The organism is Synechococcus sp. RC10B2, assembly GCF_047502635.1.
The window spans coordinates 21,171-62,332 of sequence record NZ_JANSHO010000066.1 but is presented as its reverse complement, the minus strand read 5'-3'; the positions used below and the strand labels follow the sequence as shown (position 1 = coordinate 62,332).

Sequence of the window (41,162 nt, the reverse complement as noted above, 5' to 3'; positions counted from 1 at the left end):
CTATGAAACTATATCAACGACCCCCATCATGGGTAAGCGACCAAAGTCGCTAGCGAGCTTTTCCGCCCCGCACTCAAGTGCGGGGCTACCAAGCTATCCTTTTGTGTGGCTCGGCAAGCCCTAGGGGAAGTGGTGGAGCCTGTCTAGGCGAATCTAAGTCAGGTTTGAACTGGGGATCTGGTGGGGGGCAGGCACCGGACTGAGAAGCGCCCACCGTTGGGCAAAGGCTTAGCCAACAAGCTGGCAGAGGGTCTCTTGTCTTTCTCGGTCTTGTTCGGCCAGCTCCTGAATGGCCCGTTGGTACACCTGGGCGGGTGTGGATCCCTGGTCGACCTGCTTCAGCCAGCGCTGGGCCTCGTTGCCCTGTTGGAGCAGAGTTTGCAGGGGAGCCAAAAAGCAGCCCAGGCCCTGGGGTTGGCCGAGGCGCCACGCTTCGGTCAGCAGCTCTTCAATCCACTCCTGGGCCACCCGTTCTCGGCCCGTGCGCCAATCGACCAGACGGGCTCGCAAGGACTCGCGAGCAGCGGCCTGCTCGTTGGCCTCGCAAAGGCTCTCCAGCTCCGTCGGTGTCAAAGGCCCCCGCAAGGGATCCAGCGCTTCTGGCTGGGCCAGCAACTGCCAGAGACGGGCCTCTACCAAGGCAGTGATGGCCAGGGTCATCACCGGATCTGCCACCAGGTCGCAGATGCGCAGCTCCACCCGGTTGAGATGGTAGGGCCGCTCTGGGCCGTTGGGCCGCACAGAGGCCCAGAGGTGGCGCACATTCTGCATCGTGCCCAGGGCCAGTTGCTCCCGCATCCAGGCGATGTAATGGGCGTGATCCCGGAAGAAGGGCACCTGGGCCGGCGTTTTGGGAAACACCTGCCAACGGCTGGAATGGTAGCCTGTCACCTGGCCGTCCAGAAACGGAGAAGAAGCGCTCAGGGCCAAGTACAGGGGAGCTTCCGCCCGCAGCAAACGGCAGGCAAGAAAAATGGCCTCGCTATCCGGCAGGCCAACATTGATGTGAATGCTGGCGGTCACCACCCGCGTGCCGTAGGTGCGCTCGATGTAGTCGTGGTAGGGGTTGTCCGGATCCGAGCGCTCAAAGTGGTCGCTGCCGCCCAAAGCCAGCGTGCTCCCCGGCAACAGGGTGTAGGGGCCAAGGCGGCGCAAAAATTGCCGCAGTTGCAGCCGAGGCCGCAGCAGGGCACAGAGCAGATCCTCGTAGCGGCGAAGGGGCGGAGTGATGTACTCGACGTTGCGCCGATCTGGTTCTCGCACAAACCCCGGCAAAGCCTGGCAGATGCGATCCGACAACCCCACCACTTCTCCGGCGGCGGTGCCGGTGTACATCTCTACCTCAAAGCCCTTGGTCAACAGCACAGGCCAGCCTCCAGCCGCAGCCTCCTCTGCCTATTTTCCCAGGGTTTCGCAGGTACTACAATGTCGGCAAGGCTTGAAGGCGAGCGCAAGGCCAGATGCGGGATCCCATCTACATTCTGGGAGCAGGGCCGGCGGGCATGGCGGCTGCCTACCGCTTGACCCAACTGGGCTTCCCTGTGGTGGTAGTGGAACGGGAAGACAGGGTTGGGGGCTTGGCCAAAAGCATTTGCTACCGGGGGTTCATTCTCGACTATGGCCCGCACCGCTTTTTTACCAAGATCCCAGCGGTGCTGGAGCTGTGGAACCAGGTTTTGGGATCCGAACAAGTGACTGTCCGGCGGCTTACCCGCATCTACTACCGCAAGCACTATTTTCAGTACCCCATTCAAGCCTGGGAAGTCCTGCGCAAAGTTGGCTGGTGGGAAAGCCTGCTCATTGTTCTTTCCTACCTCTGGGCCCAACTTATCCCGCACCCAGCTCCCCAGAACTTTGCCGACTGGGTCAAGGGAAAATTTGGTAGCCGGCTTTTTCAGATGTTCTTCAAGAGCTACACGGAAAAGCTCTGGGGGATCCCTTGCACCGAGATCAGTGCTGATTGGGCTGCCCAGCGCATCAAAGGTCTCAGTCTTGGAGAGGCCATACGAAAAGCATTGGGGTGGAATCGAGGTTTGGTGAAATCTCTAATCGATCAGTTTCAGTTTCCTCGGCTGGGATCCGGCCAGCTCTACGAAAAAATGCAGGAGTTTTTGCTGGCCGAAGGTCAAAAAGTTTGGCTAAATACAGAGGTCATTGCCCTTAGGCATGAGGGATCCCGGATTGTCGAGCTGCAATTGCGCAATCTTCAGGATGGAAGTGAAACATGGGTCTCCCCCTCCCACGTCATCTCCTCGATCCCTCTGACAGTTTTGGTGCAGAGCCTACAGGAGTTGCCTCCTCCAGAGGTACTGCAGGCAGCCCGCAACCTCAAGTTTCGCAACACCGTTTTGGTTTATCTGATTGTGGAGGGATCCCAGCTTTTCCCCGATAACTGGCTGTATATCAACGACCCAACAGTGCAGGTCGGTCGGGTAACCAACTTCGCCAATTGGTCGCCGGCTATGCTCCCCAACCGAGAACAAACCCCCTTGTGCTGTGAGTATTGGTGCAACTTTGGGGATCCCTTGTGGCAAGCCCCTGAGGAGGAATTGCTGGCTTTGGCTGAGAGGGAGCTGCGCCAAATTGGCCTGCTCCAGGATCAGAAGATCTGCGGTGGCTTTGTGGTGCGCCTGCCCCGCACCTATCCCATCTACGCCGGCAGCTACAAAGAAGACTTGGCCATTTTGCAGAGGTATCTTGGCGAGTTTGAAAATCTGCAACTGGTAGGCCGCTACGGCTCGTTTAAGTATAACAACCAAGATCACAGTTTGCTGATGGGCCTGCTGGCTGCTGAGAACATTCTCCAACCCGGCAGCCACGATCTCTGGCAGGTGAACTCCGATGACGATTACCAAGAGGAGATTAAAGTGCCATCCCCACCCGCAAAGGTGCGACAATGAGCTTCCCTCCTAGCCACCTCTTGCAGCACAGCCGGCAGCATCTGGTCTCTTTTGCCGTCCAAGTTTTGCTTCCCGCTGTGGCTTTGACGCTGCTGCAGATTTTCTTGATCTCCTTTTGGAGCCAGGAGGATGACTATGCTTCCATCTTCAAGGGTTTAACCCAGTGGGATAGCCATTGGTACCTGGGCATTGTGCGGCGAGGGTACCAGTTTGTGGGCTTTGACAAGATTGCCTACGAGCAGAGCAACGTGGCTTTCTTTCCGGGCTATCCTCTGGCGGTGGCCGCCATAAGCCGCCTGTTGGGAGTTGACCCTGAACTGGGGCTGTATCTGACTGCCCAGCTCTTTTGCTGGCTGATGTGGATTTACTTTTTCCTGTTTTGCCGCCGCTGGCAGATCCCCCCTCTTGGGCAAGTTTTGGCCAGCTTAATCATCCTGGTCTATCCCAGTAGCTTCTACTTGGTAGTGGGCTACAGCGAGTCTCTGTTTCTGGCTAGCCTGCTGGGTTTTTTCTACTGGTCCATGGACTTGAACGCTCCCTGGCCGGCGTTTCTAGCCGGGATCCACGGTTTGGTGATGAGCGCCACCCGCATTGTGGGTTTGCCGGTGGCGCTGGTTCCTCTGCTGCGACTATCCCACCCTTGGTTTTGGACAGCCAGCGCTGTTGTTCTGGCCTTGTTGGGTGGGCTGGGCTTTTTCCTCTACTGCCAGCTCCGCTTTGGCCGTTGGGATCTCTACCTGGAAATGCAGCGCTACTTTGGCCCCAGTTCTTTCGATTATTTGGCTATTATTCGACCTCGTACTTATGCCCCCCTCTTTTCTAGTGGCTATTGGCAGTCCTTGCTCTCCTTTTCCGAGGCTTTGGGGGCTGGGATATGGGCCATTTCCCTCAGTCAACTGTTTGTTCTCCTCACGCTGGGATCCCTAGTTATTACAGGCCTGCTGGATGGGTGGAGTGTCCTGGCCGGCAAGAGCCGGCGCTGGCAAGAGCGGCTGGGGTTTCATTTGGCTGCCTGGGCCATGTTCTCTATTTCCGTGGCTGGCATGAGTGCCGTGGCCCAGAGAAGTATGATCCGCTACTGCCTGCCAGTTCACATCCTGCAGGTGCTGGCCTGGTTGCATGGGATCAGATACACCGATTTCAGCTTCATCCCCCAACAGGTGCGTTTCTATCTTGACAGTGTCCTGAGGCTGGGCTACTGGATCTTGGCTTTAGTCTTCTTTGCCCTCAACCAAATCCTCACCTGGCGCTACGTCCAGCATCTTTGGGTGGCTTGATCGAACCTTGGTGGTGAAGCTGATGAGTTTGCGCCCTGGCCCTCCGTTGCAGCAGATTCGCAAATGTTTAGTTTGCTTTCCTACTCGGATTTTTTTGCTGGGCTTAGCGCTGACTATCCTACAGGTGTTGGCGATATACCTTTGGACAAAACGCGGCAGCTGTGCTTCTGCTTTTACAGCCCTGAGCCAGCGCGATAGCTACTGGTACCTGAGCATTGTGGAGCGGGGGTATCAGTTTGTGGGCTTTGACAAGATTGCCTACGAGCAGAGCAATGTGGCCTTCTTTCCAGGCTATCCCCTGGCGGTGGCCGCCATGAGCCGCCTGTTGGGAGTTGACCCTGAACTGGGGCTTTATCTCACTGCCCAGCTCTTTTGCTGGCTGATGTGGATTTACCTTTTCCTGTTTTACCGCCGCTGGCAGATCCCCACTCTTTGGCAAGTTTTGGCAAGTCTGATTATCTTGGTCTATCCCAGCAGTTTTTACCTTGTCGTGGGCTACAGCGAATCCCTCTTCATGGCCAGCTTGTTGGGTTTTTTCTACTGGTTGGCCTGCTTGAATTCGATGAAGGCAGGGCTCCTGGCCGGGATCCACGGTTTTGCGATGAGTGCCACCCGCATTGTGGGTTTGCCGGTGGCGCTGGTTCCCCTGCTGCGGCTATCCCGCCGTTGGTTTTGGACGGCAGGCGCCGTTGTTTTGGCCTTGTTGGGGGGGCTGAGTTTTTTCCTCTACTGTCAGCTCCGCTTCGGTCGCTGGGATCTCTACATGGAGATGCAGCGCTACTTTACCGGCGTCCAGGCCAATTACCAAGCCCTTTTCCAGGCTCATACCTATGTTCTTTCCCCTGAGCGATGGCAGGTCTTGCTCTCTCCTTCTGCACCGCTGCAGGATCCTGGCCTGTGGTCTGATGCTCTCAGCCAACTGTTTGTGTCTGTTACGCTGGGATCCCTAGTTGTTACAGGCTTGCTGGATGGTTTGAGTGTCGTGGCCGGTAAGAGCCGGCGCTGGCAGGAGCGGCTGGGGTTTCACCTAGCTGCCTGGGCTATGTTCTACATCGCTGTAGCCGGCATGAGTCCCCTAGGCCAGCGAAGCATGATTCGCTACTGCCTACCGGTTCACCTCGTGCAAGTGCTGGCCCTCCTGCACTGGGCCAAGCACACAGATTTCGGCTTCCTTCCCCTGTGGGCGCGCCCCCACCTAAGCAGAGTTCTCAAGCTGGGCTATGGGCTTCTGGGCCTGATCTTCCTCGTCCTCAACCAGATCTTGACCTGGCGCTACGTCCACCATCTCTGGGTGGCTTGACCCTGCTTTCTTGAGGATAGGATGTGAGGGATCCCGACTTCTCACCGACTGAGAGCTGTGGCGTTTTCCTCTCCCCACAAGTGGCCTCGGCAGAAATCGTCCCTGCGAGTGGCTCAGCCCATCGAGCCCACCAAAATTTACCCCTGCCCCTGTTGCCACCAAGGTCAGTTGCGCCTGATTACCCTGACTGAGGCTTTTGGCTGCAGCCGTTGCCAGCATATTTTCGCCATCACCCCCGACCGTTTGCACATTGAGCAACTGGCCGTCTCCTACCCCTACCGTAAAATCTGGTTCTGGAACGGCCATCAGTGGGTGTTGCACCGGCAAAGCACTTTCCAGGGATCTGCGCTCTTGGGCCTCACCCTCAGCCTGGGGGTTGCTTTGGCGGTGGGGTTTCTGGGCGTGTTGCTCTTCCCCAGCCAAGCCCAGTTGCTCAGTTGGTTCCTGATTCTTTGCCTGTTGCTGACGCTGTTGATGGTGACGGCGATCCTGCTGCTGCGGCGGCCTTGAGATGCTTGGGATCGTTGCCAGGGATCCCTAGTTTCAGCCCTTGTGGATCTAGCCATTTCTTGTTAGCAGTGGTCAGGAGCAGGTCTGTCGTCGGTCAGCCGGGCAGGAGGGAAGCGAGTGACCGATTTTGGTTCAGCCTTTGACCTCAGCACCACCCTGCGCCAGGTGCGCCGCTTGCTGCCTCAGCTCCAGCGCTTGAGCGGCGAAACCAAACGCCAGGCCCTGCTGGCTCTCTCGCGCCGTTTGCTGGAGCGCTCCGAGCTGCTGTTGGAGGCCAATACCCTCGACCTGGAAAGCTGCCGCGAGCAAACCCTGCCGGAGTGGATCCTCAACGGCCTCAAGCTTACCCCCGAGCGCCTGCAGCGATCCGCCCAGTTGCTTGCTCTCCTGGCCCAACAGCCGGATCCCATCGGGAGCCTGGAGAGGGGGTGCCGTCAGGACAACGGGCTGTTTATTGGCCGCTACCGCGTCCCTTTGGGGCTGATCGCCTTGGTCTACGAGATCTACCCCGAGTTTGCCTTGAATGGCATTGGCATGTGTCTCAAGACGAGCAATGGCGTGATCTTGGCCGGCAGCGGCCCCATCCAGAAAACCCATCAGGCCCTGGTCAACCTGTTGGCAGAGACCGCCTACGAGCACGGGATCCCGGAAGGGGCCATTCAAACCCTCCCCGCCCAAGACCAAGCGACCGATCCCCAGGCCGATTCCCCACTGTTGCTGTTGTTGCAGCAAACCCGCTATGTGGATCTGGTGATCCCCTGCGGTCGCCCCGGCTGGGTGGAGTTCCTGTTGCAGGCCAGCAAAGTGCCGACTCTGGTCACGCATCTGGGGTACGGCCACATCTATGTGGATCGCACCGCTCCTTGGCCTTTGGTGAAGTCGGTTTTGTTGGATCCCTTGGCTCGCTATGGCCCAGAAGGGATCCCGATCTATCAGCCCCTCACCCTTTGGCTGCTGATCCACACCGATTGGGCCGCCCATCATCTGACCGCCCTGATTGAAGACTTGCTGGGTCAAGGGATCGATATACAGGCAGCAGCCCCCATTCTGGAGCGATTCCCCCAGCTTCAGCCGCTGGGGGAAGGCTTTGACTCCACAGAACGGCCTCATCTGCGCCTCCAGCCCGTTGCCGACCTGACGGAGGCGATCGCCTGGATCAACAAAAATGGCTGTCGTCAATCGGAGACGATCCTCACCGACAGCCAATCGGCAGCCCAGCGCTTTCTCCAGGAGGTGGATGCCGCCCTGATCCACATCAACACCTCTCCCCTCTCGGCAGGCCGGGGAGCCGGGATCCCCACCTTGGGAGCGTTTCGCGACCTGTCTTTGGGCATTTCCACCCAGCGGCTGCACGTGCGCGGGCCCATCGACCTGGAAGCCTTGACAACGGTGAAGGTAGTGGCTCAGGGTGACCTGTAGCAGGGGAAAGTTGGGATACCGAACTGCTGTTCTCCCCAAAAGCCAAGAGATGGCGTGAGACTAGAAAGGGAGGAATGCCGGCCCCGTCGTCCGACGTCCAACCCAGCCCAACAGACAGGGGGGAGAACTCCTTTGGGGATTGACCTGCGCAGTTACGTGTTTTTGGATCGGCTCCAGCCCCAGTACGCTGCTTATCTGGGCACGGTGGCCCAGGGCTTTTTGCCTCTGCCAGGGGATACTTCCCTCTGGGTCGAGATTTCCCCCGGCATCGAGATCAACCGCGTTATGGACATCGCCCTCAAAGCCACCTCGGTAAGGCCGGGGCTGCAGGTGGTGGAGCGCCTCTACGGCCTTTTGGAGGTACACTCCAGCAACCAGGGGGATACCCGCACTGCCGGTCGGGCCATCCTGGCGGCTTTGGGGGTGAGCGAAAAGGAGCGCCTCAGGCCGCGCATCATCTCCAGCCAGATCATTCGCAACATCGATCCCCACCAAACCCAGTTGATCAACCGTTTCCGCCGCGGCCAGATGCTCCTAGCCGGCCAAACCCTCTACATCCTGGAGGTGCAGCCGGCAGGCTATGCCCCCCTGGCCGCCAACGAGGCAGAAAAATCGGCCCGCATCAACATCCTCGAAGTGATGCCCTTTGGCAGCTTTGGCCGCGTCTACTTGGGCGGGGAAGAGCAAGATATTCTGGCTGCCTGTCGGGCTGCCGAGGAAAGCTTGGCGGCGATTTCTGGCCGGGATCCCCTACTATTGCCCGAGGAGGTGTAGCCGTGGCAACATCGGAGCCCAAACCTTCCCCAAAACCTGGCTCGCCCCTGCCCCCAGGTCGGGATCCAGCGGCAGATCGGGTGAGGCTGCTCACGGAACTGGCCGCCCCCTACCGCAGTCTGCGGCGCTTTGTCTACCTGGCGGTGGGTTTTTCGGCCACCATCGGGGCATTTGTATTTTTCTTTCGAGCCTTGGCAGGGCGGGATCTGGAGACCACCCTGCCCAGCTTGGCCTTACAGTTAGGGATCCTGGCCGGCGCCCTCGGCCTCAACAGGCTGGAAAGCCACTCCCAGCAAAAGCTGGTCAGACGGATGAAGCAGCGCCTTAGCAGCCAAAAAGACTCGCCCCGTCCGCCCGAGGGCGATGCCCCGCTTTAGGGCAGGGACGGCTAGCCTGTCAATAGTCCCAGTCCCCTTGGCGGGGATCGGAGTCGTCTTCCTCGTCGGCGCTGGGAAGATAACGGCGGGCTTCCTGGGGCCACTTTTGGGCTATTTGGATGGCAAGAAAGGCCGCGAGAGCCACTAAAACTGCCAAGGTGAGAATTGGAATCGCCAGGATCACCACTGCGCCCAACACGTAGATGGCCACCTTGGGCAAGGAAGGATCCACCCTCCAGCCACGCCTGTACACCCAGTCGGTGAGCTGCCGATCCCAGCGGCGCAGGCGAGGTATGTTCTCCGCATAGATTTCCTGGAGAATGCCGGCCAAAACGGGCCCCAGGCGGTGCATTTGGCTTCGAGTTTGCCTTCTCCAATTCCGCAGCGAGCGTCCCATTCGTAGGATCCTTGCCCTGTCCTTCCTCAGGCAATCCTAGCCCAACCGCGAGGGCGACCTTCCCGTCGGCGCGGCAAGGGATCCCTGGGGATGTAAATTTGTTTGAACATTTGGATCGCAGATCGGGGTGGTTTGGCAGGACTACAGTACACTGAAGCCACCCGTGCAGTGGTGTTGCTGCCACGCCCTTCGGTAAACCTTTTTTTAATCTTTCAAACAGCTCGACTGGAGAACGCTAATGGCTCACACGGTCAAGATCTACGACACCTGCATCGGCTGTACTCAGTGTGTGCGGGCCTGCCCTACTGATGTGTTGGAAATGGTGCCCTGGAAGGGGAACAACAAGGCCGGCATGATTGCCGCAGCCCCCCGCACCGAAGACTGTGTTGGCTGCAAACGCTGTGAGACTGCCTGCCCCACGGACTTCTTGAGCATCCGCGTCTACCTTGGCCCCGAAACCACCCGCAGCATGGGCTTGGCTTACTAAGCCATCGGCAGGTTGGGTTGCAATTTTCATTTGAGACAAGCCTTCCTACTTTCAGCGAAACAGCCTCTCTTCAGCCCCTCCTGGCTGGGAAAAAGTTGGGCGGGCTGTTGCTCTAGTGAACGGGTTTATCGGAGAGGAGGGATCCCTCCTCTTTTTTTCTTCAAGGGTCGAGGTAGAGCCGGTGTTGGCGAATGTAGTGCTCCACAGCAGGGGGCACCAGGTAGCGGATGGATCCCCCCTTTTGGATTTGCTGGCGCAGGTAGGTGGAAGAGAGCGTTAGGGTGGGGGCGTCCAGGATTGCTGCCCGGATGGGCAGCTTTGCGGCCACCGACCGCAGCACTTGGGCGGCGTCGCCGGCATCGATACGGGGGGCAACAATCCAATGGCAGAGGCGGGCCAATTCTTCCGCCTGGTACCACTGGGGCAGATCCCGCAGGGCATCCACGCCGATAATCCAATACCACTGGGTATCCGGCTGCTCTTGCATCAGGCTGCGCAGCGTCTCGATGGTGTAGGAGGGGCCGGGACGGCGGATCTCCAGGTCGGAGCAGGCAAAGCGCTCGTGGTCGGCAATGGCCAGCTTCACCATGGCCAGGCGATCGGCTTTGCTGGCGCCGGCGGCCAAGGGCTTGTGGGGAGGATCCCCTGCCGGCATCCACAGCACCTGATCCAGGTTGAACTGCCAGAGGGCCTGCTCCGCCATGATCAGATGGCCGTGGTGGACGGGGTTGAAGGTGCCGCCCAGAATGCCAATGCGGCGCTGCTGGGGATCCGGAGGGCTCATGGCTGCCGGCTGAGGTAGGTGATGGCATCCCGCAGCCACTCTTCCGTTGGGCGGGGTTGGGAGGGCAAAGCTTGCAGGGCCGCTTGAATTTCTTGGAGGCTGTAGCCGAGGGCCAGCAAGGCCATTTCCACCTCTTCCCGGATGGCCGGAGGCGGCCCGCCGGCCAGGGGGCGATCGGCGTTCTCCAGGCCTTGTCGCCAGTGGGCCAGCTTGGTTTTCAGCTCCAAGGCTAGCCGTTGGGCCGTTTTGTGCCCTACCCCTGGCGTGAGGGAAAGTAGGCGCACGTTTTCGGTCACCACTGCCTGAACCAGCTCCGGCAGGCCGAAGGTATTCAGCAGAGCCAAGCCCAAAGCCGGCCCCACCCCCGAAACTTTGATGAGCTCCACAAACACATCGCGCTCGGCTGGCGAGCCAAACCCGTACAACACCAGCTCGGTCTCTCGCACCACCAAGTGGGTAAACACCCGCACGGGCTCTCCGATGGGGGGCAGTTGCTTGAGAAAACGCGCCGGGGCCTTGACCCGATAGCCGATCCCCTGCACCTCAACGGTGAGGCTACTGCGCTCTCCCCATTCGATGGCGACGAGGTGGCCGCTCAAAAACGCGATCATGCTGCGAGTCCAATCCGTGTTTAGGATACGCTGCTCGGCTACAGCTCCAGAGTCGGCCGAGCAGAATCTAAAAGAATCTAGAATAAGAAAAGCTTAAATAACAAAAGCTTACAAGCGACCTCTATGGCTTCAACATCGGCATCGGCCACTCCTATCTCGGCACGCTGGATTTGGCGGGGGCAATCCGTCCATTACGTCAAACAGGGCGAGCAGGGGCAGCCTTTGCTTTTGGTGCACGGCTTTGGGGCTTCCACCGACCACTGGCGTAAAAACATTCCCGAATTGGCTCAACACTACCAGGTCTATGCCATCGATTTGCTCGGCTTTGGCCGTTCGGCCAAGCCCAACTGGGACTATCGCGCCGAGATCTGGCGGGATCAACTGCGGGATTTCTGTCAACAGGTGATCCGGCGGCCTGTGGTGGCCATTGGCAACTCCCTGGGCGGCTATGTGGTGCTCAGCCTGGCGGCAGAGTGGCCGGAGTGGGTGCGGGGGGTGGTGCTGCTTAACGGGGCAGGCGGCTTTTCCACGGTTAAGGGATCCCCATCTGGCTGGCGGCAATGGCTGGGTGGCCTGGTAGGCTGGGGCCTGCGCCAGCGCCTGGTGTCTTACCTATTGTTTCAGTATTTGCGGCAGCCGCGGGTGATTCGCTCCAAGCTGAAGCAGGTCTATTACGACCCGGCGGCAGTGACGGATCAACTGGTGGAAGACATTCATCGCCCCACGCGGGATCCGGGGGCTGCCGATGTGTTCGTGGCCCTGATGCGGGGCGGGCAGAAGGGGCGCTATGTGGACGAGCTGCTGCGCAGCTTGGTGCGCCCCCTGTTGTTGATTTGGGGCGAACGGGATCCCTGGATGCGGGTCCGCGAGCGCTCTAAGCTCTACCGGGCTCACTACCCTCAGGCGGTGGAATACTTCCTGGAGGCCGGCCACTGCCCTCACGATGAGCGCCCCGAAGAGGTCAACGCCCTGATCCATCGCTGGATCGAGCTGGGGATCCCGGCCACCACCTCTCCTCCCCTTTCCAAAGCAGCGCCGGTCTCAGACCTGCATCCTTAGCCTTGGGAGCTAGGCGGGCTTGACTGCCAGCTCCGGCGGCGGATCCCCTTCCAGGCCGATGGCGTACTTCAGCCATTCCCGATGGGATCCGCTGCCGACGGCTTTGGAGATTTCAAAGTAAAGGGTGCCGTGGGGGCGGCGGGGCTGGCGGAGCAAGGGCATGCCGGCCTCCCAAGGGGTGCGATTCCCTTTTTTCACGTTGCAGCGCACACAGGCGCTGACTACATTCTCCCAGGTATCTTCACCGCCGCGGGAGCGCGGGATCACGTGATCCAGGGTTAGGTCTTCGCCGTAACAGCCGCAGTACTGGCAGCAGTGCCCATCGCGGTAGAGGACATTGCGCCGCGTCAGGGGGATCTCCTTGTGGGGAACGTGAACGTAGTGGCGCAGGCGGATGACGGTGGGCAGAGGGATGTTGCCGTAGACTACTTTGCCATTGTGCTCGATTTGCTCGGCCTTGCCCTTGAGCAAAAGGACAACAGCTCTGCGCCAACTGGTGATGTTGAGCGGCTCGTAGGAGGCATTTAAAACCAAAACCTTGCCCATAGTGCTACGCACCGCTGACGAAATCCCCTACCGGATCTGAAAGGCGCCAGCTCTCTTGAAGTTACGCAAAATCTTAACACAGCTTTAGAGGCGAGGTAGCCCACTTCACTCCGGTAAAACCTCGGGTTCCCTTCCCTCTGCCGGCTCAGCACAACAGGATCCCGACGTGGTGGATCGAGATCCCGAGGCACTTTCTAGCCCTTGCTGTTAGAGCCGGCCCTAATCCCAGGCAGGGTGGGCTTCGGCTGCTGAGGCTGCTCCGGCTCGCGGCCGAAGTTGGTAATCAGAGTTAGAGATTGGGCTTTTTCAGCTCGATTTGCTCCCCGTCGGCCTCCCCAGCCGTCACCTGTAAGGTGGCCTTGCCGAGGTTATCCCGGAGATCCTCTGCCAAAAGACCGGAATCCCCCCAGGGGCAATCGGGCCTTGCGCCGGATCTGTCCTTTGGGATCATCTCAACCGGTTTCATTTGGTGAAGCTAAGCATCCCGGCTCTGGAGCAGGTTTTGCAACACCGGATGCAGTTGCTCTTGGATTTTTTGCTGCTGCCGAGGGATCTGACCCAGCACGGGGAGCCAGAAAACCACGCTTGGTTGGCAGAGCGGCTGGCCCGTTTACCTTTTCCGGCTTTTGTGGTGCCCGGCAACCACGACGTGCCCCAGCCCGAGGCATTGGCAGAGTTTCCCCGCTACTACCGAGCTTTTGGCTATGAGGACGGGCTTTCCACTTTCTTTCCACTTTCTTTCCACTTTCTAGGAATCCCCCCGAAGGGGGAAATCTACCCCCATTAAACCCACGCAGAGCAAGGAATGCAAGGCCCATTGTGGCTAGGAACGGGATCCCTCGATGTGGGAGTAGGGCTCCAGGTGGATGGTGACCCGCACCGGCCCGTAGCGCTGCTGCAGCAGTTGCTCCACCGCTTCGGTAAGGCGATGGGCCGACTCCACATCCAGCGGCTCCACCACCATGTGCATTTCGATAAAGATCATCTGCCCCGGGATGCCGCGGGAGGTGATGTCGTGGCAGTCGAGGATCCCGGGCAGGCTGAGAACCAGCTCCCGCAAGGTTTTGGGGGGGATAGCCACCCGGTCGGTTAAGAAGGGAACGTTTTCCCGCAGCACTTCCCAGCCGCTCCAGAACACCAGCAGCCCCACCGGCACCGCCAGCACCTGGTCCAGCCAAGGGATCCCCCAGAAGTGGATCCCGGCCAGACCCAGCAATACCGTCAGGGTTACCCAGACATCGCTGAGGGTATGGCGGGCATCGGCCAAGAGCAGCGAGCTGGCCAGCGCCCTGCCCCAGAAACGTTCATAGACGGCCACGAAGAGGTTGATCCCCAGCACGCCCAGCATCAGCGTCAAGGTCAACCCCTCGATCCGGAGCTGCGGCGGCTGGGGTGCAAAAAACCGCCCCACCGCTGCGCTGAGGATCTCGAAGCTGGCCACTCCCAAAAAGGCGGCGATCCCCAGCGCTCCAATGGCCTCAAACTTGCTGCGGCCATAGGGATGGTCTTCGTCCGGCTCTGGCGAGGAAAAGCGGGCTGCCAGCAGGGCAAGAATGTTGCTGGCGCTGTCGGTAACACTGTGCAGGGCATCGGCCACCAAGCTGAGGGATCCCGTCGCCAATCCCAGGATCAACTTGACCGAAAACACCAAAAGATTGAGCCCCAGGGTGACATAGAGCACCCTCTGCACCTGGCGCTGACGGCGGCTGGCTATGGCAGCAGAATCGGGGAAGCTCACCGCTGGGGAGCCTCAGACCAAGCCGGTTCAGCTTTATTTTGCCACCGACTCCCCCTAGGGGCCGACCTTCTTCGAGGGGATAGGGAATGCGGGCCGGCGGGGTATTTTAGAACCAAGCACCGACGCGAGGGGGAGGCGGCCATGGACATGGCGGTCGTGGGAGCTGGCTATGTGGGGTTGGTAACCGGCGCCTGTCTGGCCCACCTGGGCCACAGCGTTATTTGTATAGACAACAACCCTGTCAAAATCGAAAACCTGCAGCGAGGTCGTCTGCCCATCTACGAGCCCGGCCTGGAAGAGCTGGTGCGGGAAGGCGCCGAGGCTGGCCGGCTGCACTTTACCACCGACCTGGGCCTGGGGGTGAAGGCCAGCGAAGTGATCTTCATTGCCGTGGGCACCCCGGCTTTGCCCAGCGGCGAGCCAGACCTGCGCTACGTAGAGGCCGTGGCGCGAGGGATCGGCCAGCACCTGGACAACCGCTACCGCGTCATCGTCAACAAGTCCACCGTGCCCATCGGCTCCGGCGACTGGGTGCGCATGCTCATCCTCGACGGCGCCGCCGAGGCTGTCCAGCAGCGCCTAAGCAGCCAACAGATGGCCCTGGCTGGGGGGGATCCTACCCCCTCCTCCCTGGCTACCTTGGACAGGTCTTCCTGGGTGCCGCCCTTCGACGTGGTGAGCAACCCCGAGTTTCTGCGGGAGGGCAGCGCCATCCACGATACCTTTTACCCCGACCGCATCGTGATTGGCTCCAACAGCCCCCGGGCCATCGAGATCCTGCGGCAACTTTACGAGCCCATCCTCAGCCGCCAGCAGGGCTTGGGCGGGGATCCCGTGCCCTTGCTGGTCACCGACCTGGCCTCGGCCGAGATGATCAAATATGCGGCCAACGCCTTCCTGGCCACCAAGATCAGCTTCATCAACGAGATCGCCAACATCTGCGAGCGCACTGGCGCCGACATCACCCAGGTGGCCGAAGGGATCGGCCTCGATAAGCGCATTGGCCGCGCCTTCCTCAACGCTGGTCTAGGCTGGGGAGGGAGCTGCTTTCCCAAGGATCTGGCCGCTTTGATCCAGACGGCAGCCGACTACGGCTATGAGGCCAAGCTGTTGCGGGCCACCGTCGAGGTCAACCGCGAGCAGCGGCAGCGCTTGGTGGAAAAGCTGCAGCAGGCTCTTAAGGTGCTTAAGGGCAAGACCATTGGCCTTTTGGGCCTCACCTTCAAGCCCCACACCGACGACCTGCGGGATGCGCCGTCCCTGACCCTCATCGAGCAGCTCCACCGGCTGGGGGCCAAGGTAAAAGCCTATGATCCCATTGTGTCGGCTTCAGGGATGCGGGAGGGCCTGGCCCACGTGGTGGTGGAAACGGACGTGTTCCGCCTGGCCCAGGATTGCGACGCCCTGGTGCTGGTGACCGAGTGGCCGGAGTTCTTGTCGCTGGATTACCGGCGCCTTGCCGAGCTGATGCGGCGGCCCCTCATCCTCGACGGCCGCAACTGCCTTGACCGGCAGGCCGTTCAGCAGGCGGGCATTACCCTGATTGGAGTGGGCTGGTGAAGATCCTGGTTACGGGTGGTTTGGGGTTTATCGGCTCCCATCTGGTCAGCCGTCTGCTGCAGGAGGGCCACACGGTGATCTGCCTCGACAACGGCTACACGGGGCGGGAGGAGAACCTGCAGGCCCACCGCAACAACCCTGCCTTGACCTTGCTGTGGCACGACGTGGCCGAGCCGCTGCCGCCGGAGCTGGAGAAAGCGGGAATTGAGCAAATCTACCACCTGGCCTGTCCCGCCTCGCCGCCCCACTACCAGGCGGATCCCATCCGCACCATCCGCACCGGCGTCTGGGGCACCTACCACCTGCTGGAGCTGGCCCAGAAAACGGGGGCCAGGTTCCTGCTGGCCTCCACTTCAGAAGTGTACGGGGATCCCCAGGTGCATCCCCAGCCGGAGGACTACTGGGGCCATGTCAACCCCATCGGCCCGCGGGCCTGCTACGACGAGTCCAAGCGCCTGGCCGAAACCCTAACCTTTGACTGGCAGCGGCAACACCAAACCGAGATCCGCGTGGCCCGCATCTTCAACACCTATGGGCCCGCCATGCGGGAAGACGATGGTCGTGTGGTCAGCAACTTCATCGTCCAGGCGCTGCGCGGGGATCCCCTCACCGTCTATGGAGATGGCTCCCAGACCCGTAGCTTCTGCTACATCTCCGACCTCATCGAGGGCCTGGTGCGCCTGATGAACAGCCCTTATCCCGGCCCCTTTAACCTGGGCAACCCGCAGGAGGTCACCATTCTAGAGTTGGCTCGGCAGATTTTGGCCCTCACCGGCAGCTCTTCTCCCATCGTCCACCGGCCTCTCCCAACCGACGATCCCAGGCAGCGCCGGCCCGACATCAGCAAGGCCCGCGCCCTGCTGGGGTGGGAGCCCCAGATCCCTTTGCCAGTGGGCCTGGAGCTGACCATCCCCTACTTCCGCCACCGGTTAGGGCTGGAGTAAAGGAAGACCTCTGGGAGATTTTCCCCAGAGCTGGCCAACTTTGCGGAAGAAAGCAGCCAGGCTGGCATGATACCCGTCATAATACGGAAAAGACATGTTAACTCAGCTAGGGGATCCCTACGCCTGTGGATACTTCTCCGGAAGAACCAACCACCCCCGTGCCCCTGGAAACCTACGGGCTGGAGGTGGAGAGGAAAGCAGTGGGCGCCTTTTTGACGGTGCTTCAGGGATCCAATAGGGGCAGGACTTTCCGCCTGGGGGAGACTGCAGTAGTGGGGCGCAGCCCCCAGGCCGACGTTCAGCTTTCCGACCACACCATCTCTCGGCTGCACTGCCGGCTGAGGAAGGAAGGGGAAAACTATGTCCTCATCGATCTCGGCAGCCTCAACGGCACCTATGTCAATGGGGAACGGGTAAATTGCCGGGTTTTGGCGGATAGGGATCGCATCCAGCTGGGGAATAGCCTCCTGCAGTTTGCCTATTATGACCGGCTGGAGGAGGCTTTCTTTTTCCAGGTCGCTGCCGCCGCTCTCTACGACCCGCTCACGGGGCTGCACAACCGTCGGTTTTTCCTAGAGCACCTGCAGAGGGAGATGGCTTTTGCCCGCCGCCATAGCTTTCCCCTCCACTTGCTTTACCTGGACTTGGACAACTTCAAGCTCATCAACGACCGCTGGGGGCATTTGGCCGGGGATCAAGCCCTGATCCAAGTAGCCCAACAACTGCAGGATCAGGTTCGCCGCGAGGATCTGCTGGCCCGGCTAGGGGGCGACGAATTTGTCCTCATGGTGCGCGGGGTTCCGGAAGCTCAAATCCTGCAGTTGGCCAAGCGCCTGCGGCAGGCCGTCCAATCCCTCCCTCTGCAGGTGGGAGCAGAAGTTATCCACCTCACCTGTAGCATTGGCGTCGCCTCTTTGCTCAGCCTTTCAGCAGAAACTTCCGTCCAAAGCTTTCTAGAGGCAGCCGACCAAGCCCTCTACCGGGCCAAGATGCAAGGGGGCAACCGGGAAGTGTTGCTGTAGGGCTTAGGATCCTTCTACCAAGCTGGCGTAGGCCTCGGCGCTCATCGTGTCGTCGAGATCTTCCGGGTTGGTCATGCGCACCTTGATCAGCCAGCCATCGCCATAGGGATCGTCGGCAATGCTCTCTGGGCTGTCCACCACTGCTTTGTTCACTGCCACCACTTCCCCCGAAACAGGGGCATAGAGATCCTCGACCGCCTTAACGGATTCCACCGAGCCAAAGCTTTCGCCCTTTTCAATCTCTGTTCCTTCCTCGGGCAGGCCGACAAAGACAATATCCCCGAGCTGATCGACGGCATAAGCCGTGATCCCAATCACCGCAATGTCATCCTCAACGCGGATGTACTCGTGGGTGTCCACATAGCGCAGATGGGGCGGATACTCCAGGGCCATGCCGTTTCCCCTGCTAGAATTCAGTGGATTATTCTAGGGTGAACCCCTGGGGCTGGTAAAGCTCTCCCAACTTGACACCTAGAGGAACTCCATCAGCAGCCGATTCACGGTTTGCGGCGCCTCCTGCTGCGCCCAGTGGCCGCACTCGGGGATGTATTCTTTGCGAATGCCGTTGGGGAAAAAGGGATCCATTCCCTCGGTCAGCTCGCGGCTGAGGGCAAAGTCTTCCTCTCCCCAAATGAGCAGGGTGGGGGCGAGGATCTGCCGCAGGGGCTGTAAAAACAGGTTCTGCAGAGTGGGCAGGCTAAACAGGTGGCGGTAGTAGTTAAGGGCAGAGGTGAGCACCTTGGGTTTGGCGAGAGCCTCTTGGTAGATCTTCAGGTCGTGTCGGGTGAAGGCACTCTTGCGCACCGAGGTCTCTCGGAAGATGCGCTGCACCCAATCGCCCAAGTTCCACTGGAGCACCCACTCCGGCAGCCAGGGCAACTGGAAGAAAAACAAGTACCAACTGCGGCGCATCTGGTCCAAATTGGTCAGGAACTCCCGGCGAAAGCAAGCTGGGTGAGGAGAGTTGAGCACGGCCAGCTTGCGGATCTCGTCGGGGAAAAATTGCGCCCAGTGCCAGGCAATGGCTCCTCCCCAGTCGTGGGCCACCACTACCGCCCTCTTGGCCCCAAAGTGATCCAGGAGGCCGCGGACATCCGCCGTGAGGGTATCTAGGTCGTAGCCGTGATCCGGCTTGTCGGAATCGTTGTAGCCGCGTAGATCGGGGGCCACCACGCAAAACCGCTGCGCCAACACCGGGATCTGGTGCCGCCAGGAGTACCAAAACTCCGGGAAACCATGCAGCAAGATGGCCAGCTCCCCTTCCCCCTGGCTGACGTAGTGCAGTTGAATACCATTGGTGAGGGCATAGCCGTGCCGCCAGCTCCCCATCTTGGCGGCTACCTCAGCAGGAAGGCGTCGGATCCCTGCTTCTGTCATCTCGTCTGCTCTTTGGCCGAACCCATGATTTGGTATCCAACCATACTAACCTTTGTCGCTCTCTTGCTAACGGGGAGTTTAAGGCATCCTGGGAGAGAAGCTGCGGCTGCAAAGGTCAGATGAAAACTAACACAACATCCCCCCAGAAGATCGCCATTCTAGGGGCGGGAGCCTGGGGAAGTACGCTGGCTCTGCTGGCCCAGGCCCAGGGGCACCGAGTGCAGGTTTGGGACCGGCGCAAAGATCTGGATCTCAAAGAGGTGCTCCAGGGATCCCAAATCCTCATCTCGGCAGTCTCGATGGCAGGGGTGCGCCCCGTGGCCGAGGTTGTGCGCCAGGTGGGGATCCCACCGCAGGTTATTTTGGTCTCAGCCACTAAGGGACTGGATCCGCTCCAACTTTTGACTCCTGCCCAAATCTGGGGGGCTGCCTTCCCCAACCAGCCGTTGGTGGTGCTCTCCGGGCCTAACCTTTCCGCCGAGATCCGCCAGGGTTTGCCGGCAGCAGCAGTGGTAGCCAGCCGGGATCTCTGGGCAGCCGTGCAGGTGCAGCATGCCCTGGCTTCAGAGCGCTTTCGCCTCTACACCAGCAGCGATCCGCTGGGGGTGGAGCTGGGAGGCATCCTGAAAAATGTTATCGCCATCGCCGTGGGGGTGTGTGATGCGCTGCACCTGGGCACCAATGCTCGGGCTGCCCTGGTTACCCGCGGCTTGGCAGAGATGATCCGGGTGGGATCCCGCTTAGGGGCGCGGCCTGAGACCTTCAACGGCCTCTCAGGCCTGGGGGATCTGCTGGCCACCTGTCACAGTCCTCTGAGCCGCAACTACCAGGTGGGCTACGGGTTGGGCCAAGGTAGGCCTTTGTCCCAGGTTCTGGCTGAAATCGAGGGCACTGCCGAAGGAGTTTACACCGCTCCTGTCGTGGTCAAGATCGCCGCCCAACACAACATCCGGGTGCCTATCACCCAGGAGGTGCATCGGTTGTTGCAAGGACAGACCACCCCCACTGCTGCCCTGGCCAGGCTGATGGAGCGACAACTCACCTCGGAATAAGACCCTCACCCCCCTGCCCCTCTCCCTCTGGGAGAGGGGAGTTAGGGATAAACGTTGCATTGCTATTTGAAATGACCATAGCCGCAAATCCGCGGATGAGGAAAGGGGTTCTGCACCGTATCAGGATTTTTGCAGAGGGTTAGGGTACCAGAATGAGCCATTTGGCGGAGCTTTTTTCCCCAGAGTTTTTCTATGCTGTCTCTGTAGCTTCCCTGTTCGTTCCCGCATCAACTCGGCTCTCGGTTGTTCCAGGAAGCCGACGGCCAGCCCAAGGGATTGGGGGTTTCTTGTTTGCTTTTTTACGAAGCCACATGTCCAAACGCATCTTGGTGATTGAAGACGAACCCGCCATCCGCACCTATTTGCAGAAAGTGTTGCAACGAGCTGGGTACGACACTGTCGCGGCCAGCGATGGGGAGGAAGGATTACAGATGGTGCACGCTCTCCTGCCGGATTTGGTGTTGTGCGATGTGGTCATGCCCAAGCTGAACGGCTATGGAGTGTTAGATGCCGTGAGATGGGATCGGTCCACTGCCCACATCCCCTTTGTCTTTCTCTCCTCGAAAACCAGCCGAGAAGACATGGAAGAAGGGCTGCGGCTTGGCTCTAATGCCTACTTAACCAAGCCCATCGACCAAAATCACCTGTTGAGAGCAATCGCCGCCCAACTGCTCTGAACTCTTAGCTATAGCCATTTACTATTGGGATAAAACTTCCAGGGAACCGAGAAAAGTTTTCCGGATCCCTGCCGGCTGTAGCTAAGGGGTCAGCGCCTGGTGTCGCTGTCGCTGTTGCCGTTCCAGGGCCTCGAACAAAGCCTGAAAATTGGCCTCGCCAAAGCCCGTGGCCCCGCCTAGCCGTTGAATGACTTCAAAGAAAAAGGTGGGCCGACCAAAGAGGGGCTGGGTAAAGGTCTGCAGCAGAAGGGGGCGATCCTGGCCATCAGAAGCGGGCAGGGTAGCATCCAGAAGGATCTGCTGCTCCACCAGGTCTTGCCAGGAGATGGCCTGCCCAAGGGCAGAACGGAGCGCCAACCCCAGCTCCCTTTCCAGGCTGGTGTAGTACTGCGGCGCCACTTGCAAAAAGTCCACTCCCCCCTGCCGCAACCGGCGCAGGCTGGCAACAATGTCTGAGCTGTGCAGCGCCGCGTGCTGAATGCCCGGGCCGCCATGGGCATGCAAAAACTCCTGAATCTGGGAAGCGGCACAGGTGGGCTCGTTGATGGCCCATTGGATCCCCGCTTCCGGATCCCCCACCACCACGCTTTCCAGGCCGGAGGTGGCGGTGCCGATGCTGTAGCGGTACAGCCGCCGCCAGCCCAGCACCCGCCCATACCAGTCGGCTGCCGCCTGCAGGGATCCCTGCTCCACGTTCAACACCACGTGATCCCAGTGGGAAAACAGGCCCGCTTCGGCAGGGGCGGCATCCAAGGGGCCAGGGATCAGAGAATGCCGGATCCCGTAGGGGGTGTGGAGGCAGAGCGCCGCTGCTGCCGGGATCCACGCCAGTTGGGCGCCTCGGCCCCGCAACAGCTCCGCCAAGGCCGGTAGCTCCTGCTCTCCCACCGCCAAGGCCACATCCACCACCCCCGGCCCATGCCGCTGCAAATGGCGGTCCACCTCGTCCCCCGCCCGTGCCGGCTGAGACAGGCGCAAGCGCAGGGATCCCTGCTCCAGCTCCAGGGTGTTGCCGGCGTCGCTTGCCACCCGGAAGCCCCAAACCCGACAAAAGTGTTCCCGCCAACGGGGCAGATCCCAAAGGTAGAAGTGCAGGTGGTGGATCCCTTGGACAATTCGAATGGACGGGTTCATAGAAAACTTCATAGAAAACGCACTGCTAACGCGAACACCAGGTCTTCTGGTGGGGCAACCGGGGCTGCCCTACCTCAGCATAGGTCGGCCCTTCGGCGAGGGAAAAGGTCAAAACTCTTTCCAGCAAACTCTTAAGACAACATTAAAAAACACGGTTAAAAATGCGCCCACAAAAACATCTTCCCAGGGCAAGAGACTAAAATTGAAGTGGGCGAGGTGTAGGGCCAACATCTAAAAAAAGAAACAGCAGAGTTGCTAAAAGCTCTCCCTCAAGTGAGTGGCTAGACCTTCCCTTTTGCAAAGATTGTTGTAGCTTTTGGCAGCTGCTGAGGCGTCGCCTCGCCCTGTCGCCAGCCTATTGGCGGAGTTGTTAGGCGTAATAGCCGGGAGGATTGTTATGATAGCAAGCGCGCAGCGTTCTGTAGCTTTATCTACAGAATCGAAGGCCCAAAAAACCACAGAACGCAAAGTATCCGATCAAACGATTGGGAGAGATTTTCTGCCGGGACGGTGGCAACGCTGCATTGATGTCCGAGATTTTATTCAGCGCAATTACACTCCCTACACCGGCGACGAAAGCTTCTTGGCGCCGGCCAGCGAACGCACGCAGCGGCTGTGGGCCAAGGTTAAGGATTTGATGGCGCTGGAGCGGGAGCGGGGGGTTTTGGATGCCGACACGGACCTTCCTTCCAGCATCACCAGCCACCCGCCGGGCTATATCGACCGGGAGCTGGAGCAAATTGTAGGCCTACAGACCGACAAGCCCCTGAAGCGGGCCATTATGCCGTTCGGCGGCATCCGCATGGTGGAGACGGCCCTCAAGGCCTACGGCTACGAGCTGGATCCAAAGGTTAAGGAAATCTTTACCAAGTACCGCAAGACCCACAACGACGGGGTTTTCGACGCCTACACGGAGGAGATGCGCCGCTGCCGCCGCTCTGGCATCATCACGGGCTTGCCGGACGCCTATGGGCGGGGCCGCATCATCGGCGACTACCGGCGGGTGGCCCTCTATGGGGTGGATCGGCTGATTGAGGACAAGGAGGCGCAAAAAGCCAGCCTCGACCTGGACACGATGGATGAAGAAACCATCCGCCTGCGGGAGGAGCTCTCGGAGCAGATCAAAGCCCTACACGAGCTCAAGGAAATGGGGGCCAGCTACGGCTTTGACCTGGGCCGTCCGGCCAGCAACGCCCGCGAGGCCATCCAGTGGCTGTACCTGGCCTACCTGGCAGCCGTCAAAGAGCAAAATGGCGCTGCCATGTCCCTGGGGCGGGTCTCCACGTTCCTAGACATCTACATCGAGCGGGATCTGCAGGCCGGGATCCTCACCGAGGAAGAGGCCCAAGAGCTCATCGACCACTTTGTCATGAAGCTGCGCATGGTCAGGTTTTTGCGCACGCCGGAGTACAACGAGCTCTTTAGCGGGGATCCCACCTGGGTAACCGAGTGCATCGGCGGCATGGGGCTGGATGGGCGGCCTCTGGTTACCAAGACCAGCTTCCGCATGCTGCATACCCTCTACAACCTGGGGCCGGCACCGGAGCCCAACCTGACGGTGCTCTGGTCGGAGCGGCTGCCGGAAGCCTTCAAGCGCTACTGCGCCAAGGTCTCCATCGAAACCAGCTCCATCCAGTACGAAAACGACGACCTGATGCGCCCCTACTGGGGGGATGACTACGGCATCGCCTGCTGCGTGTCGGCCATGCGCATCGGCAAGCAGATGCAGTTTTTTGGGGCGCGGGTCAACCTGGCCAAGTGCCTACTCTATGCCATCAATGGCGGCCGGGACGAGATCTCCGGCGAGCAGGTGGCCCCGGCCTATGCTCCCATCACCTCTGAGGTGTTGGAGTACGACGAGGTTTGGCCGCGCCTGGTGCAGATGATGGCCTGGCTGGCCAAGACCTACGTCAACACCATGAACATCATCCACTACATGCACGACAAGTACTGCTACGAGCGCCTGGAGATGGCCCTGCACGACCGGGACGTGCTGCGCACCATGGCCTTTGGGTTGGCCGGCCTGTCGGTGGTGGCGGATTCCCTCTCGGCCATCAAGTACGCGCGGGTGCGGGCTATCCGGGACGAGCGCGGCCTGGTGGTGGATTACGCGGTGGAGGGGGACTTCCCCAAATACGGCAACAACGACGACCGGGTTGACCAGATGGCGGTGCAATTGGTGCAGACCTTCATGGCGGAGCTGCGCAAGCACAAGACCTACCGCAACGCCATCCCCACCCAGTCCATCCTCACCATCACCTCCAACGTGGTCTACGGCAAAAAAACCGGCAACACCCCCGATGGGCGGCGGGCCGGCGAGCCCTTTGCGCCGGGGGCCAACCCCATGCACGGCCGGGACACCAAGGGGGCGGTGGCCTCGCTGGCTTCTGTGGCCAAGCTGCCCTACGACGACGCCCTGGATGGCATCTCCAACACCTTCTCGATTGTGCCGGCGGCCCTAGGTCGCACCGCCGAGGAGCGGGTTGCCAACCTGGTGGGGCTGCTGGACGGCTACATGCGGGATGGCGGCTTTCACCTCAACGTCAACGTCCTCAACCGCGAGACCCTGCTGCAGGCCATGGAGCACCCCGAGCTCTATCCCCAGCTCACCATCCGAGTGTCTGGCTACGCGGTGAACTTCATCAAGCTCACCCGCGAGCAACAACTGGATGTGATTAACCGCACCTTCCACCAACACTTCTAACGGAAAACGGCGGAGTGGGGGATCCCGGAAGGCTGCCCGTAGCAGGGTCGAGGGAAGGGATCCCCCCTCCCCAAGCAAGGAGGTTCGATGAGCTATAGCGTTTTGGACTTGGTTAGAGACTACGCGGCGGGACGGCGCGATTTCCAGGAGATCGAGCTGCCCCAGGCCGACTTGCGGGGCATCCACCTAGCCGGTGCCGACCTGCGCTCTGCTGATTTCAGAGGGGCCAACCTGGCAGGCGCCAACCTGCGGGGGTGTGACCTCAGCTTTGCCGATTTCACCGGCGCCAACCTATCGGGAGCGGATCTGCGGGGATGCCTGCTTTTCGGCAGCGATTTGCGCGGTGCCCTCTTGGAGGGGGCTTTGCTGGATCACGCCGATTACGATGCCTATACCCATTTCCCGGCGGGCTTTGATCCCAAAGCCCATCGCCTGCACAACATCTCGGCAGGTGTTTCCCAGTAGGGGGGTCTTTCCAGGGGTTGTCAACTGTTAAGCAAAACCCAGTTCGGGTAAAGCCCAAATCTCAAAAGAGACAAAACCATGGTGTGCGCAGCATAGACAGCAATTGGGAAGAAAACCTCAAGATTAATTGATATTTTGCAAAAGCTGTTGAGGATAGAAGTATGGATACCCCGCTCAACCCCTTGACGCCGATAACCGGCCGCATTCACTCGGTTGAAACCTGTGGCACGGTAGATGGGCCAGGGATCCGCTTTGTCATCTTCCTGCAGGGCTGTCCTCTGCGCTGTCTGTACTGCCACAATCCGGACTGTCGGGATCCCAATGCCGGCCAGGTGGTGACGGTGGATTCCCTCATGGCGGAGATCCAGCGCTGCCGCAACTACTACCTCAAGGGCGGGGGAGTCACGGCCAGCGGGGGAGAACCGTTAATGCAGCCCAACTTTGTGGCGGAGATTTTCCGCCGCTGCCATGAGCTGGACTTGCACACGGCTCTAGATACTTCCGGCTATGCGCCCTTGGGCGTGGCCAAGCCGGTGTTGGCCCATACAGACTTGGTGCTACTGGATATCAAGTCCTATCTGCCGGAGCTCTATCGCAAAGTTACCGGCGTTTCGCTGCAGCCCACTCTCGATCTGGCTCGCTATTTGGATCAGATTCACAAGCCCACCTGGATTCGTTTTGTGCTGGTTCCCGGGCTAACAGATCCCGAGGAAAACATCAAGGGCTTGGCCGAGTTTGTGGCCACGCTCTCCAACGTGGAGCGGGTGGAAGTTTTGCCCTTTCACAAGATGGGGGAATACAAATGGCAGCAGTTGGGATTGCCCTATACCCTCAGCGATGTTCAGCCGCCCACCCCGGAACAGATCAACCACGCTTTGCAGATCTTTCGCGAGCGGGGATTGGTGGCAGTTTAGTTTATCGCTGGAGCGACAGCAACAAAACTAGAGCCAATTCTGACTTGAGCCAGCCTGATCCCAAAGTCATCTCTAAAGTCCTTAGGCTGTCTCCAAGGTAATGCTAAGTTGAACTTAGTTGAACCCAATAGTCTAGCAGCTTGCCAACTCTGGTAGCTCCAAAAATGAGGAGGGATCCCCGGTGGAAGTGCGCGTAACCTACCAAAATGGCGTTCAATTTCAAGCCCAAAGCCGCGGCCATCGCATCCTCAGCGATCAGCCTTTGGACAACCACGGCCAAGATCAGGGAATGACGCCGCCGGAGTGGTTTTTGGCCTCTTTGGGTGCTTGTGTGGGGTTCTATGCCGTCAAGTATTTGGAAGCGCGGCAGTTGGATCCCAAAGGGCTGGAAGTGGTTGTTACCGCAGATAAAGTCGAGCACCCTGCCCGCCTAGACAACATTTGCATTCGGGTGAAAAGTGGGATCCCGCTCGACGAAAAACACCAAAAAGGGTTGGAAAAGGCAGTCGATGCGTGCATCATCCACAACACCCTTACCCATCCCCCAAAAATGACCACTGAGATCCAGGTTCCCGCGCCTGTTGGCGCTTAGCCGGTCAGCAGGCCCATGGAGTCTTGCAGCAATTTCTAACGGTTGCCTCAACTTTTAACCTGTATGGATGTAATTTTGGAGGATCCACCTATGCCTGTCACCAACCTCGAGGAACTGGAAGCTCTGATCCAACAGGTAAAAGCTGCCCAGGCTGAGTATGCCACCTTCACCCAGGAACAGGTGGATCGGATCTTTCACAAAGCTGCCCTGGCCGCCAACAACGAACGGATCCCGCTGGCCAAGCTGGCCGTGGAAGAGACCGGCATGGGGATTGTGGAAGACAAGGTGATCAAAAATCACTTTGCCTCTGAATACATTTACAACAAATACAAACACGAGAAAACCTGTGGCGTCATCGAGCGGGACGAGAGTTTTGGCTACGAGCGCATTGCCGAGCCGGTGGGGCTTTTGGCGGGCATTGTGCCAGTCACCAACCCCACTTCGACAACCATTTTCAAAGCTCTCATCACCCTGAAAACCCGCAACGCCATCATCTTTTCCCCTCACCCCCGCGCCAAACGATGCACCATTGCCGCGGCCAAGGTGGTCAAGGAGGCGGCTGAGGCAGCCGGTGCGCCTGTGGGGTTGATCGGCTGGATCGACGAGCCCACCATCGAGCTGTCTCAGGCTTTGATGCAACATCCGGAGGTGAAGTTGATCCTGGCCACCGGCGGCCCCGCCCTAGTCAAGGCGGCCTATTCCTCCGGCCACCCATCTTTGGGGGTGGGGGCAGGCAATACCCCGGCAGTGATCGATGCCAGCGCCGACATCCCCACAGCCGTCAGCTCGATTATCTTGAGCAAGACCTTCGACAACGGCATGATCTGCGCCTCAGAACAGGCGGTGATCGTGGTGGATGCTGTTTACGAGCAGGTCAAGGCCGAATTCCGCCAGCGGGGGGCCTACTTTTTGGATCCGGAACAAACGCAAGCGGTGCGCTGCCTCCTCCTCAAAGACGGCCGCCTCAATCCGGCTATTGTCGGCCAATCGGTGCAGACCATTGCCGCTCTGGCCGGGATCCAGGTACCCGAAGGCAGCAAGCTGCTGATTGGGGAAGTGGAGAAGGTGGGGCCTGAGGAGCCGTTCTCCTACGAAAAATTGGCCCCTGTTTTGGCCCTCTACCGCGCCAAGGATTTCCACAGCGCTGTCGATATGGCCGTCCAAGTGGTCAATTTCGGTGGGCGGGGTCACACCTCTGTTTTGTATACCGATCCCGCCAATCGGGACGATATTGCCTACTTTGAAAATGCCCTACAAACAGCGCGGGTGCTGATCAACACCCCCTCTTCCCAGGGAGCAATTGGGGATCTCTATAACTTCAGGCTGGATCCCTCGCTCACCCTAGGCTGTGGCACTTGGGGGGGCAATTCGGTCTCGGACAATGTGGGGCCGCGCCACCTGCTCAACATTAAAACGGTGGCCTACCGGCGGGAAAATATGCTCTGGTTTCGGGTGCCGCCCAAGATCTACTTCAAGCCGGGATGTCTACCGGTGGCGCTGCGGGAGTTGGCCGGCAAAAAACGGGCTTTTTTGGTTACCGATAGGCCCCTCTTCGAGCTGGGCGTGCTGCAGGCGGTTACCCGGGTTTTGGACGAACTGCAGATCAAGTGGGATGTCTACCACGACGTGGAGCCGGATCCCACCCTCAGCAACGTCAACCGCGGCCTGGAGCAGTTGCGCCAATTCCAGCCGGATGTGATCATCGCCGTGGGGGGCGGATCCCCGATGGACGCGGCCAAGGTGATGTGGCTGATGTACGAGCAGCCGCAGGTGGAGTTTGAAGGCCTGGCCACGCGCTTTATGGACATCCGCAAGCGGGTCTACGAGCTGCCGCCGCTGGGGCAAAAAGCCCAACTGGTCTGCATCCCCACCACTTCCGGGACGGGATCCGAGGTGACGCCCTTTGCCGTAGTCACCGACGACCGGGTGGGGATCAAGTACCCCCTGGCCGACTACGCCCTCACCCCCAGCATGGCCATCGTGGATCCGGATCTCACTTTGAAGATGCCCAAGAAGCTAACCGCCTACGGCGGCCTCGATGCCCTTACCCATGCCCTGGAAGCCTATGTCTCGGTGATGGCCAGCGAGTTTACCGATGGGCTGGCGCTGCAGGCGATTAAGCTGCTGATGACCTACCTGCCGCGGGCCTACGAGAAGGGGGCCGAAGATCCAGAAGCCAGAGAAAAAGTCCACTACGCCGCCACCATTGCCGGCATGGCCTTTGCCAACGCCTTTTTGGGGGTGTGCCACTCCTTGGCCCACAAGCTGGGATCCACCTTCCACCTGCCCCACGGCCTGGCCAATGCCCTGATGATTACCCACGTCATCCGCTACAACGCCACCGACGCCCCCTTTAAGCAGGCCATCTTCCCCCAATACCGCTACCCCAACGCCAAGCACCGCTATGCCGAGATTGCCGATTACCTGCAGTTGGGCGGAGCCAATGATGATGAAAAGGTCATGCGCCTCATTGAGGCCATCGAGGAGCTAAAGCGGAAGCTAGGGATCCCGGCTACCATCCGCGAGGCCCTCAGCGAGAGCGAGCAGGCGTTCTACGACCGTCTGGAGGCGATGGCGGAGCAGGCTTTCGATGATCAATGCACCGGCGCCAACCCCCGCTACCCGCTGATTCAGGACATGAAGGAGCTGTACGTCTTGGCCTACCGGGGCTGCCGGGTGGAGGCTGCCCTCTACCACCAGCCGGAGCCGGTGTTGGCCTAGTCACCAGACATTGAGGAGTAAGCCCATGCGGCGCCGCCCTGACCCCAGCCTCGACATCTGGAAGGCCAGATCCCACCCCTTAGATCCCATTTTTCTGCCCCGCTCGGTGGCGGTGGTGGGGGCAACAGAGCGGGAGGGCAGTGTTGGGCGCACGGTCTTGTGGAACCTGATCAGCCACCCGTTTGGGGGCACGGTCTACCCGGTCAACCCCAAGCGGCACCAGGTGTTGGGCATCCGGGCCTACGAGCGGCTTTCCGCCTTGCCCGAGCCGGTGGATCTGGCCATCATCGCCATCCCGGCAGCCGGGGTGCCGGCGGTTATTCAAGAATGCGTCGAGGCCGGCGTCAAGGGAGCTATTGTCCTCTCGGCGGGCTTTAAGGAAATCGGCCCCGAGGGGCTGGAGCTGGAAAAGGCCATCCAAGAGGCTGCCCGCGGCAAGCTGCGCCTGATTGGCCCCAACTGCCTGGGGATCCAAAACCCCCACACGGGCCTAAATGCCACCTTTGCGGCCCAGATGGCCCGGCCCGGCAACGTGGGCTTTATCAGCCAAAGCGGGGCCCTCTGCACCTCGATCCTAGACTGGAGCCTGCAGGAAAATGTCGGCTTTAGCGCCTTTATCTCCCTGGGATCGATGCTGGATGTGGGCTGGGGGGATCTCATCGACTACCTGGGCCAGGATCCCCATACCCACAGCATCGTCCTCTACATGGAATCCGTCGGGGATGCGCGGTCGTTTTTGTCGGCGGCCCGCGAGGTGGCGCTGAGCAAGCCCATCATCGTCATCAAGGCGGGGCGCACCCAGGCGGCGGCCCAGGCGGCGGCCTCCCACACGGGATCCCTCACCGGCAGCGACGCGGTTTTGGATGCGGCCTTCCGCCGCTGCGGCGTGCTGCGGGTGGATCACATTGAAGATCTCTTCGACATGGCGGAGGTGCTGGCCAAACAGCCTCGTCCCCAAGGGCCCCACCTCAGCATCCTCACCAATGCCGGCGGGCCAGGGGTGCTGGCCACCGACGCCCTCATTCGCGCCGGCGGATCCCTGGCCTCTCTTGCCCCGGAGACGCTGGAGCAGCTCAGCCAGATCCTGCCGCCCCACTGGAGCCACGGCAACCCCATCGACGTTTTGGGCGATGCCGGGCCGGAGCGCTTTGCCCAGGCGCTGGAGATCGTGCTGCGGGATCCCGGCAGCCAGGGCTGTCTGGTGATCCTCACCCCACAGGCGATGACAGATCCCACCGCCACGGCCGCCAAGGTGGTGGAGACCTGGCGGCGCAGCGGATCTCGCCAACCCATCCTGGCCAGTTGGATGGGGGGAGCCCTGGTGGATGCCGGCGAGCAGATCCTCAACCAGGCCGGGATCCCCACCTACCGCTATCCGGATCAGGCGGCGCGGGTGTTCAGCTATCTGTGGCGCTTCAGCGACAACCTCAAGGCCCTCTACGAAACCCCCGCGCTGCCCCCTGCAACAGCGGTCGAGCGCGAGAGGGTGCAGCCAATCCTCAGCCAAGCCCGGCGGCAAGGCCGCACGCTCCTGACCGAGGTCGAGTCCAAGGAGCTCCTGGCCGCCTACGGGATCCCGGTGGTGCCCACGCGGGTGGCCGAGAGCCCGGAAGCGGCTGTAGAGGCCGCCGAACAAATCGGCTACCCGGTGGTGCTCAAGCTCTACTCCCACACCCTCACCCACAAGACCGATGTGGGCGGCGTGCAGCTCAACCTGCCCGATGCCGAGTCGGTGCGGCGGGCCTACCGGCAGATCCAGACCAATGTTGCCGAAAAAGCCGGATCCCAGCACTTCCAAGGGGTGACGGTGCAGCCGATGATCCGCACCGACGGCTACGAGCTGATCCTGGGCAGCAGCGAGGATCCCCAGTTTGGGCCGGTGTTGCTGTTTGGCAGCGGCGGCCAATTGGTGGAAGTGTTCCAGGATCGCGCCATCGGCCTTCCCCCCCTCAACACCACCTTGGCGCGGCGCCTGATGGAGAATACCCTCATCTACAAGGCCCTCAAGGGGGTGCGGGGGCGCCGAGCCGTCAAGCTGGAAGCGCTGGAACAGCTTTTGGTGCGCTTCAGCCAACTGGTGGCCGAACAGCGGGAGATCAAGGAGATCGACATCAACCCCCTGCTGGCCTCGGGCGAGGGGCTGGTGGCTTTGGATGCCCGCGTCATTCTGCGCTCAGAGCAAGAACCACCGGTGCCGTTGGCCATCCGCCCCTACCCCACCCAGTACATCTGGAGCTTCCGGGACGGCATCACCATCCGCCCCATCCGCCCCGAAGATGAGCCTCTGGTGATCGATTTTCACCGCCACGTCTCTGATTACAGCGTCTATCTGCGCTACTTCCACCCCATCAAATACAGCGCCCGCATCGCCCACGAGCGCTTGGTTCGCATCTGCTTTAATGACTACGACCGCGAGATCGCCCTGGTGGCGGAAAAACAGGAGCCAGAAGCCACAATCCTCGGCATCAGCCGCCTCTCCAAAAGACACGGCCTCCCCGAAGAGGCGGAGTTTGCCCTGCTGGTGGCGGATCCCTATCAACGGCAGGGGATCGGCACGGAGCTGCTGACCCGCCTGATTCAGGTGGCCCGCTGCGAAGGAATCCGGCGTCTGGCCGGCGAGGTGCTCAGCGAAAACGAGGGCATGCGCCGCCTGTGCAAGCGGCTAGGGTTCCAGTTGCTCCCCTCCCCGGAGGATCCCGGCCTCCTCAATGCCACGCTGGATCTCGCTGCCGACGCGGCGCCCCCCACCCCCTGCCCCGCCTAGGGATCCCTGGTCTAAAAACGGTTTGCCGACTGGATTACCGTAGAATAGTTCCTTAGCCTCCAACCTCCCCTCGCCTTTTGGGAGAGGGGTTGGGGGTGAGGGACGGAGAAGTGGAGAAGTTTTTGGGGATGGCGGTGAAGATGGAAGGGGCAGCGGGGAAGCCATTGGGGATCCCTTCACCCGTCGCGGTGGCCTGGTGGGGGAGAGCGGGGCGGTGGCTGGCGGTGGGATTCCTTCTGCTGGGGCTAGGTGGCTGTGGGGTGGGATCCCACGGGGAAGTGAGGATTCTTCTGGCTTCTTTTGCGGTGACCCGCGATGCCTACCGCCAGATCATCCCTGCCTTTGAGGCCCATTGGCTGGCCCAGACCGGACAACGGGTGCGGGTGGAAAGCAGCTACGCCGGCTCGGCAACGCAGGCGCGGGCGGTCATCGAGGGGCTGGATGCCGATGTGGTGGCCCTGGCCCTAGGCCTGGATGTGGAGCGCATTGTGGCTGCCGGCCTGATTCGGCCAGGCTGGGAAAGCCGCACCCCCAACCAGGGGATCGTCACCCGCTCGGTGGCGGCCATCGTCACGCGACAGGGCAACCCCCGTGGTATCCGCTCTTGGCTGGATCTGGCTCGGCCCGGCCTGCAGGTGATTACCGCCAACCCCAAAACTTCAGGGGGCGCCCGCTGGAACTTTTTGGCCCTCTGGAGCGCTGTCCCTGAACCTCAGGCCCTGGAGTTCGCCACCCAGGTCTACAAAAATGTCCGCGTCCTGCCGCGGGACTCGCGGGAGGCCACCGATGTCTTCTTCCAAAAAGGGCAGGGGGATGCCCTGCTCACCTACGAACATGAGGTGATCCTGGCGGGCTTGCGCGGCCAGCTCTTGCCCTACGTGGTGCCGGATCCCAACATTTCCATCGATCAGGCGGTGGCGGTGGTGGACGCCAACGTGGACCGCAAGGGCACCCGCGCCGTGGCCGAAGCCTTTGTCGACTACCTGTTTACCCCAGAAGCGCAGCGGGCCTTTGCCGAGGTGGGCTTCCGGCCGGTGGAGCCCACGGTGGCCCAAGAGTTTGCCTGGCGCTACCCTCCCATCAAAAATCTGGTGACTGTCGCCGACCTGGGCGGCTGGGAAGCTGTCCAGAACCGCTTCTTTGCCGACGGGGCTTTGTTTGACCGCATCCAAGCCCAGTTGTAGACCGATCCCTTGTCTTCCTCTCCCCGTTCGGGGTATCCTGGGGGCTGTATCAACGGTTTGTTGACAGGTTTACCGTAGATTAGAGGCTCCCTCCTTCGTCAGAAACGCCGTCCGGCCAACCCTTAGCTAGGCAGAACCTATGGGCATCACCATCGCAGGGGTATCGAAGCGTTTTGGGCAGTTTCAGGCCCTCCACCCTACGGATCTCACCATTCCCACGGGATCCCTGGTCGCCCTGTTGGGGCCGTCGGGTTCGGGCAAATCCACCCTCTTGCGCCTCATTGCTGGTCTAGAAAAGCCGGACACGGGGCGGATTTTCCTCACCGGTCGGGATGCCACCCACGCCAGCGTCCAGGAGCGCAATGTTGGCTTTGTCTTCCAGCACTACGCCCTGTTCAAGCACATGACGGTGCGGCAGAACATTGCCTTTGGCCTGGAGATCCGCAAAGCTTCGCGGGCCGAGATCCGGGCGCGGGTGGACGAGCTGTTGGAGCTGGTGCAACTGTCGGGGTTTGGGGATCGCTATCCCTCGCAGCTTTCGGGGGGGCAGCGGCAGCGGGTGGCCCTGGCCCGCGCCTTGGCGGTGGAGCCGCAGGTATTGCTTTTGGACGAGCCTTTTGGGGCGCTGGATGCCAGGGTGCGCAAGGAGCTGCGCCAGTGGCTGCGGCGCCTGCACGACAAGGTGCACGTCACCACCGTCTTGGTTACCCACGACCAAGAGGAGGCCATGGAGGTGGCCGACCAGATCGTGGTCATGAACCAGGGGCGGATCGAGCAGGTGGGATCCCCTGCCGAGATCTACGATCACCCGGCCACCCCCTTTGTCATGAGCTTTATCGGCCCGGTTAACGAGCTCTCTCCCCGCTCCCTGTTATCTTGCCAGCTTCCCGAGGCGCAGGCCGGCCCGCACCAGCTTTTCTTGCGCCCCCACGATGTGCAGATCGAGGTCAACCCCAATAGCAGCGGCGTCCCCGCGTGGGTAAAAGCGATCATCCACCTGGGGCGGGAGATCCAGGCGGAGCTGGTCTTGAGCGATGGCGGATCCCTCTGGGCCCACCTCAGCCGCGAGCAATACACCAACCAGCCCCTGCACATTGGGCAGCAGGTTTACGTGCGCCCCAGGGTAATCAAAGCCTTCCCCATCAAGAAAACGGAAATGACAGCCATGGCGGTGGGAGCTTAGGGAACCTTGCTGCAGGCGGTGTTTCCAGTGTCTTGGCCCTGGTGGCTGACCCTAGGCTATCTCTTCCTGATGCTGGTCTTGCCACTAGCTGCCTTGGTTGCCAAGGCCAGCACCTTGGGCTGGGCAGAGTTTTGGCGGATTGCCACCGATCCCCTGGCCCTCTCTGCCTATGAGGTTACTTTTGTAACCGCCTTGCTGGCGGCCTTGGTAAACGGTGTGATGGGCACTCTAACCGCCTGGGTGTTGGTGCGCTACGCCTTCCCTGGGAAAAAGCTCCTCGAGGGGTTGATTGATCTGCCCTTTGCCCTGCCCACGGCTGTGGCCGGCCTCACCCTGGCGACCGTCTACAGCAGCAACGGCTGGATAGGATCCCTGCTGGCTCCCTTGGGAATCCGCATTGCCTTTACCCGCTGGGGGGTGGGGGTAGCAATGCTGTTTATCTCTTTTCCCTTTGTGGTGCGAACCGTGCAGCCGGTGCTGCAGGAACTGGAACCGGATGTGGAGGAAGCTGCCTGGAGCTTGGGCGCCTCCCGCTGGCAGACCTTTTGCCGAGTGGTACTACCGCAAATTCTGCCGTCTATCCTAACAGGGGTGGCGCTGGGGTTTTCTCGCGCTGTCGGTGAGTATGGCTCCATCGTCATTATTGCCGCCAGCATTCCCTTCCAGGATTTGATTGCGGCGGTGCTGGTCATCCAAAGACTGGAACAGTACGACTACGCCGGCGCCACGGTGATTGGGACGGTGATGCTGGTGATCTCCTTCCTTTTGCTGGCGGTGATTAACCTTCTGCAAGGCTGGGCAAGTCGCCATGAGACCTAAGGGAGTTGCCGAGGTTCAAGGGAAGCCACCCGCCAACCCTTGGCTGGCTGGCCTGCTGATTGGGATCGTCTTGCTCTATGTGGGGCTGCTCATCGGGATCCCCCTGGTGAATGTCTTCTACCAGGCGTTGCGGGAAGGGATCCCCAGTTTTTTTCAGCACCTGGGGGAGCGAGAGTTTCTCAGCGCAGCCCGCTTGACTTTGCTAACTGCCCTGGTTGTCGTGCCTCTCAATACTCTTTTTGGCCTCTGCGCTGCCATAGCGCTAGCACGCCGCCGCTTTCCAGGGCGGGCCTTGCTGCTCAGCCTCATCGATCTGCCCTTTTCCATTTCGCCAGTGGTGGCCGGCCTGATGCTGGTGCTGATCTTTGGCCGTCAGGGTTGGCTGGGATCCTGGAATCTGCGGGTCATTTTTGCCTTTCCGGGCATTGTGCTGGCCACCGCTTTCATCACTTTGCCCTTTGTGGTGCGGGAGGTGCTGCCGGTGTTGGAAGAGGCCGGCACCGAAGAGGAAGAGGCCGCCAAAACGCTGGGGGCCAATTCCTGGCAGATCTTCTTGCGCATCACCCTGCCCAACATCCGCTGGGGCCTTCTCTACGGCGTCATCCTGACCAATGCCCGCGCCATGGGGGAGTTCGGGGCGGTGGCCGTGGTCTCCGGCAACATCATCGGCCGTACCCAGACCCTTCCCTTGTTTGTGGAAGATGCCTACCGCAGCTATGCCACGGGCTCGGCCTATGCGGCAGCGGTGGTGCTCTCCTTGCTGGCAGTGGTGACCCTGGTGGCCAAGGAGCTGCTAGAGCGGGGATCCCCTTCCCGCCGCATCTTCTAGGCCTTCTTTGGGATCCTTATCGCTAGGCAACCTCATCACGAACGCGCCGCTCTAACTTCCCTCTCCCTCAGGGAGAGGGGCCGGGGGTGAGGGTGGGACGGCCAGGGTGTGGCTCAAACAGACTCGGCAGCCAGCTCTGGCAAGGGAACTTTGGTGCCGCCCAAGCCGCAGTAGCCGCGCGGATTCTTGGCCAGGTATTGCTGGTGGTAGTCTTCGGCGTAGTAGAACTCTGGGGCGTCCAGGATCTCAGTGGTGATCTGGCCGTAGCCGTGGGCGCTCAGGGCTTGCTGGTAGAGATCGCGGGTTTTTTCTGCCAGCTCCTGCTGGGCCTGGGAATAGACGTAGATGCCGGAGCGATACTGGGTGCCCACATCATTGCCCTGCCGCATCCCTTGGGTGGGATCGTGGTTTTCCCAAAACACCTTCAAAAGCTGCAGGTAGCTGATTTGAGCCGGATCGTAAACCACCCGCACCACCTCGTTGTGACCGGTCAAGCCGGTGCAAACCTCCTCATAGGTTGGGTTGGGAGTATACCCGCCGGCGTAGCCCACCGCAGTAGTGAACACTCCCGGCAACTGCCAAAACTTGCGCTCGGCTCCCCAGAAGCAGCCCATGCCGAACAGGGCCAGCTCCATGCCCTCCGGAAAGGGGGGCTTTAGCGGCGTGCCCTTGACGTAGTGCCGGTTGACGATCGCCATTGGCTCGGAGCGGCCCGGCAAAGCCTCCTCCGGGGTGGGCAGGGTCAGTTTCTTGCCCAATTTGCCAAAACCAAAGAGCGCCATCGCGATAGCCCGATACATTCGTTAACACTTATCAGCCTAACGCAGGTGGCCGCTGTTGTCTTGAAATTAAGGATTGGCAAGCGAGCAGCCTGGGGATTTCAGATTGCCAGCTCCACAACCACAGGGGCATGGTCGCTGGGCTTTTGTGCCCGCCGCGGTTCGACGTCGATCCAGCAGGCAGTAGCTTTGTCCTGGAGCAGAGGGGAAAGGTAGAAGTGATCGATGCGCCAGCCGCGGTTCTTCTGGAACCCACCCCCGCGGTAGTCCCACCAGCTAAAATGTCCGGGATCCGGGGTGAATTTGCGAAAGGCATCCTCAAACCCCAAAGCCAGGATCTCCCGCAGGGCCTGCCGCTCCGGCTCCGAGGCCATGATTTCCCCGGCTTTGCGGGGATCGTAAATATCCCGGTCTTCGGGGGCGATGTTGAAGTCGCCGCAGAGGAGGATGGGCTGCCCCTGGCCCAGGGCGATGTTGAGGTAATCCTTCAGGCGGGCCAACCAGTGCAATTTGTAAGCGTACTTGTCGGATCCCACCGCCTCGCCATTGGGCACGTAGAGGTTGAGAATGCGGATGCCGCGGTAGAGGCCGCCGATCAGCCGCTTTTGCTCGTCCAGCTCCGCCGCTGCCGGCAGCAGGGCCCCAAAGCCACGCTCTACTTTTTCCGGCACCTCCCGGCTGATCAGGGCAACGCCGTTGTAGGCTTTCTGCCCGTACACTTCTACGTAAAAGCCTCGCTCCTCAAAGGGCGCGCGGGGAAAGTCCGCATCCACCACCTTGGTCTCCTGCAAGCAGAGCACATCCAGGGATCCCTGCTTGTCCAGCCAAGCCAAAACCTGGGGCAGCCGGGTGCGAATGGAGTTGACGTTCCAGGTGGCCACTTGCATGGCAGCAGGTTTCCAAGACGACGCTCAGGCCACTATTTTGGCCAAACCCAGCGGACGGATCCCCTGTGGCGAGACCGCGATCCGGTAGGGCAGCACCTCAACCCCAGCCTGCAGCGCCTGGCGAAACAGATGGGCATAGCGGGGATCCCGTTCTTCGCCGGGGGCAAACTCGGTGCAATCGGCGCGGTTGATCCAATACAGCAGCAGAGCCCGCTGCCCTTGCCGGCGGATCTCGATGAGATCTTCCAGGTGCTTTTGGCCGCGAGTCGTCACCGTATCGGGAAACAGGGCGCGGGATCCCACGGCCCAAGTGGTATTTTTAACCTCTAGGTAGGCCAAGCCAGAGTCTCCCATCAGCAGGAAGTCGATTTTGCTCCTGCCGCAAGTCACTTCCCGTTGCCAGCGGGAGAACTCCGCCAATTGGGGAAACCACCCTCGTGCCAGCCCCCATTCCACCAGGCGATTGGGCAGGCCGGTGTTGATCCCCACCCACACCCCTTCCACCTGGATCATCTCCCAGGTGTAGGCCAATTTGCGCTTGGGATCGGGGTGATAGGAGAGGTACACAGGCGCTCCCACCTGGCAAACCCCCGTCATCGGCCCGGTGTTGGGGCAGTGAGCGGTTACCGGTTGCCCATTTTCCAGCTCCACCTCGGCAAAGAAGCGCCGGTAGCGGCTGCGCAACACCCCCCTGCGCAAGGGGGTGGAAAAACAGTAAGGGGGCGGCCCCTCTTGGGCGGGCATCTGCAAGCGTCCTCCGGTGAGTATTTTTCTTTAGGATTTTGGAAGTCTTCCGGGTGGAGGGAGCTTCCTGCGCTAGGGTAAATGACGTATCTCTCCAGCCAGGGCCTTTTTTGCCGACGCCTTGTTCCTATAGCTTTTAATACTTTTTTTCTATCCCTTTGCCAAAACTTGGAGAAGAAAGCCCGAATGTTGCGTCTTGATCCTGAGCCCGGCTTTCAGCCCCCGGATCCCTTCCAGGACGACCGTGGGCGCGTGGCCATCTTTATCGACGGATCCAACCTCTTCTATGCCGCCCTACAGATGGGCATTGAGATCGACTACACCCGCCTGCTGAAGACGCTGACCGGCCGTTCTCCCCTCCTGCGCTCCTTTTTCTACACCGGCGTCGATCGCAACAACGAAAAGCAGCAGGGGTTTTTGCTCTGGATGCGCCGCAACGGCTACCGTGTGGTTACCAAAGAGCTGACCCAACTGCCCGATGGCTCCAAGCGGGCCAATCTAGATGTGGAAATCGCTGTGGACATGTTGTCGCTGGTGCGCTGGTACGAGACGGCGGTGCTGGTAAGCGGCGACGGGGACTTGGCCTATGCTGTCAATGCCGTCAGCTACCAGGGAGCACGGGTAGAGGTGGTTAGCCTGCGCTCTATGACCAGCGATCAGCTCATCAACTTGGCGGATCGCTACATCGACCTGGAGTCCATCAAGGATCAAATTAAGAAGACCAACCGCCCCTCCTACCTGTACCGACCGAGCTTCACCACCGATGAGGAGGACGAGGGGTAAATTGCCCCCAGCTGGGGGCAGGGCGACGAGGCCGTTACTGCAACCTCAAATTTGAAGGGATCCCTTGCAGCAGGTAAACGGGGTTGAGCGGGGAAAAGCGGGTGCCCTCGGCCAAGGCCGTGGAACGGGAGATCTGGATGTGTTCCACCCGCACCTGCCAGCCCCGCGAGCGCAGCCATTGCAGAGCTTCGCTGCAGGTTTCCAGGGTGGCGAAGTTAGCCACCAAGATCCCCTCAGGCCGCAGGCGGGCCGCCACCGCCGGCAGCAGATCGCGGATCCCTTTGCCGCCTCCCCCCAGCAACACCCGTTCCGGATCCGGCAGGTCGGCCAGCACCCGGGGCGCTGTCCCCGGGATCACGTGCAGGTTTTCCAGATCGAAGCGTTGGCGGTTGCGCCGGATAAGACAAATGCCTGTGGCGTTGCGCTCGATGGCATAGACCTGGAGCTGGGGGGAGAGGCGGGCGATCTCCACGGCTACGGAACCGGTGCCGGCCCCGATATCCCACACCACTCCCTGCCGCGGCAGTTGCAGCGCCCCCAGCGTGAGCAGTCGGATGGGCTGCTTGGTGATCAGGCCGGGCTGGTCGGGAAAGGTGTGGAACTGGTCGTCCGGGATCCCCACCAAAGGCCAGCGGCGGGGATCCGGTTCCGGCTCAACGCGCCGCAACACCACCAAGTTGGGGCTGGGGAAGGCAGATTTCTCCCCTTCTTGCAGGGGCAGGATCTGCTCGTGGGGGGATCCCAGTTGGCTGCACACCCAGCCCTGGTAGCGCACCGGCAGCCGCAGGTCGGCGATAAACTGGGCCACCGCCGCCGGGGTGTGCTCCGGATCGGTCAGGGCCACAATAAGAGGGGATCCCTGCCTAAGGGCGTCTTGCAACCGCTCCACCCCCCGCCCGTGCAGGCTGAGGATGGTGGCCTCCTGCCAGGGGATCTGCAGGCGGTTGAGGGCCAACTGCACTGAGCTGACTTGGGGATAAAAGGCCAGTTGCTCCGCCGGGAAGTACTGCGTTAACAGGCGCCCAATCCCAAAAAACAGCGGATCCCCGCTGGCCAACAAAACCAGGGATCCCTGCGCCAGCTCCTTTTGCAAAAGCGGGATCCAACTTTCCACTGGTCCAGTAAGCCGGATCTGGCGGGCCGGATGGTCAGCAAAGTGCTGCAGCAAGCTGGAGGGCCCGGCCAAGGTTTGCGCTTGGGAGAGGGGGGGAATCGCCCAAGAGGCCACCGAGCCATCTGCTGCTACCCCTATAACCGCAAGCTGAGGTGATCGGCCAGATGTTGTCGTAGCCATCTAGCGTTCGACAGGCGGGTGGTACTGGCGCATGTGGTTGAGAAAATCCAGGCGCAACTCCGCCACTTCCCGCTGCATCTCCCGCATTTCCCGAATAAAGCCCAGATGAGCCTCGATCAGGCGGCCATCCCGCTCCCGGAATTGCTCCATCATCAGGGCTTGCGCCTCCCTCAGCTCGGCAAAGCCGGCCTGCATATCGCGGCGGGATTCCTGGATGGCCCTCTCCAGCTCATCTCCCCGCTCTTCGTTCTGGCGAATCCGCTCCTGGTTGTGCTGAATCAGCGTCCGGATCTCCTGGATTTCGGTCTGGAGCTGGGCTTCGATGGCCTGCCGCTCGGCTCGCATTGCGGCCATCTGGACCTCAAAGCGCTCGGCAGCCCGCTGCTGCTCAGTTCGGATCTCGGCGATCTCGGCGGAGAAACGCTCGGCGGCCCGCTGCTGCTCGGCCCGGATCTCGGCAATTTGGGCGGCAAAGGCCTGCCGCATCTCCGTCATCTGAGCCTCAAAGCGCTCGGCAGCCCGCTGCTGCTCAGTTCGGATCTCGGCGATCTCGGC

General features: G+C 60.7%; 39 protein-coding genes and 1 pseudogene. 26 read left to right on the top strand and 14 right to left on the bottom strand.

Going from position 1 to position 41,162, the window contains the following annotated elements:
• Positions 1-228: 228 nt before the first annotated feature.
• The gene (gene gshA / locus NW855_RS09955; RefSeq protein ID WP_041438083.1) at positions 229-1,365 is read right to left on the bottom strand and encodes a glutamate--cysteine ligase; all 1,137 of its coding nucleotides are present in this window, start codon (positions 1,363-1,365) and stop codon (positions 229-231) included.
• Positions 1,366-1,460: 95 nt separating this feature from the next.
• Between gshA and NW855_RS09950 the strand changes: the two genes are divergently transcribed.
• The 7 genes from NW855_RS09950 (at position 1,461) to NW855_RS09920 (ending at position 8,557) form a co-directional block, all read left to right on the top strand.
• Positions 1,461-2,900, top strand: a complete 1,440-nt coding sequence (locus NW855_RS09950; protein ID WP_414402571.1) for an NAD(P)/FAD-dependent oxidoreductase — start codon at positions 1,461-1,463, stop codon at positions 2,898-2,900.
• Complete coding sequence (locus NW855_RS09945) at positions 2,897-4,177, top strand: hypothetical protein (protein WP_414402572.1); 1,281 nt, start codon at positions 2,897-2,899, stop codon at positions 4,175-4,177. The genes NW855_RS09950 and NW855_RS09945 overlap by 4 nt, the downstream gene beginning before the upstream one ends.
• Positions 4,178-4,301: 124 nt before the next feature.
• Positions 4,302-5,477: a hypothetical protein gene (locus NW855_RS09940; RefSeq protein ID WP_414401900.1), complete on the top strand. Its 1,176-nt coding sequence runs from the start codon at positions 4,302-4,304 to the stop codon at positions 5,475-5,477.
• 57 nt (positions 5,478-5,534) lie between these two features.
• Entirely contained in the window at positions 5,535-5,987 is a 453-nt protein-coding gene (locus NW855_RS09935) for a hypothetical protein (RefSeq protein WP_011429404.1), read from the top strand.
• Positions 5,988-6,104: 117 nt separating this feature from the next.
• On the top strand, positions 6,105-7,406 hold the full coding sequence (locus NW855_RS09930) for a gamma-glutamyl phosphate reductase (protein WP_414402573.1): 1,302 nt from the start codon (positions 6,105-6,107) through the stop codon (positions 7,404-7,406).
• Positions 7,407-7,538: 132 nt separating this feature from the next.
• Positions 7,539-8,180, top strand: coding sequence for a hypothetical protein (locus NW855_RS09925; protein ID WP_011429402.1), 642 nt, complete (start codon positions 7,539-7,541; stop codon positions 8,178-8,180).
• 2 nt (positions 8,181-8,182) lie between these two features.
• Positions 8,183-8,557 carry a DUF3493 domain-containing protein gene (locus NW855_RS09920; protein WP_011429401.1) on the top strand — a complete coding sequence of 125 codons (375 nt, stop codon included), beginning with the start codon at positions 8,183-8,185 and terminating at the stop codon, positions 8,555-8,557.
• A 19-nt stretch (positions 8,558-8,576) separates the two neighbouring features.
• Here NW855_RS09920 and NW855_RS09915 read toward each other — a convergent pair whose 3' ends face one another.
• Positions 8,577-8,909, bottom strand: a complete 333-nt coding sequence (locus tag NW855_RS09915; RefSeq protein WP_099812451.1) for a hypothetical protein — start codon at positions 8,907-8,909, stop codon at positions 8,577-8,579.
• A gap of 283 nt (positions 8,910-9,192) precedes the next feature.
• Here NW855_RS09915 and psaC point away from each other — a divergent pair, with 283 nt between their 5' ends.
• On the top strand, positions 9,193-9,441 hold the full coding sequence (psaC, locus tag NW855_RS09910) for a photosystem I iron-sulfur center protein PsaC (protein ID WP_011429399.1): 249 nt from the start codon (positions 9,193-9,195) through the stop codon (positions 9,439-9,441).
• A 160-nt stretch (positions 9,442-9,601) separates the two neighbouring features.
• Here the strand turns inward: psaC and nadD are convergent, their stop codons facing one another.
• Together nadD and ruvA are read right to left on the bottom strand one after the other, a co-directional pair.
• Positions 9,602-10,225: a nicotinate-nucleotide adenylyltransferase gene (nadD, locus tag NW855_RS09905; RefSeq protein WP_011429398.1), complete on the bottom strand. Its 624-nt coding sequence runs from the start codon at positions 10,223-10,225 to the stop codon at positions 9,602-9,604.
• Positions 10,222-10,836: a Holliday junction branch migration protein RuvA gene (ruvA, locus tag NW855_RS09900; protein WP_011429397.1), complete on the bottom strand. Its 615-nt coding sequence runs from the start codon at positions 10,834-10,836 to the stop codon at positions 10,222-10,224. Before ruvA ends, nadD begins: the two co-directional genes overlap by 4 nt.
• Before the next feature lie 123 nt (positions 10,837-10,959).
• Here ruvA and NW855_RS09895 point away from each other — a divergent pair, with 123 nt between their 5' ends.
• Entirely contained in the window at positions 10,960-11,895 is a 936-nt protein-coding gene (locus NW855_RS09895; protein WP_011429396.1) for an alpha/beta fold hydrolase, read from the top strand.
• Between the two features lie 9 nt (positions 11,896-11,904).
• On the opposite strand, the gene NW855_RS09890 is transcribed toward NW855_RS09895, so the two are convergent.
• Positions 11,905-12,441, bottom strand: a complete 537-nt coding sequence (locus NW855_RS09890) for an HNH endonuclease (RefSeq protein WP_414508719.1) — start codon at positions 12,439-12,441, stop codon at positions 11,905-11,907.
• Positions 12,442-12,910: 469 nt separating this feature from the next.
• On the opposite strand from NW855_RS09890, the gene NW855_RS09885 reads away from it, so the two are divergent.
• Positions 12,911-13,228 carry a metallophosphoesterase family protein gene (locus tag NW855_RS09885; protein ID WP_414388783.1) on the top strand — a complete coding sequence of 106 codons (318 nt, stop codon included), beginning with the start codon at positions 12,911-12,913 and terminating at the stop codon, positions 13,226-13,228.
• Positions 13,229-13,264: 36 nt separating this feature from the next.
• Here NW855_RS09885 and NW855_RS09880 read toward each other — a convergent pair whose 3' ends face one another.
• On the bottom strand, positions 13,265-14,179 hold the full coding sequence (locus tag NW855_RS09880) for a cation diffusion facilitator family transporter (protein ID WP_011429393.1): 915 nt from the start codon (positions 14,177-14,179) through the stop codon (positions 13,265-13,267).
• 141 nt (positions 14,180-14,320) lie between these two features.
• Here NW855_RS09880 and NW855_RS09875 point away from each other — a divergent pair, with 141 nt between their 5' ends.
• The 3 genes from NW855_RS09875 (at position 14,321) to NW855_RS09865 (ending at position 17,705) form a co-directional block, all read left to right on the top strand.
• On the top strand, positions 14,321-15,739 hold the full coding sequence (locus NW855_RS09875; RefSeq protein ID WP_414508718.1) for a UDP-glucose dehydrogenase family protein: 1,419 nt from the start codon (positions 14,321-14,323) through the stop codon (positions 15,737-15,739).
• Positions 15,736-16,683, top strand: a complete 948-nt coding sequence (locus NW855_RS09870) for a UDP-glucuronic acid decarboxylase family protein (protein WP_414508717.1) — start codon at positions 15,736-15,738, stop codon at positions 16,681-16,683. The genes NW855_RS09875 and NW855_RS09870 overlap by 4 nt, the downstream gene beginning before the upstream one ends.
• A gap of 125 nt (positions 16,684-16,808) precedes the next feature.
• The gene (locus tag NW855_RS09865; RefSeq protein WP_414402577.1) at positions 16,809-17,705 is read left to right on the top strand and encodes a diguanylate cyclase; all 897 of its coding nucleotides are present in this window, start codon (positions 16,809-16,811) and stop codon (positions 17,703-17,705) included.
• A 3-nt stretch (positions 17,706-17,708) separates the two neighbouring features.
• On the opposite strand, the gene gcvH is transcribed toward NW855_RS09865, so the two are convergent.
• Positions 17,709-18,098 carry a glycine cleavage system protein GcvH gene (gene gcvH, locus NW855_RS09860; protein WP_099812456.1) on the bottom strand — a complete coding sequence of 130 codons (390 nt, stop codon included), beginning with the start codon at positions 18,096-18,098 and terminating at the stop codon, positions 17,709-17,711.
• A 78-nt stretch (positions 18,099-18,176) separates the two neighbouring features.
• Positions 18,177-19,082: an alpha/beta fold hydrolase gene (locus NW855_RS09855; RefSeq protein WP_414402578.1), complete on the bottom strand. Its 906-nt coding sequence runs from the start codon at positions 19,080-19,082 to the stop codon at positions 18,177-18,179.
• Between the two features lie 119 nt (positions 19,083-19,201).
• On the opposite strand from NW855_RS09855, the gene NW855_RS09850 reads away from it, so the two are divergent.
• Positions 19,202-20,134: an NAD(P)H-dependent glycerol-3-phosphate dehydrogenase gene (locus NW855_RS09850; RefSeq protein WP_011429387.1), complete on the top strand. Its 933-nt coding sequence runs from the start codon at positions 19,202-19,204 to the stop codon at positions 20,132-20,134.
• 311 nt (positions 20,135-20,445) lie between these two features.
• Positions 20,446-20,811 (top strand): response regulator, encoded by a 366-nt coding sequence (locus NW855_RS09845; RefSeq protein WP_099812459.1) that lies wholly within the window; start codon positions 20,446-20,448, stop codon positions 20,809-20,811.
• 81 nt (positions 20,812-20,892) lie between these two features.
• On the opposite strand, the gene NW855_RS09840 is transcribed toward NW855_RS09845, so the two are convergent.
• Positions 20,893-21,957, bottom strand: a complete 1,065-nt coding sequence (locus NW855_RS09840; protein WP_240527741.1) for a VOC family protein — start codon at positions 21,955-21,957, stop codon at positions 20,893-20,895.
• 385 nt (positions 21,958-22,342) lie between these two features.
• Between NW855_RS09840 and pflB the strand changes: the two genes are divergently transcribed.
• From pflB to cysW, 10 genes are all read left to right on the top strand, one after another.
• Complete coding sequence (pflB, locus tag NW855_RS09835; RefSeq protein WP_414508716.1) at positions 22,343-24,649, top strand: formate C-acetyltransferase; 2,307 nt, start codon at positions 22,343-22,345, stop codon at positions 24,647-24,649.
• An 87-nt stretch (positions 24,650-24,736) separates the two neighbouring features.
• Positions 24,737-25,114 (top strand): pentapeptide repeat-containing protein, encoded by a 378-nt coding sequence (locus NW855_RS09830; protein ID WP_414402649.1) that lies wholly within the window; start codon positions 24,737-24,739, stop codon positions 25,112-25,114.
• Between the two features lie 161 nt (positions 25,115-25,275).
• The gene (pflA, locus tag NW855_RS09825) at positions 25,276-26,028 is read left to right on the top strand and encodes a pyruvate formate-lyase-activating protein (RefSeq protein ID WP_011429382.1); all 753 of its coding nucleotides are present in this window, start codon (positions 25,276-25,278) and stop codon (positions 26,026-26,028) included.
• Positions 26,029-26,209: 181 nt separating this feature from the next.
• Positions 26,210-26,620, top strand: a complete 411-nt coding sequence (locus NW855_RS09820) for an OsmC family protein (RefSeq protein WP_011429381.1) — start codon at positions 26,210-26,212, stop codon at positions 26,618-26,620.
• A 90-nt stretch (positions 26,621-26,710) separates the two neighbouring features.
• Positions 26,711-29,341, top strand: a complete 2,631-nt coding sequence (gene adhE / locus NW855_RS09815) for a bifunctional acetaldehyde-CoA/alcohol dehydrogenase (protein ID WP_414402648.1) — start codon at positions 26,711-26,713, stop codon at positions 29,339-29,341.
• Positions 29,342-29,366: 25 nt separating this feature from the next.
• Positions 29,367-32,105 carry a GNAT family N-acetyltransferase gene (locus NW855_RS09810; RefSeq protein ID WP_414402647.1) on the top strand — a complete coding sequence of 913 codons (2,739 nt, stop codon included), beginning with the start codon at positions 29,367-29,369 and terminating at the stop codon, positions 32,103-32,105.
• A 95-nt stretch (positions 32,106-32,200) separates the two neighbouring features.
• The gene (locus NW855_RS09805) at positions 32,201-33,289 is read left to right on the top strand and encodes a sulfate ABC transporter substrate-binding protein (protein WP_414402646.1); all 1,089 of its coding nucleotides are present in this window, start codon (positions 32,201-32,203) and stop codon (positions 33,287-33,289) included.
• A gap of 139 nt (positions 33,290-33,428) precedes the next feature.
• A complete protein-coding gene (locus tag NW855_RS09800) occupies positions 33,429-34,472 on the top strand; it encodes a sulfate/molybdate ABC transporter ATP-binding protein (RefSeq protein ID WP_414508715.1) in 1,044 nt (347 codons plus the stop codon).
• A 6-nt stretch (positions 34,473-34,478) separates the two neighbouring features.
• On the top strand, positions 34,479-35,291 hold the full coding sequence (cysT, locus tag NW855_RS09795; protein ID WP_414508714.1) for a sulfate ABC transporter permease subunit CysT: 813 nt from the start codon (positions 34,479-34,481) through the stop codon (positions 35,289-35,291).
• Positions 35,281-36,120, top strand: a complete 840-nt coding sequence (cysW, locus tag NW855_RS09790) for a sulfate ABC transporter permease subunit CysW (protein ID WP_414508713.1) — start codon at positions 35,281-35,283, stop codon at positions 36,118-36,120. Before cysT ends, cysW begins: the two co-directional genes overlap by 11 nt.
• A gap of 113 nt (positions 36,121-36,233) precedes the next feature.
• Here cysW and msrA read toward each other — a convergent pair whose 3' ends face one another.
• From msrA to sfsA, 3 genes are all read right to left on the bottom strand, one after another.
• Complete coding sequence (gene msrA, locus NW855_RS09785; RefSeq protein ID WP_099812466.1) at positions 36,234-36,902, bottom strand: peptide-methionine (S)-S-oxide reductase MsrA; 669 nt, start codon at positions 36,900-36,902, stop codon at positions 36,234-36,236.
• Between the two features lie 98 nt (positions 36,903-37,000).
• Positions 37,001-37,786 carry an exodeoxyribonuclease III gene (gene xth / locus NW855_RS09780; protein WP_099812467.1) on the bottom strand — a complete coding sequence of 262 codons (786 nt, stop codon included), beginning with the start codon at positions 37,784-37,786 and terminating at the stop codon, positions 37,001-37,003.
• A gap of 24 nt (positions 37,787-37,810) precedes the next feature.
• Positions 37,811-38,530 carry a DNA/RNA nuclease SfsA gene (gene sfsA, locus NW855_RS09775; RefSeq protein WP_011429372.1) on the bottom strand — a complete coding sequence of 240 codons (720 nt, stop codon included), beginning with the start codon at positions 38,528-38,530 and terminating at the stop codon, positions 37,811-37,813.
• Positions 38,531-38,716: 186 nt separating this feature from the next.
• Here sfsA and NW855_RS09770 point away from each other — a divergent pair, with 186 nt between their 5' ends.
• The gene (locus NW855_RS09770) at positions 38,717-39,313 is read left to right on the top strand and encodes an NYN domain-containing protein (protein WP_011429371.1); all 597 of its coding nucleotides are present in this window, start codon (positions 38,717-38,719) and stop codon (positions 39,311-39,313) included.
• Between the two features lie 34 nt (positions 39,314-39,347).
• On the opposite strand, the gene cbiE is transcribed toward NW855_RS09770, so the two are convergent.
• Both cbiE and NW855_RS09760 read right to left on the bottom strand, forming a co-directional pair.
• Positions 39,348-40,607, bottom strand: a complete 1,260-nt coding sequence (cbiE, locus tag NW855_RS09765) for a precorrin-6y C5,15-methyltransferase (decarboxylating) subunit CbiE (protein WP_099812468.1) — start codon at positions 40,605-40,607, stop codon at positions 39,348-39,350.
• Positions 40,608-41,162, bottom strand: a pseudogene (locus NW855_RS09760) (hypothetical protein); the annotation flags it as partial.

Bases quoted from the DNA above. Each gene is read 5' to 3' on its own strand.
- NW855_RS09845 (WP_099812459.1), top strand. From the start codon at position 20,446: ATGTCCAAACGCATCTTGGTGATTGAAGACGAACCCGCCATCCGCACC.
- cbiE (WP_099812468.1), bottom strand. From the start codon at position 40,607: ATGGCTACGACAACATCTGGCCGATCACCTCAGCTTGCGGTTATAGGG.
- sfsA (WP_011429372.1), bottom strand. From the start codon at position 38,530: ATGCCCGCCCAAGAGGGGCCGCCCCCTTACTGTTTTTCCACCCCCTTG.
- pflB (WP_414508716.1), top strand. From the start codon at position 22,343: ATGATAGCAAGCGCGCAGCGTTCTGTAGCTTTATCTACAGAATCGAAG.
- NW855_RS09810 (WP_414402647.1), top strand. From the start codon at position 29,367: ATGCGGCGCCGCCCTGACCCCAGCCTCGACATCTGGAAGGCCAGATCC.
- NW855_RS09800 (WP_414508715.1), top strand. From the start codon at position 33,429: ATGGGCATCACCATCGCAGGGGTATCGAAGCGTTTTGGGCAGTTTCAG.
- NW855_RS09830 (WP_414402649.1), top strand. From the start codon at position 24,737: ATGAGCTATAGCGTTTTGGACTTGGTTAGAGACTACGCGGCGGGACGG.
- NW855_RS09770 (WP_011429371.1), top strand. From the start codon at position 38,717: ATGTTGCGTCTTGATCCTGAGCCCGGCTTTCAGCCCCCGGATCCCTTC.
- nadD (WP_011429398.1), bottom strand. From the start codon at position 10,225: ATGAGCCCTCCGGATCCCCAGCAGCGCCGCATTGGCATTCTGGGCGGC.
- gcvH (WP_099812456.1), bottom strand. From the start codon at position 18,098: ATGGCCCTGGAGTATCCGCCCCATCTGCGCTATGTGGACACCCACGAG.
- NW855_RS09950 (WP_414402571.1), top strand. From the start codon at position 1,461: ATGCGGGATCCCATCTACATTCTGGGAGCAGGGCCGGCGGGCATGGCG.
- NW855_RS09850 (WP_011429387.1), top strand. From the start codon at position 19,202: ATGAAAACTAACACAACATCCCCCCAGAAGATCGCCATTCTAGGGGCG.
- cysW (WP_414508713.1), top strand. From the start codon at position 35,281: ATGAGACCTAAGGGAGTTGCCGAGGTTCAAGGGAAGCCACCCGCCAAC.
- psaC (WP_011429399.1), top strand. From the start codon at position 9,193: ATGGCTCACACGGTCAAGATCTACGACACCTGCATCGGCTGTACTCAG.
- NW855_RS09840 (WP_240527741.1), bottom strand. From the start codon at position 21,957: ATGAAGTTTTCTATGAACCCGTCCATTCGAATTGTCCAAGGGATCCAC.
- NW855_RS09855 (WP_414402578.1), bottom strand. From the start codon at position 19,082: ATGACAGAAGCAGGGATCCGACGCCTTCCTGCTGAGGTAGCCGCCAAG.
- msrA (WP_099812466.1), bottom strand. From the start codon at position 36,902: ATGGCGCTCTTTGGTTTTGGCAAATTGGGCAAGAAACTGACCCTGCCC.
- NW855_RS09915 (WP_099812451.1), bottom strand. From the start codon at position 8,909: ATGCACCGCCTGGGGCCCGTTTTGGCCGGCATTCTCCAGGAAATCTAT.
- NW855_RS09895 (WP_011429396.1), top strand. From the start codon at position 10,960: ATGGCTTCAACATCGGCATCGGCCACTCCTATCTCGGCACGCTGGATT.
- xth (WP_099812467.1), bottom strand. From the start codon at position 37,786: ATGCAAGTGGCCACCTGGAACGTCAACTCCATTCGCACCCGGCTGCCC.
- ruvA (WP_011429397.1), bottom strand. From the start codon at position 10,836: ATGATCGCGTTTTTGAGCGGCCACCTCGTCGCCATCGAATGGGGAGAG.
- NW855_RS09890 (WP_414508719.1), bottom strand. From the start codon at position 12,441: ATGGGCAAGGTTTTGGTTTTAAATGCCTCCTACGAGCCGCTCAACATC.
- adhE (WP_414402648.1), top strand. From the start codon at position 26,711: ATGCCTGTCACCAACCTCGAGGAACTGGAAGCTCTGATCCAACAGGTA.
- NW855_RS09875 (WP_414508718.1), top strand. From the start codon at position 14,321: ATGGACATGGCGGTCGTGGGAGCTGGCTATGTGGGGTTGGTAACCGGC.
- NW855_RS09945 (WP_414402572.1), top strand. From the start codon at position 2,897: ATGAGCTTCCCTCCTAGCCACCTCTTGCAGCACAGCCGGCAGCATCTG.
- pflA (WP_011429382.1), top strand. From the start codon at position 25,276: ATGGATACCCCGCTCAACCCCTTGACGCCGATAACCGGCCGCATTCAC.